Below are 57,671 nucleotides of genomic sequence, written 5' to 3'. Positions count from 1 at the left end.
GCCGGCGATCCGCATCCCGATTGACCGTCAGCCTGAAAAATTGCGTGTCACCTCGCCGTACATTCTGGTGGTGCCAAGTTACGGCGGCGGTTCTTCGAAAGGCGCAGTGCCGACGCAGGTGATCCGTTTTCTGAACGATGAACATAACCGTTCACTCATCCGCGGCGTTATTGCTGCCGGGAATACCAATTTCGGCGCAGCGTATTGCATAGCCGGTGACATCATCGCCCAGAAGTGTCAGGTGCCTTACCTGTATCGCTTTGAATTACTGGGTACGCCGGAAGACGTTGCAAAGGTTACACAGGGAGTTACTGAATTTTGGCAACGACAGAAATGAATCTCACCGACCCCGGCACCCGCAGCCCGGACTATCACGCGCTGAACGCGATGCTGAATCTGTTCGACGCTGACGGCCAGATTCAGTTTGATAAAGACCGCCTGGCCGCGCGCCAATACTTCCTGCAACACGTCAATCAGAACACGGTTTTCTTCCACGATCTGGCGGAAAAACTGCGTTATCTGGTGGAAGAAGGCTATTACGAAGCCGACGTGCTGGATCGTTACGAATTTGAGGATATCAAGCGTCTGTTCAAACGGGCTTACGCTCACAAATTCCGTTTCCAGACCTTTCTGGGCGCGTTCAAGTATTACACCAGCTACACGCTGAAAACTTTCGATGGCAAACGCTATCTTGAGCGTTACGAAGACCGCGTGTGTATGGTCGCGATGACGCTGGCGCACGGGGATATCCAGCTCGCGGGGCAGTTTGTCGATGAGATTATTTCCGGCCGCTTCCAGCCTGCCACACCAACCTTCCTGAACTGCGGCAAGAAACAGCGCGGCGAACTGGTGTCCTGTTTCCTGTTGCGCATCGAAGACAACATGGAATCCATCGGCCGTTCGGTGAACTCGGCGCTGCAATTGTCGAAACGCGGCGGCGGCGTGGCGTTTATGCTGACCAATATCCGCGAAGTCGGCGCCCCTATTAAGCGCATCGAAAACCAGTCTTCCGGCGTGATTCCGATCATGAAAATGCTGGAAGATGCGTTCTCGTATGCCAATCAGCTCGGCGCGCGTCAGGGCGCGGGCGCGGTGTATCTGAACGCGCACCACCCGGATATTCTGCGTTTCCTGGATACCAAACGTGAAAACGCCGACGAGAAAATCCGCATCAAAACGCTGTCCCTCGGCGTGGTGATCCCGGATATCACGTTCGAACTGGCGAAGAATAACGAAGATATGTATCTGTTCTCGCCTTATCACGTCGAGAAAGTTTACGGCGTGCCGATGTCCGAAATCAGCATCACCGAGAAATACCGAGAGATGGTGAATGACAAACGCATTCACAAAAGCAAAATCAACGCGCGCGAATTCTTTCAGGTGCTGGCGGAAATTCAGTTTGAATCCGGCTATCCGTACATGATGTTCGAGGACACGGTAAACCGCGCCAATCCGATCAAAGGTCGCATCAATATGAGCAACCTGTGTTCGGAGATTTTGCAGGTGAACTCGCCAACGGTTTACGGCGAAGATCTGTCGTATCAGCAAATTGGCAAAGACATTTCCTGTAACCTCGGCTCGCTGAATATTGCTTCGGCGATGGATTCACCGGACTTCGGTAATACGGTGGAAATGGCGGTTCGCGCTCTGACGGCGGTATCGGATATGAGCCATATCCGCTCGGTGCCGTCCATCGATCAGGGGAATCAGGATTCCCACGCCATCGGCCTCGGACAGATGAACCTGCACGGTTATCTGTGCCGCGAGCGGATTTATTACGGCTCGGAAGAAGGGCTGGATTTCACCAATATCTATTTCTGCACTGTCGCTTTCCACGCGATCCGCGCCTCGAACCAGATTGCCATCGAACGTCAGCAATCCTTCAAAGGCTTTGCCGATTCGACCTACGCCAGCGGCGCATATTTTGATAAATACGTCGATGACGCGCTGGCCGCGAAATGGCAGCCGAAAACCGCGCGCGTTCGTGAGCTGTTTGCGGACAGCGGAATTCACATTCCGACTCTCGCGGACTGGGCCGAACTGCAAGCCTCGGTGATGCAGCACGGCCTCTATAACCAGAACTTACAGGCGGTGCCGCCGACCGGTTCGATTTCTTACATCAATAATTCGACGTCGAGTATTCACCCGATTGTGTCCCGCGTGGAAATCCGCAAAGAGGGCAAGATTGGCCGTGTGTATTATCCGGCGGCATTTATGACCAACGACAATCTGGATTATTACCAGGATGCGTACGAAATCGGCCCGGAAAAAATCATTGATACTTACGCCGAAGCCACGCAGCACGTCGATCAGGGGCTGTCGCTGACGCTGTTCTTCCGCGATACCGCCACCACGCGCGACATCAACAAAGCGCAGATCTACGCCTGGCGTAAAGGCATCAAAACCATTTATTACATCCGTCTGCGCCAGATGGCGCTGGAAGGCACCGAAGTTCAGGGCTGCGTTTCCTGCACGCTGTAACCGATTGAAAGGACGTAAAGATGAGCGCAGTAAAACAATTGTTAGTGCCGCAGCCGGTCAGTAAAGCGATCAACTGGAACAAGATCCAGGACGATAAGGATCTGGAAGTCTGGAACCGTCTGACCTCCAACTTCTGGCTGCCGGAAAAAGTGCCGTTATCCAACGATATTCCGTCCTGGGCGACGCTGAGCGCGCAAGAGAAACAGCTGACGATCCGCGTATTTACCGGCCTGACGCTGCTCGATACCGTGCAAAACGTGGTTGGCGCACCGACGCTGATGAAAGACGCCGTGACGCCGCACGAAGAAGCGGTTTACTCGAATATCTGCTTTATGGAAGCGGTACATGCGCGTTCTTACAGCTCGATTTTCTCGACGCTGTGCGCCACCGTGGATGTGGACGAAGCCTATCGCTGGAGCGAGGAAAACATTGCGCTGCAAAATAAAGCGGCGATCATATTGTCGTATTACGACGGCGAAGATCCGCTGATGAAGAAAGTCGCCAGCGTGTTCCTCGAATCCTTCCTGTTTTATTCCGGTTTCTATCTGCCGATGTACTGGTCGAGCCGCGCCAAACTTACCAATACCGCAGATCTGATCCGTCTGATCATCCGCGACGAAGCGGTTCACGGCTATTACATCGGCTATAAATTCCAGAAAGCGCTGGCGCTGGAAAGTGAAGAACGTCAGCGGCAGATTAAAGAGCAGGCGTTTGATCTGATTCAGGATTTGTATGATAACGAGATCCGCTACACCGAAGAGTTGTACGACGGCGTAGGCTGGAGCGAAGACGTGAAGAAATTCCTGCACTACAACGCCAACAAAGCGCTGATGAATCTCGGCTACGAAGCGCTGTTTCCGGCCAGCATGGCAGACGTCAACCCGGCGATCCTCTCAGCATTATCGCCAAACGCCGACGAAAACCACGACTTCTTCTCTGGATCCGGCTCTTCCTACGTGATCGGCAAAGCGGTCAACACCGAAGATGAGGACTGGGATTTCTAAGTAGCCCCTTGTGAATCGGCAGTTTTGCCTTTGCTCCTTCCTCTCTCACGAGGGGAAGGCTGGGATGGGGTGTTGGTTTCGCAACCGGCGCGGCGACTCAGTGGCCATTAATACCCCACCCCAACCCTCCCCTTCGCAGGGGAAGGAGCTAAAAACAGCTTCCGGTGTTGCCCTTATTGCTCTGAGCGTTAGTATAGAAACAGTGTTTCAAAAACCTACGCATTCAAAAAGGAAACATCATGCTTTACGCTGCCTCACCTTCGCGCTACGAAACCATGCAATTTCGCCGCTGCGGCCAGAGTGGTTTAAAACTCCCTGCACTTTCTCTCGGTTTGTGGCACAGCTTCGGCCATGTCAGCCCGCTGGAATCTCAGCGCGCCCTGCTGCAAAAAGCCTTTGATTTAGGCATCACGCACTTCGATCTGGCAAACAACTACGGGCCGCCTCCGGGTTCCGCCGAAGAGAATTTTGGCAAGTTGCTGCGTCAGGATTTTTCGTCTTACCGCGATGAGCTGATTATCTCCACCAAAGCCGGTTACGACATGTGGCCCGGCCCTTACGGCTCCGGCGGTTCACGCAAATATCTGCTGGCGAGTCTGGATCAAAGCCTGCAACGCATGAGGCTGGATTACGTCGATATTTTCTATTCGCATCGTGTCGATGAAGAAACGCCGATGGAAGAAACCGCCGCCGCGCTGGCTTACGCCGTGCAAAGCGGTAAGGCGCTGTATGTCGGGATTTCGTCTTATTCGCCGGAACGTACGCAGAAAATGGCAGAACTGCTGCGCGAGCTGAAAGTGCCGCTGCTGATCCATCAGCCGTCTTACAATCTGCTGAACCGTTGGGTGGATAAAAGCGGTCTGCTGGATACGCTCAAACAAAACGGCGCGGGCTGCATCGCGTTCACGCCGCTGGCGCAAGGGCTGCTGACCGGTAAGTATCTGAACGGGATCCCGGACGGTTCTCGGATGCAGGTGGAAGGTAATAAAGTGCGCGGTTTGAATGAAAAAATGCTGACGGATGAAAACCTCAACAGCCTGCGTTTGCTCAATGAAATGGCGCAAAAGCGCGGCCAGAGCATGGCGCAGATGGCACTGAGCTGGTTGCTGAAAGACGATCGCGTGACGTCCGTGCTGATTGGCGCCAGCCGCCCTGAACAGCTGGAAGAAAACGTTAAAGCGCTGGAAAACCTGCGCTTCTCCGCCGGAGAGCTGGCAGAGATTGATCAGTACGTCTCAGACGGTCAGTTAAATCTGTGGCAGGCATCGTCAGATAAATAATCAGTCATTCAAAGGCGGATAATATTTATTCGCCTTTTTAATAAAGAAGCGTTAACTCATTAATTCCAGACGGCGCGCTGTTTCATAATGATTCACCCAATACTGATTATCCAGTGACGATATTGTCACCCCTTCAATTTTAGAAGCATGAATAAACTGATTGTCGCCAATATAAACACCCACATGGCGATCGGCATCTGTCGTTTTGAAAAAGACCAAATCGCCCGGCAGAAGGTTATTTTTATTCACTTTTTTGCCGTTTTTTATTTGCTCAAAGGTCGTGCGTGGCAACGGATGATGCAGGGAATCATTGAACAAATGTTGCATCAGCGCCGAGCAGTCAACGCCCTGGTGCGTGGTGCCGCCCAGATGATACTGCGTACCTTTCCAGTGGGAATATTGGGATAACAATGCCGTTTTAATTTCGTCGGGGTCGCCATTATTACCGGATAAAGACGCTTCATTGTGTAATTTAAAAATTTCTTTATGGGAATAGTTCTTTTTCCCGAGAGACGTGAATTCCTTTGGCAATTCGAAGGCAAAGGAATTCACACTAAAGAAAGAAGAGATAATCAGTAATAACAAATAGACAGGCGTTTTAATACGAAACATGCGAACGTTCTTTTTTCAAAAAATAAAATTCTTCCTTACCTGTAGACCAGCGTAGAAGGCGGGTGACTCGTCGTTGAGTGCGCAAATAATAACCGACGAGCAAAAAATAACCACCTGAAAACGAGTCCAAAATGAGACTTTCTAATTTTTGGCTGTTAGCCCCCTTTAGAGGAAAGGGGGCGGAAGGAATTCAGGAGAAGAATTTCGCCAGCACGAAAAGCCCGACGGAAACGTTGATCGCTCCGCCGATGCGGGTGGCGATTTGGGCGAAAGGCATCAGCGTCATGCGGTTGCCGGAGGTCAGGATTGCCACGTCGCCGGTACCGCCCTGCCCGCTCTGGCAGCAGGAAACAATCGCCACATCAATCGGATGCATACCGATTTTTTTCCCGACGTAAAAACCGGTGCCGACCAGCGCCAGCACGGTGGTGACAATCACCAGCAGGTTCTGCACGGTAAATGCGTTGATCAGTTCCTGCCACGGTGTAATCGCCACGCCGACGGCGAACAGCACCGGATAGGTTACGGCCGTGCGGAAGAATTTATACACCGTCATCGAGCCGTGCTGAATGGTCGGCGAAATGCCGTTTGCCAGTTTCACCAGCACCGCCGCGAATAACATTCCGACCGGAGCTGGCAGGCCAATCCATTTCTGCCCGAGCATTCCGACCATGTACAACAGGATCGCCAGCAACGCACCGCAAGCCAGCGCGTTGACGCCGGGATTGCCCTGGAACTCATCGGTTCCGCTGCCAATATTGCCTTCTTTGGTTGGCATCAGCGAACCTTCACCGGTCAGATGCGGATAACGTTTTCCGAGCTGATTCAGTACGCCCGCCAGCACAATCGCCGTCAGGCCGCCGAGCATGACAATCGGCAGGATCCGCCCGAGCGCCACGCCTTGCTCCATGTGTAGAATGGTCGCGTAACCCATCGACAGCGGGATCGCGCCTTCGCCGACGCCACCGGCCATGATCGGCAGGATCAGGAAGAAGAAGGTTTGCACCGGCGGTAAGCCTAACGCCGTGCCCATCACCATTCCGGCCATCATCCCGACAATTTCACCGCACAGCATCGGCACGAAGATCCGCATAAAGCCCTGGATCAGTACCTGACGGTTCATGCTCATAATGCTGCCGACAATAATGCAGCAGATGTAGAGATACAGAATGTTGGTGGATTTATAGAATTTGACCGTGGAATCGACCACGACGTCCGGCAGCAGGCCGTAATGCACCATCGCCGACGGAATAAAGGTGGCGCAAATCGCCGCCGCGCCGAGTTTGCCGACCACCGGCAGACGCTTTCCAAATTCCCCGCAGGCAAAGCCGAAGAACGCCAGCGTCGCGACCATCACCACGATATCGCTGGGCAGTTTGCCGTTCAGGCAATCCAGCAGGATCAGCACGCCCGCCAGCAGGAAAAACGGCAGCGGGATAATCCCTATCTTGTAGTTATCCAGAATGTGCCACCATTTTTGTCGGGCTGACATGCCGGAGGTTTTTGTTTCTTTGACAGCGATGTAGGAATCGTCAGTTGTGCTCATGACATTGCCTCTTTCTTGTGAAGTCTTTTCTTATTGATGGTCTGAGCATATGAAAATGGCCGGTCAGCCGGATGTGAGGTTGTTCAAATTAAAACCGCAGGGATAAAGGTTGTTATGGTGTTTATGGAGTTAATGCGTCCAAATTTATAAGGATTATCAGATAAGTAGTAAAACCCGCAATTATCCCTGCAATCACTGTGTGAATTGCATTCTATTTATCTTCTTCGTTCACAACTTCGCTTATGTCAGATTACGGCGGCGTTTTCGCCGTGATACGCTTATTCGATGTGTGTGTCAGGGCGGGCTTGCGGCGGGAAGTATGAAATTAAGATTACCTTTTCAGGTAAAGCTCTTTTTATCTCTGGTGGTATTTTCCTGCCTGTTGCTGGTGCTGCTGGGCGCTATTTTGTTTCATATCATCGACCGCCAGTTGCATCACGATCTGGGGCAGCGCGCCAGAGTTCAGGCCAGCCAAATCGCGCTGATGCCGGGGCTGGCGGAGAAAGTCGCCCGTCGCGATGTACCGGGAATTGCCCGTCTTATTCAGCCGTTACGCGATAAAAGTGATGCCAGTTATATCGTGATTGGCGATGTCCGCGAGCGGCATCTTTATCACTCGGAATCCCCAGAAAGAATAGACCTGCCGATGATTGGCGGCGATAACGCGGAAGTGCTTGCCGGGAAAACCATTATATCGGTGCGTCAGGGCGGTATCGGCGTTTCATTACGCAGCAAAGCGCCGATCCTCGACGAAAATAATCAGGTCATCGGCATTGTGTCGGTCGGCTATCTCACGTCTTACATCGACAATATTAACGGTCACCGTCTGGCGCAGGCCGGTTTATACGGTCTTCTTCTTTTATTACTGCTGTTTATTTTCTCGTGGATGTTTACCCGCAACGTCAAAAAGCAAATGTTCTGGCTCGAACCCAAAGATATTGCGCTGCTGGTTCGCCAGCAAAAAGCGTTGCTGGAAGCTATGTACGAAGGCGTATTTGCAATTAACGCCGAAAAACAGCTGATTTCCATTAACCGCGCCGCGCGGGAATTGCTCGATATCCGCCAGCCAGAAAACGAGCTGCTCGGCAAACCGCTCGAAGAGGTGCTCCACACGCCGCCCGCGTTCTTTATCGAAAACGCGAGTCAGGACAAAAACAGCCGTCATGATCAGATAACCGTGCTCAACCAGCGCCAGGTGATCGTGAACCGCGTGCCGATCGAGCTGGAGCCAGGCAAAGAAAGCGGATGGGTGTTCAGCTTCCGCGATAAAAATGACATTAACACGCTGAGCAGCCAGCTGAGTCAGGTGAAACGTTACGCCGACAGCCTGCGCATCATGCGCCATGAACAGCTGAACTGGACGGCGACGCTGGCCGGTTTGCTGCAAATGCAGCGTTACGATGACGCGATGCATTACATTCAGGCACAGTCGGAAGGCGCGCAGGCGGTGCTGGATTTCGTGTCAGCGCGCTTTACGTCACCCGCCCTTTGCGGGCTGCTGCTGGGGAAATTCGTCAGTGCACGCGAGAAAGGCGTCGAGCTGGTGTTTGATCCGGCGTGTCAGTTAACCCGGATCCCGCCGGTCATCGGCGAAACCGAGCTGATGTCGGTGATCGGTAACCTGCTCGATAACGCCGTGGACGCCACGCTGAAAGCCGGCGCGCCAGTTTCCCCGGTAGAACTGTATATTTCAGACAGGAACCGCGAGCTGCTGATTGAGGTGGCGGATCGCGGTGGCGGCGTCGATGATGCCCTGAAGCCGAATCTGTTTGAACAAGGCGTCACCTCGAAGCCCTCCGGCGGCGATGAGATGACCGGCGCGGAGCACGGCATCGGGCTTTATCTGGTGGCCGGTTATGTCCGTCAGGCAGGCGGCAGCATCGAAATCTCAGACAATGCGCCTCAGGGTACGATATTTTCAGTGTTTATCCCGTATCCGTCAGAGAGATCAACAGGACAGCAACATGAATAACAGCAGCGCACTCGATGTCGTGATTGTGGAAGACGAGCCGCACCTTGCCGGTCTGCACCGTGATTTTATCGAGCAAAACTTTAACCTGCGCGTGGTGGGGATTGCCGCCACGCTGGAACAGGCCCGTTCGCTATTGCGGCTGCATCAGCCGAGGCTGGTACTTCTGGATAATTATCTGCCGGATGGTCAGGGCGTGGATCTGATCGACAGTCCGTTGCTCAAAAGCTTCGACTGCTCGGTGATTTTCATCACGGCCGCCAGCGATATGCAGACGTGCAGCCACGCCATGCGCAGCGGCGCGTTTGACTACATCATCAAACCGGTGTCGTTCCATCGCCTGCGCAGTTCGCTTGAGCGATTTATGCAACTGGTGCAAACCCTGCGCAATGTGAAAGTGGTCGATCAGCGCGCGCTGGATAAGTTGTTTAATCTGCCCGCCAGCGAGACGCCGCCAGCCCCTTCCGCGAAAGGGATTGAGCCGAATACGCTGGAACTGGTGCAGCGGGTTTTCACCGCAAAACCTGACGTCAGCTGGTCAGTGGAACAGGTGGTTGAAGAGGTGGGGATCAGTAAAACCACCGGACGCCGTTATCTGGAATATTGTGTGGAAATTGGTTTTATCGGCGTCGAGATGCAGTACGGTAATATCGGCCATCCGAGGCGTTTGTATCGGAAAATAGTGACTGAGGAAAAGTCCCCGCCCTGAGTCTGAATTATGGCGCTCTGCCCCCTGAATTTCGCCTTCACGGCCAGCGGTTTCGCTGGCCAAATTCCCGAATCTCCCCTTACTCAGGGCGATTATTTACGCAAATATTCACCTTTCAGACAACCGGTAAATTCAGGTCTTTCGGCGCAGGCTGAATTCGCTATTTTCACATTGGAAATTCCGCTGAAATTCTTGCATCCCTCCGTCTTATCTCCTCAATTAAAACCGCCTAAAACCCCTCAAAATGAAAAGTTATTAAATCATTTAAAATCATATAATTACTTATATTTTCTGCAAAACATATGCATTGGATAATTAGGTGAACAACAATAATCACAGAACCCTGAAATTTGTCATTCAATGTCAATGCAGGCTGACTTAAATTAGACACACGTAATACATAAAAATACGCTTCCCGTAACGCAACCATGAATATCCATCAGAAACATTGAGACTTGTCTCAGAATTTCGATGTGTTAGGGTATACGCCGCTCACTATTTTGTAACAGGCAAAAACCTATACGTTCCAACAGAAAAATTAGACATCGAGCCGATACGGCTATTTATATCCAAGGAATGCACATTGCATGGCAATTAAAATCGAAGTAAAAAATCTTTATAAGGTGTTTGGCGAGAACCCGGATCGCGCTTTCAAGATGATTGACGCCGGAAAGGGTAAAGAAGAAATTTTTGAGAAAACCGGTCTGTCACTTGGCGTTAAAGATGCCAGTCTGGCCATTGAAGAAGGCGAGATTTTCGTCATCATGGGGTTATCCGGTTCCGGTAAATCCACCATGGTACGCCTTCTCAATCGTCTGATAGAGCCCACTCGCGGCGAAGTGCTGATTGACGGCGAAGACATCGCCAAAATCTCAGAATCAAAGTTACGCCAGGTGCGTCGCAGTAAAATCAGTATGGTGTTTCAGTCTTTTGCGCTGATGCCTCACCTCACCGTGATAAATAATACGGCGTTTGGTATGGAGCTGGCCGGTGTGCCGGTGGCAGAGCGCAATGCCAAAGCGCTGGATGCGCTGCGTCAGGTCGGGCTGGAAAACTATGCCAATTCCTATCCGGATGAATTGTCCGGAGGGATGCGTCAGCGCGTCGGCTTAGCCCGTGCGATGGCTAATAACCCTGACATTCTGCTGATGGATGAAGCCTTCTCGGCGCTTGATCCGTTAATCCGTACCGAAATGCAGGATGAGCTGGTGAAACTGCAGGCGCAGCATCAGCGCACTATCGTGTTTATTTCCCATGACCTCGACGAAGCCATGCGCATCGGCGACCGCATTGCGATTATGCAGGGCGGCGAAGTGGTTCAGGTCGGTACGCCGGAAGATATCCTCAATAACCCGGCCAATGATTATGTCCGCACCTTTTTCCGTGGTGTTGATATCAGTCAGGTCTTCAGCGCCAAAGACATTGCCCGCCGTCGTGGCGCGCTCATTCGTAAAACCCCCGGTTTTGGTCCGCGTGCCGCACTCAAGCTGCTCGAAGATGAAGACCGCGAATATGGTTATGTGCTGGAACGCGGACAGAAATTCATCGGCGTTGTGTCGATTGAATCCCTGAAAACCGCGCTGAAAGCCAATCAGCCGCTGGAAAGCGCCCTGCTGGAATCTCCGGCACCGGTGCAGGCAGATATGCCGCTCAGCGAACTGATTTCTCATGTTGCCGCCGCGCCTTGCGCTGTGCCGGTGATCAATGAGGACAATAACTATATCGGCATTATTTCCAAGGCCATGCTGCTTCAGGCTCTGGATAAAGAAGGAGGTAACGAATGAGCTACTCAACCATAAACAATTCAATTCTTCAGCACGCGCAGGCCGCTCAGGCTCAGCCGCTGGATGCTTCCGTTGATCCGTGGAGTGCCGATAACGCCAGCGGTGGCATTGAGTCGCAGCCCGACGCGGCAGCCAGTTCCGCCGGTGGCGATCCGTGGGGTGGCAGCAGTGATGCGGCGACCAGCGCGCCGGATACAACGCACCACGCCGCCGCACAGGCCAACGACTGGCTGAGCGTCGCACCGGAACAGCATCAGCATTTCAACATTCTGGATCCGTTTCACAGTACGCTGATCCCGCTCGACCACTGGGTGACTACCGGGATCGACTGGCTGGTCGGCAACTTCCGTCCGGTATTCCAGGGGATCCGCGTCCCGGTCGATTTCGTGCTGAGCGGTTTTCAAAATGGTCTTGAATCCTTGCCCGCGCCGATTGCAATTCTGGTCTTCGCCCTGCTCGCCTGGCAGATGGCCGGTTTAGGTATGGGTGCCGCCACGCTGGTTTCTCTGGTTCTGATCGGCGCAATCGGCGCATGGTCGCAGGCCATGGTGACGCTGGCGCTGGTTCTGACCTCGCTGTTCTTCTGTATTCTGATCGGTTTGCCGATGGGAATATGGCTTGCGCGCAGTCAGCGGGCGGCGAAAATTATCCGGCCACTGCTGGATGCCATGCAGACCACACCGGCGTTCGTGTATCTGGTGCCGATCGTGATGTTGTTTGGTATCGGTAACGTACCGGGCGTCGTGGTCACCATTATCTTCGCCCTGCCGCCGGTCGTGCGTCTGACAATTTTGGGGATCAACCAGGTGCCGGAAGATCTGATCGAAGCCGCGAAATCCTTCGGGTCCAGCCCGAGCCAGATGTTGTTTAAAGTTCAGCTTCCGCTGGCGATGCCGACCATCATGGCCGGTATCAACCAGACGCTGATGCTGGCGCTGTCGATGGTGGTTATTGCCTCGATGATCGCCGTCGGCGGTCTGGGTCAGATGGTTCTGCGCGGGATTGGCCGTCTGGATATGGGCCTCGCGTCGGTCGGTGGTGCGGGTATCGTGATTCTCGCCATCATCCTCGACCGCCTGACGCAGTCAATGGGCCGCGACAGCCGCAGCAAAGGTGGCCACCGCTGGTTCACCCGCGGGCCGGTCGGTCTGGTGATGAAGCCTTTCGTTAAAAAAGCCTGATTCATACACGGCACTTTTCCCGGCGGTTCGCTGCCGGGAACTCTCAAAAAGCTAAAACAACGCAGTCCACTCCAATCCACTCATAAGCTATCAACTTAAAAAAAGAGGATTCACCATGCGTACAACATCGATTTTGGCGGTCGCCGCCCTCACCACATTTGCCACGGCCACGACCTTCGCCGCCGATCTTCCGGGCAAAGGCGTCAGCGTGACACCCATTCAAAGCACCATCAGCGAAGAGACTTTCCAGACCGAACTGGTGAACAAGGCGCTGCAAAAACTGGGCTACGACGTTCAGCCGACCCGTGAAGTGGATTACAACGTCGGCTACACCACGATTGCCGCCGGTGATGCCACGTTTACTGCCGTCAACTGGTCGCCGCTGCATGATGAAATGTACAAAGCCGCCGGTGGTGACAAAGCTTTTTATCGCGAAGGGACCTATGTGACGGGTGCCGCACAAGGCTGGCTCATCGATAAGAAAACCGCCGAGCAATATCACATCACCAACATCGAACAGCTTAAAGATCCGAAACTCGCCAAACTGTTTGATACCAACGGTGACGGCAAAGCCGATCTGACCGGTTGTACGCCGGGCTGGGGCTGTGAAGCGGCGATCAATGAACAGCTGAAAGCCTACGGCCTGGAAAAAACCGTGACGCATAATCAGGGTAACTATTCCGCAATGATCGCCGACACCATCACGCGATACAAAGAAGGTAAACCGATTTTCTATTACACCTGGACACCGTACTGGGTCAGCAATGTGCTGGTTCCGGGCAAAGATGTGTTGTGGATGCAGGTACCGTTCTCCGTCGTACCGGGTGATAAAAACGCCGATACCACCTTGCCAAACGGCAAGAACTACGGCTTTGCGGTGAGCACCATGCACATCGTGGCCAACAAGGCCTGGGCTGAGAAAAACCCGGCTGCCGCGAAGCTGTTTGCCATCATGAAATTACCGCTGAAAGACATCAATGCGCAAAACGCCGCGATGCACGCGGGTAAAAACTCGGATGCTGATATCGATGCGCAGACCGACGGCTGGATTAAAGCCCACCAGGAAGAGTTCGATGGCTGGGTGAAAGAAGCCGCTGCGGCCGCGAAGTAACCGAAAATCCACTCAGTAAGACCAGCGGGCGGGGAGAAATCTCCGCCCGTTTTTTTGTGCGCAATTGCCGCCGTGTGTATTAGTGTGTATAATTACGCATCATCAAGGAGAGCCCATGAAATCGACGGAATTGATTAAAGAGCTGCTTGCGGCGGGTTGTGAACTTAAGCGTCACCGGGGAGGAAGTCATCAGATTTGGTGGTCGCCCATCACCAACAAAACCTTTCCGGTTCCACACCCTAAGAATGATTTGCCTATGGGAACTCTCAAATCCATTAAGAAAATGGCAGGGATATGATCCTGCAACGGGAGGTTGAATATGTTCTTTTCAGTCGGTCTTGAAACGCCTAAAGATGACAAAAACGCTTACGGCATGGTGGTGCCCGCATTTACCGCATTTGATTATGGATGTTTTTCTGCGGCGGATACCCGCGAAGAAATCGCGCCAATGGTGCGTGAAGCCATCCTGATGACGGTTGAGGATCTGCTCGAAAGCGAACGGTACGTGGTGGATGATATTTTCGATGCCGGGCATTTAGTCTATGCAGCCAATCCTGAGTATGCCGACTTTGATACCTGGTTTCTGATTGATATCGATCTCTCAGAATTTGAAGGAAAAGCGCATCGCATTAATATTTCCCTGCCCGATACGTTAATCAAACGTATTGATAACAAAGTGAAAGAGCATCCTTCTTATCGCGATCGCAGCCACTTTCTGGCGATGGCGGCACGAAAAGAATTACTGGCCTGAATGCCGGGCGGGGAGAAATCTCCGCCCGTTTTTTTGTGCTTACACCATGTCGTCTTCGGAGATTGCCAGAAAGCGTTGCCCGGCCAGGGACATCGTGGTTTGCCAGACACAAAAAACCTGACGGCGTGGCGCGTTTTCGATTGGGATCGACACCAGATCGCTGCCGGCCTGAATCCGTGAAAGCGGCACAATGCCGACGGCGAGCGAGCGGCGGACGATATTTTCCAGCCACTCGATATGATCGATTTCAAAGCTGACATGGCGGGTAATTCCGGCTTCTTTGAAGGCGTTATCAGTCTGGCGGCGCGCACCGGAACCGGCATAGAAATCCACCAGCGGCACCTGCGCCAGCTCGCTTAACGCCACCGTTCCGCGTTGCGCGTAAACATGGTTCGGGCTGACCAGCGCCACCAGCGGTTCATCACAAAGCTGGCGGTGTGGCAGTTTGATCGACGCTCTGTCACCCGGCCACAGGCCGACAAAGGCCACGTCGGTGCGCCCCTGTTGCACGTCTTCCAGCAGTTTTTCACTCATTCCTACGTAGAGCCGGATATTCACCCTCGGATAGCGTTGAGTAAAACGCGCCAACTGACCGACTATATCTATCGCGTTCAGCGTTGATATCGTCCCGACTGTGAGTGTGCCGCTGATCTCGCCTTTCAGGGCTTCCATGGTGTCGAGCAATTCCCCCTGCGCGGCCAGAAATTTCTCTGCAGGGGCCAGAAAAGCACGGCCAGCAGCGGTCAGTTTGACCTGTCTGGACGTCCTCTCGAACAGCGTGCTGCCCAGCTCTTCCTCCAGTTTTGCAATCTGGTGGCTCAGTGCAGACTGCACGGTATGGCAGCGCTGCGCCGCCCGGGTAAAGTTCTGTTCCTGCGCCACGGCAAGGGCAAATCGGATCTGTTTGAGGTTCATCGATCAATCGCAAAATGAGATAGTTTTAATCAAAACTATACATTGGTTTAATATTTAAGAGTGAACGATACTGGGCATCTGCTGCATTCCTGAAGTTTCACGCCAGCGGCTTATCGCTATCTCCAATAAAAAAGACTGACTTTCATAATGAAAAACTCAAAAACACCTGTAGCGCTGAGCCCGGCGCTGATCATGCTGATGGCGGTGGCCACCGGGCTTGCCGTCGCCAGTAACTATTATCCGCAACCGCTGCTGGAAACCATTGCGCGCGCGTTCGATCTTTCCGTCAATCAGGCCGGTTTCATCGTCACCGTCGCGCAGCTGGGTTATGCCTGCGGGCTGATGTTTATCGTTCCGCTGGGCGATATGTTTGAACGTCGTAACCTGATTGTGCTGATGACACTGCTTTCCGCCGCCGGATTGCTGATCACCGCGATGGCCCCGACGCTGACTATCATGCTGGTGGGTACGGCCCTGACCGGGCTGTTCTCGGTGGTGGCGCAGATTCTGGTGCCGCTGGCGGCGACGCTGGCGGAACCGGAACGGCGCGGTAAAGTGGTCGGGCTGATTATGTCCGGCCTGTTGCTGGGTATTCTGCTGGCCCGGACGGTTGCCGGTGCGCTGGCAACGCTCGGCGGCTGGCGTACGGTGTACTGGGTTGCCAGTGCGCTGATGATAATTATGGCGCTGGTGCTGTGGCGTAAACTGCCAAAACATCAGCAACATACGGATCTGAATTATCCGCAACTGCTCAAATCCATCTTCACACTGTTTATCCACACGCCGGTTTTGCGCACGCGCGCGCTGATCGGTATGTTCTGTTTTGCCAACTTCAGCATTTTGTGGACGTCGATGGCGTTCCTGCTGGCCGGCCCGGCGTATCACTATTCCGAAGGGGTGATTGGCCTCTTTGGTCTGGTCGGCGCGGCGGGGGCGCTGGCGGCTACGCGTGCGGGACATCTGGCCGATAAAGGCAAAGCGCATCTGACGACAACGGCAGGGCTGGTGCTGCTTTTGCTGTCCTGGGCGGCGATAGCTTACGGCCAGCATTCGGTGATATCTCTGATCGTCGGCATCATCGTATTGGACCTTTCGGTTCAGGGCGTGCACATCACCAACCAAAGCGTGATTTACAAATCGATGCCGGAAGCGCGTAACCGCCTGACTGCAGGTTACATGACGACATACTTTATTGGCGGTGCGGTCGGGTCTCTGGTGTCGGCTTCGGCGTATCAAACGGCGGGCTGGTATGGCGTCTCGGTGGCAGGCACCATCATGTGCGTCCTGAATTTACTCGTCTGGCTGAAAGGGTATAAACATAAGCTGACCTGATAACGGACGAAATCAGACCAGGAGGGAATCATCACCCCTCCTGATTAGCTTGCGAATAGTCATATAAGAAATTTATTTGAACCAAAGGGTGTTAACAATACTTACAGTCTGGTAATGTTTACGCCATAAATTATTCGCCGGCTTTCTCCCGGTTTCACAATGTTTTAAACACCCATGCACAACAATCCTGATCTCGAAGCGCCTGACCCCGTCCGCGTTTCCACTTTCGCACAAGGTATTACCGATAGCCTTCCTATCGTGATGGGTTATATTCCAATCGCTTTTGCGTTCGGTCTCAGCGCCGTCAAACTTGGGTTCACGCCCGCTGAAAGTCTGCTTTTCTCCATCCTTATTTATGCTGGTGCGAGCCAGTTTGTGATCACCGCACTGCTCAGCGCCGGGATGTCTCTCTGGGTTTCCGCGCTCACCGTGATGGCCATGGATGTCCGGCATGTTCTGTACGGCCCTTCGCTGCGTAACCGCATTGTGGGAAAACTCAGTGGCAGAAAAAACGCACTCTGGGCGTTTGGCCTGACCGATGAAGTCTTCGCCGCCGCCACCGCCAAGCTTGTCCGCGATAAACGCAACTGGAGCGAGAACTGGATGTGCGGCATCGCACTTTCCTCGTGGCTCTCGTGGGTTTTCGGCACGGCCGTTGGCGCACTGTTCGGCAACGGTCCGCTGGAAAATTACCCCGCCGTTGAAGCCGCGCTCGGGTTCATGTTGCCCGCACTTTTCCTGAGTTTCCTGCTCGCCGCGTTTAAGCGCCAGCAAAGCATGGTGTTTGTCGCCTCGCTGGCCGGTGCGCTCGGCGGGCTGTTGTTCTGGTCAATTCCTGCCGCTATCGGATGCGGCCTCGGTGCCGGATGTCTGGCCGCTCTGCTGCAGCCTGCCGCCTCTTCGGGCGCGACGGAGGTCACCCCGAATGAGCACTAACGTTATTCTGGTTTGCCTGCTGGTCGGCGCCGTCAATTACCTCTTTCGATATTTGCCACTGCGTCTGGGCGCACGGCAAAAGTCGGGGACGCTGAAAAGCGGCCCGCTGTCCCGCGTGCTCGACAGCATCGGTATCGCTTCTATCTGTGCGTTACTGGTGGTGTCCTGCACCCCGGAAATCCTGCGTGATCAACAAAAACTGCTGCCTTCGCTGGCCGGTTTTGTCCTGCTTGCGCTGATTTTCTGGCGAACCAAAAGCATTATCGTTGCAACACTGACCGGTGCCGTGGTTTACGGCCTGGTGTTCAAGGTCATGCTGCTGGCAGGCTGAGGTACGTTTTTTACCGTGAGGTAACAACCGGGCAAACTTTGCCGAATACTTTACACATCGAATAATTCACTGGAGTTATGAAACACACTAATTGCTAAAGAATTGGTGATTCATAACATTGATATTATTAATTACCATCGTTACTATGTCATCTGTAACTAATGAGGCTTCTCATATGGACAGTTCGTTCGCGCCAATTGAAAACATGTTAAATTTCCGGGCTAAAAAGCAAAAAGATTTCCCTTATCAGGAAATTCTGCTGACCCGCCTGTGTATGCACATGCAAAGTAAATTGCTGGAAAACCGCAATAAGATGCTGAAAGCGCAAGGCATCAACGAAACGCTCTTTATGGCTCTGCTCACACTTGATGCACAAGAAAGCCACAGTATTCAGCCTTCGGAACTAAGCTCAGCGCTGGGTTCTTCACGCACCAATGCCACCCGTATTGCAGATGAGCTGGAAAAGCGCGGATGGATTGAACGTCGTGAGAGCGACAATGACCGCCGGTGTCTGCATTTGCACCTGACGGCCGATGGCGAAGCTTTTATCCAGAAGTTACTGCCGCCTCAACATAAGAGCCTGCATTTTCTCTGGTCAACACTGGACGCAGATGAGCAGAAGCAGTTAGAAACCCTGACGCGCAAACTGTTAACTCGCCTTGATCAGATGGATGCGACAGCACTACAACAATTCTAAATTTCTGTTCAGGTAAACCACACATGTCACTCCAAGCTCGCTGGAGGCTTACGCCGCTGTTTGCCGTTTTGATTTTGGCTGGCTGCGCCTCCAGTAATAATATTGCTCCTCAGTCGTCGCTGCTTGATACCCAACAGCTTCATCTGCAGCAGGCAAAAGTCAGTTCTCTGACCATCGGGCCACAGTGGTGGCGCAGTCTTAATGACCCGCAGCTTGATAAGCTGATGACCACGACGTTGCAAAACTCGCCGTCATTGCGCCAGGCCGCGGCTCGCGTGCGCGAAGCGCAGAGCGTGATGGGAGAAGCAGATGCGGCCAATGGCCCGTATCTGGACTTAAATGGTTCGACGCGTCGTGAACGTGTAGCGAAAAACACGATCCCGCCCTTCCTGACCAGCTATCCTGAAGCGCCAATCTACGACAGCAGCAACAGCCTCGGGCTGAATCTGAGCTATGAGTTTGACTGGTGGGGTAAATACCGCAATCAGGTAAATGCCGCAAAAGCGCAGGTGGATTCCGCCCGCGCCGAGCAGGCAGAAGCCGCGCTGACGCTGACCAGTTCGGTGGCGTCAGCCTATTATCAGTTGCAAGCCAATCTGGCATTGCAGGATGTTCTGCAACACGAGGTGGATAACAATCAGCATCTGGCGGATTTGCGTAAAGCGCAGTATCAGGCCGGTGTTTATGGCATTGAAATTCCGCAACAAACCCAGGCTCAGGCCGACAGCGCTAAGCAGCAGATTATCAATCTGAAAGCCCAAACCGAACAGCTGAGGCATCAGCTTTCCGCGCTGGCAGGCCAGGGGCCGGATGCCATGAACGGATTGCACGCCGTGGCATTGCCGCCGGCAGAAGCGCTGGCTCCGAAAGGCGAGCTGACGCTGGATTTACTGGGCAAGCGCCCGGATATTACTGCGCAACGTGATCTGGTGGAATCCTATTCCCAGCGCGTCAGTGCCGCAAAAAAAGAGTTCTACCCCAGCCTTTCCATCAGCGCCTTTGGCGGTCTGACGACCACCAATTACGGCGGCACCAGCCCGAATCTTCTGGAAGCAGCCAGCAAGGCCTGGAATATCACGCCAGCGATTTCGCTGCCGATTTTCCACGCTGGCGCACTGCGTTCCAAACTGGGCGAAGAGTCCGCGTTGTATGACCAGTCCGTTGAGTCGTATAACCAGACCATCCTGAGCGCCATCCAGCAAACTGCGGATGCCATTACCCTCTCGAAAAGCAGCGTTGAACAATTGCAGCAGGCTTCTTCTGCCGCTCAATCGCTGGAAGAGGTGTATCGCGTTTCGGATGCACGATACAACGCTGGCGTCATCGGACGGGATGCGCTGTTAACCAGCCAGTCGGCGCTCCTGCAACAACAGCAGGCGCAACTCAATGCCAGCAGTCAGCTGATGCAGGCAAAAATCAGTCTCATTCGTGCGCTCGGGGGTGGCTATCAGGCCCCGGCTGCGAACCAAAAATCATAATAAAAGACTCAGTGTGGAGAAGACCATGAGCGCAAATGCCGAAACTCAGGCAACGCCGCAAGCTCCGAAGAATAAGAAGAAAACGCGCAAAGTCGCGATGCTCTTGTTAACCGGGATTTTCATTATTATCGCCATCGCCTACCTGTTTTACTGGCTGCTGGTTTTACGTCATTTCCAGTCTACGGATGATGCATATGTTGCCGGTAATCAGGTTCAGATTATGGCGCAGGTGTCAGGCAGCGTGACTGACGTCAATTTCGACAGCACCGACTTTGTCAAAAAAGGCGATGTGCTGGTGACTATTGATCCGACCGATGCGGAACAGGCGTTTGAACGTTCTAAAACGGCACTCGCTAACAGCGTGCGCCAGACACATCAGTTGATCATCAATGGAAAACAGTATCAGGCGAATATCGCGCTGCGTGCTACGCAGCTGCAACAGGCGCAGTCTGACCTGAAACGCCGTATCGTGCTGGGCAACGTTGACGCCATTGGCCGTGAAGAACTGCAACACGCCCGTGACGCCGTGGATACTGCGAAAGCGCAATACGATGTTGCCGTGCAGCAATACAACGCGAACCAGGCAATGGTGCTCAATACGCCGGTCGATCAACAGCCGCAGGTTCTGCAGGCCGCCGCGCAGGTTCGTGACGCATGGCTCGCCCTGCAACGTACCAAAATCCGCAGCCCGATTGATGGTTTTGTTTCCCGCCGCGCGGTGCAGATCGGGCAGCAGATCAGCCCGACAACGTCTCTGATGGCGGTTGTTCCAGCGCATCACATCTGGGTGGACGCCAACTTTAAAGAAACGCAGCTGGCGAATATGCGTATTGGTCAGGTCGCGACTGTGGTCAGCGATATGTACGGCGATGACGTGAAATATCACGGCAAAGTTGTGGGTATGGATATGGGCACCGGCGGCGCGTTCTCGCTGTTACCGGCACAGAATGCGACCGGCAACTGGATCAAAGTGGTTCAGCGTCTGCCCGTGCGTATTGAGCTTAACGATCAGGAAGTCGCGGAACATCCGCTGCGCATCGGTTTGTCCACGCTGGTAACGGTCGATACTCAGAACCGTGATGGCCTGGTGCTGGCAAATAAAGTGCGTACCGAACCGTTGTATCAGACTTCGGCTCTGACACTGGATCTTGCCCCGGCGAATGCCATCATTGCTGAAGTTATTCACGCAAATGCAGGCTAAAACCTCCGGAGGCCTCTGTGGCAAATAAACCGCTGGTAGGCGCCCCGCTGGCCTGGATGACAGTGGCTTTGTCTTTGGCCACCTTTATGCAGGTGCTGGACTCGACGATCGCCAACGTGGCGATCCCGACCATCGCCGGGAATCTGGGTGCCTCGAACTCACAGGGCACCTGGGTGATTACGTCGTTCGGGGTGGCAAACGCCATCTCGATCCCCATCACCGGCTGGCTGGCAAAGCGTATCGGTGAGGTCAAACTGTTCCTGTGGTCCACGGTCCTGTTTGCGCTCGCCTCCTGGCTGTGCGGGATGTCCAACAGCCTGGAAATGCTGATCTTCTTCCGTGTGTTGCAAGGTGTGGTGGCAGGTCCGCTGATCCCGTTATCACAAAGTTTGCTGCTGAATAACTATCCGCCAGCCAAGCGAAGTACCGCGCTCGCGCTCTGGTCGATGACGGTGATCGTCGCCCCGATTTGCGGGCCGATCCTCGGCGGTTATATCAGTGATAACTTCCACTGGGGATGGATCTTCTTCATTAACGTGCCGATCGCCATCGTGGTCGTCGCGCTGACGCTGAGAACCCTGAAAGGTCGGGAAACGGCGACGCAGATCCGCCCGATCGACAGCGTCGGGCTGGTGTTGCTTGTGCTGGGGATTGGTGCATTGCAGGTGATGCTCGACCGGGGCAAGGAGCTGGACTGGTTTAACTCGACGGAAATTATCGTGCTCGCGGTCGTGGCGGTGGTCGCGTTGTGCTTCCTGGTAGTCTGGGAGCTGACCGATGACCACCCGATAGTCGACCTGTCGCTGTTTAAATCGCGAAACTTTACCATCGGCGTGCTGTGTATCAGCCTGGCCTACATGCTCTACTTCGGCGCAATTGTGTTGCTGCCGCAGCTGTTGCAGGAGGTATACGGCTACACCGCGACATGGGCGGGTCTGGCATCCGCACCGGTCGGTATTCTGCCGGTGCTGATGTCACCAATTATCGGTCGCTTCGCACACCGTCTGGATATGCGAAAACTGGTGACATTCAGCTTTATTATGTACGCCTACTGCTTCTTCTGGCGTGCGTATACCTTCGAACCGGGGATGGATTTTGGTGCTTCTGCGTGGCCGCAATTTATTCAGGGCTTCGCGGTGGGCTGTTTCTTCATGCCGCTGACCACCATTATTCTGTCGGGATTACCGCCGGAGCGAATGGCGGCAGCCTCCAGTTTGTCGAACTTTATCCGTACACTGGCGGGGTCGATCGGGACATCAATCACTACGACGATGTGGTCAAACAGGGAGTCGCTGCACCATGCGCAGCTGACCGAAAACATTACACCGTTTAATCCGGCGGCGACGCAGACTTATCAGCAACTGGAAGAGCTGGGCATGAGCCATCAGCAGGCCTCTGGCTGGATAGCGCGGGAAATCACCAATCAGGGACTCATCATCTCTGCTAATGAGATTTTCTGGTTATCTGGCGGAGCATTCCTGTTCTTGCTGATCTTAATCTGGTTCGCCCGTCCGCCATTTAGTAGCGGTGGTGGCGGCGGCGGTGCGCATTGATTTTATGTCGTCAGCAAACATGAATCAGTAATTATCAGAAAGCAAAACGGACGCTCAGGGCGTCCGTTTTTTATGGCCGAAAACCAGGGTTTACGCCTGATTCTGACGCCACCATTCTGCCAGCAAGATACCGGTCGCAACGGAAACGTTCAGGCTTTCCACTTTGCCTGTACCACCGATAGACACGCTCAGGTCACCCTGCTGCCATGCGCTGTCGGACAGACCGTCGCTTTCTTCGCCCAGCACCAACACCATTTTGGCTGGCAGCTCAGCTTTACCGAGCGCCGTCCCTTTATGGCTGGACGTAGTCACGATGGTGTAACCCGCTTCACGGAAGGTCGCCAGCACATCAAGGAAGTTATCCGCATTGATGGCTTTAACGTGTTCCGCGCCACCTTCAGCCGTACGCACTGCTGCACCGGATTCCAGCTGCGCCGGATCCTGCACCATCATCCCGTTGATACCAAAGTGCGCACATGAACGCATGATACCGCCGAGGTTGTGCGGGTTGCCGACGTTTTCCAGCGCCAGCACGCAGTCTTTCGCCGGAGCCGATTGCAGATAGGTTTCTGCATCCAGACCCTGACGTTTTTTGATCAGGAAACATACGCCGCCGTGGTGTTCCGTGCCGGATGCTTTCACCAGCTCTTCGTCTTCAACCACGTGATACGCTTTGCGGTTTGCCGCCATCCAGCGCAGCGCTTCGCGGAAACGCGGGGTGACAGATTGCACAAACCACGCGCGAACAATCGCGTCAGGACGGCTGGCAAACAGCGCCTGACAGGCATTTTCGCCATAAACGCGGGTTTCTTCCTGACGCTGACGACGCAGTTGCTCAGGGTCGATGAAACTTTTACCGCTGATACCACCGTGATCCGGTACGGATTCATCCGCCGGCGCACGGGAAACCGTTTTCCACGGTGAAGAGTACGGGCCGTCGTCATCGCGTGCCGGACGGCGCGGACGATCGTCACCACGGCGAGGTGCCGGGCCGCGTGAATCGCCACGGGAATCGCTGCTGCGACGCTCATTGCGGCGGGCATCGTCAGGACGTGAACTCTGGCGAGGTTTATCGCCCGGACGTCCTTTATTGTTGGCAGGACGTTTATCGTTGTTGCGGTTATCGCCGTCGTCGTCACTACGGACGTACATCACTTTGACTTTGCCGTTTTTGCCACTGAATGAATCGTTCATTTTTCTCTCCACCTACGCGCAGGGCGCGAAGATTACCTGATGTCTGTGAGCTACGCCACAGGCTTTCGACCAAAAGCTAAAAACTATCGTATTCATTGAATAAACCGCGTTGTTTCGGTGACGCAGCGCCCCCATACTTACAACATACAAGTAACATATCAGCCGTTTTGTCTACCGCTTTACGCGTAAAGCTGGGGTTCTGGTTGATACCATTCTCACGTTAAGCAATGTAGAGGCTATTTTATGAATACGATTTGTTCATCATGTCAGGCCACCAACCGCCTGTCTGAGGATCGTATTGACGACGGCGCAAAATGCGGCCGCTGCGGTCATACACTTTTTGAAGGCGATGTGGTTCATGCTACCGCCGCCACGCTGGACAAGTATTTGCAGGACGACCTGCCGGTTGTCATCGATTTCTGGGCACCATGGTGTGGCCCGTGCGTGAACTTTGCGCCTATTTTCGCAGATGTTGCGCAGGAACGTGCCGGTAAAATCCGTTTCATTAAGGTTAATACCGAAGCAGAACCTGAACTGAGCGCGCGGTTCCGTATTCGCAGTATTCCGACCATTATGGTGTTTAATGAAGGCAAAATGGTCGATATGCTGAGCGGCGCAATGCCTAAAGCGCCTTTCAACAACTGGCTTAATGAATCATTGTAACGCATAAGCCGTTATAAAGCCCTGCCGGTGGCCCGCCTCAGCGCGGGCCTTTTTGTACGTTCAGCAGATGCTGCTTGCCAGCGAACGGCGGGTGATTAAAATAGCCGCTTTTCGAATACCGGAATGCTTATGTCAGACAACGCCGTCCTTCGCCTGCGTGAGCAGCGTTTAGCCCGCTCGACCCGCCCTTTTTTGGCGCGGGGATCCCGCGCCATTCGTTGCCAGTCATGCCTGTTACCTCAACGTCACTGCATCTGCGCCACGCGTGAAATCCATCAGGCGAACAGCCGTTTCTGTCTGGTGATGTTTGACACCGAGCCAATGAAGCCGAGCAATACCGGCCGGCTGATCGCAGACGTTTTGCCGGATACGCAGGCATTTCTGTGGTCACGCACCGAAACGGATCCGGCGCTGCTGGACGCCATTGCTGACCCGTTGCGTCAGGCGTACGTGGTTTTTCCGGCGTCTTTCGCAACGCCGCCGCGTCAGGTCTATACCGAAGTGCCGCCGGGCAGTAAACCGCCGCTGTTTATCATGCTGGACGGCACCTGGAATGAAGCACGCAAAATGTTCCGCAAAAGCCCGTATCTGGATAATCTGCCGGTATTCTCTCTGGATGTGAGCGCCAGCTCCGGTTATATCCTGCGTGAAGCCTCGCGTCCGGAACTGCATTGCACGGTAGAAGTGGCTGCCGCGTTGCTGGAAAAAGCCGGTGACACGCAAGCGTCAGCAGGTTTATCGCGGCACTTTACGCATTTCCGCACGCAATATCTGGCAGGAAAACCCCATCATCCGGTGCATCAGCTCACAGCAAAGATCGAAGAAAGCCTCTAGAATCATGGGAACATGATGAATCGGAGAGACGATGAGCCAGCGCGGACTAGAAGCACTATTACGACCTGAATCGATTGCGGTCGTTGGAGCAAGCAATAAACCGGGGCGCGCCGGATATCTGATGATGCGCAATCTTCTCGACAGCGGATTCAACGGCCCCGTTCTGCCGGTCACGCCGGCTTATCGCGCCGTGTGTGGCGTTCTGACATGGCGAGATGTCGCCAGTTTGCCGATGTCACCCGATCTCGCCATTCTCTGCACGCACGCTGACCGTAATATGGCACTGCTGGAACAACTCGGCGAGCGAGGTTGCAGAACCGTCATCGTGCTTTCCTCTCAACCTAAGCAGTTTGCTGAACTGAAAGCCTGCGCTCAGCGTTTTTCAATGCGGCTGCTCGGACCAAACAGCCTCGGCATTCTTGCTCCCTGGCAAAAACTGAATGCCAGTTTTTCACCGGTACCGATCCTGCCCGGAAAACTCGCGTTTATTTCTCAATCAGCCGCCGTGGCGAATACCATTCTCGACTGGGCGCAGCAACGCGCCGTCGGATTTTCCTATTTCATTTCGCTTGGCGACAGTCTGGATATCGACGTTGATGATCTGCTCGATTTCCTTGCCCGTGATACCAAAACCAGCGCCATCCTTCTTTATCTCGAACACATCAGCGATGCCCGGCGTTTTCTTTCGGCTTCGCGCAGCGCATCACGCAACAAACCTATTCTGGTCATTAAAAGTGGCCGCAGCGGACAGGCTCAGCAATTACTGAACAGTCCGCTCAGCCTCGATGCCGCTTATGATGCCGCCATCCAGCGTGCGGGCTTGCTGCGCGTACAAGATACGCATGAGCTGTTTTCCGCCGTCGAAACCCTGAGCCACATGCGCCCGTTGCGCGGTGAGCGCTTGCTCATTATCAGCAACGGCGCTGCACCGGCGGCGATGGCGTTGGATCAGTTGCTGTTGCGTAACGGTAAACTGGCAAAGCTGGGGGATGAAACCTGCAAAGCGCTGAGTGATATTTTGCCGCAGACGATTAGTGCGTCTAATCCGCTGGATTTGCATGACGACGCCACACCGCAGTTGTATCAGTCGGTGATGACGTCGCTGCTCGACAGCACAGATTACGACGCCATATTGGTGATACACGCGCCGAGTGCCGCTGCACACGGCACAGTGACCGCCAGCCAGGTGATAGAGGCCGTTCGAAAACATCCGCGTGGGAAATACATTACGCTGCTGACAAACTGGTGCGGGGAATTCTCCTCGCAGGAAGCACGCAAGCTGTTCAGCCGTGCCGGGATCCCGACTTACCGGACTCCGGAAGGCGCAGTGACGGCGTTTATGCATATGGTGGAATATCGCCGTAACCAGAAGCAGTTGAAAGAAACCCCGGCACTGCCGGCAGACCTTGAACAGAATACCGATGAGGCGCACCGCCTGATTGCCCGGACACTGGCTGAAGGCACCACGCAGCTTGATACCCATGAAGTCCGCGCGATTTTGCAGGCGTATGGAATGAATGTGCTGCCGACGTGGATCGCCAGTGACAGCGCTGAAGCGGTGAATATTGCCAGCCAGATTGGTTATCCCGTCGCACTGAAATTACGTTCGCCCGACATTCCGCATAACTCTGAAGTTCAGGGCGTCATGTTGTATCTGCGCACGCCAAGTGAAGTAGAACAGGCGGCCAATGCCATTTTCGACCGTGCCAGACAGGCATTTCCGCAGGCTAAGATCCTTGGCCTGCTGGTGCAGACGATGGCCAACCGCCCCGGTTCTCAGGAATTGCGGGTCGTCGTGGAGCAGGATCCGGTATTTGGCCCGCTGATTATGCTGGCTGAAGGCGGAACCGACTGGCGTCCCGAAAGGCAGGCGGCGATAGCGCTTCCGCCGCTGAACATGACGCTGGCGCGCTATCAGGTCGTTCAAGCATTGAAGAGCGGCAAAATCCGCAGTCGCAATGCGCTGCATTCTCTCGATATTCCTGCCCTGAGCCAGTTGCTGGTGAATGTGTCTAACCTGATTATTGACTGCCCGGAAATCGAACGGCTGGATATCCATCCGCTGCTGGTCTCCGGTAGTGAGCTGAGTTTGCTGGATGTGTCGATGGAGCTTTCCGCACGCGGTACAGATGCACCTTCACGCCTTGCCATCCGGCCTTACCCGCGCGAACTGGAAGAGCGCGTTATACTCAAAAATGGGCTGCCTGCCCTGTTTCGTCCGATTCTTCCGGAAGACGAACCGCTGCTGAAAGCCTTTATCCTGAAGGTCACCAAAGAAGATCTGTACTACCGCTATTTCAGTGAGATCAATGAGTTTACTCATGAGGATTTAGCGAACATGACACAGATTGATTATGACCGTGAGATGGCTTTTGTCGCCGTGCGAACAGAAAATGAGGAAAGCGAAATTATTGGGGTCACGCGAACTGTTTCAGACCCCGATAATATTGATGCTGAATTCTCCGTGCTGGTACGCTCTGATCTGAAAGGACTTGGGCTCGGGCGACGTCTGCTGGATAAAATGATTGATTACGCCGCAGAGCACGGCCTGCAACGCCTGACGGGTATCACGATGCCCAACAACCGCGGCATGATTACACTGGCCAAAAAGCTGGGATTCGATGTCGATATTCAGATTCAGGACGGCATCGTCAATCTGTCTCTCGCCCTGGAAAAGCGTCGGATTTCCCAGCAGAAAACCGTGAGCCTGAGCGATGAACAGGCGAAAGATGCGCACATGCGGCAGGACTAATGGTATTATCGACCGATTGTGCGGCCGCAACTGTTTGTCTGTGCCGCTAAAGTCATTACCTGAAGAGAGAAGAAGCGCACTGTGATGTTGTCAAAATTCAAACGTAATAAACATCAACAACACCTTGCTCAACTGCCAAAACTCCCCCAAACAGTGGGTGCTGTAAAAACGCTCTACTGTCCTGCTGATTTCTTTAAGGCGCTGCTAGAAGCCATTGCCAACGCTACCCAACGGATTTATCTGGTCGCCCTCTATTTAGAGAACGATGATGGTGGGCGTGACGTGCTGACTGCTCTCTATGCCGCGAAGCAGCAACGACCTGAACTGGAGATCTGCGTGCTGGTTGACTGGCACCGCGCCCAGCGTGGCCGTATCGGGGCGGCAGCCGCAAATACCAATGCTGACTGGTATTGCCGCATGGCTAAGGAGCACCCGGAACTTTCTGTGCCGGTCTATGGCGTCCCCGTTAACACGCGTGAAGCATTAGGTGTTCTGCATCTTAAAGGTTTTGTTATTGACGATCAGGTCATCTACAGCGGGGCGAGCCTTAATGATGTTTATCTGCATCGCCACGAAAAATATCGTTATGATCGTTACCAAATGCTGACCAATGAAGCGCTGGCAAACACGATGATCGACTTTATGAAGAAATCGATCCTGACTGCCGCAGCGGTTCAGCGTCTTGATCGTGAAGATCGTCCAAAAAGTATTGAGATTAAAAACGAAACGCGTCAGTTTCGTCAGAGCTTGCGTACCAGTGGTTATCATTTCAAAGACAGCGCTAGTAATGATGAGTTGGCAGTGACGCCAATCGTGGGCCTGGGTAAACAGAATGAATTGAATCGTACAATTCACCATTTGATGGCCAGTACCGATCATAAGCTGACGCTGTGTACCCCTTATTTCAATATGCCGGCGATGTTAGCGCGTAATATTATTCATCTGTTGCATCGTGGTAAGCAGGTTGAAATTATCGTGGGTGACAAAACCGCTAACGATTTCTATATCCCGCAAGATCAGCCCTTTAAAATTATTGGTGCCTTGCCCTATTTATATGAAATCAATCTGCGCCGCTTCCTGAGTCGTTTACAACGCTTTGTCGACAGCGGGCAGTTAATTGTGCGCCTTTGGAAAGATGGGGATAATAGTTACCATCTGAAAGGCATTTGGGTAGATGACCGCTGGCAGCTGATCACCGGTAATAATCTGAATCCACGCGCCTGGCGTCTGGATCTTGAGAATGCCATTCTCATCCACGATCCGCATAAAGAGATGGCCGTTGAGCGTCAAAAAGAGCTGGAAGAGATCCGCCAGCATACGCAAATTGTCTCTCATTATATGGAGCTGGAAAGCATTCCGAATTACCCGGTTAAAGTACGTAAGCTTATTCGCCGTCTGCGGCGGATTCGAATTGACAGGTTAATCAGCAGAATTCTGTAATTGACTATACTAAAAGCCTGATCATCCTGATCGGGCTTTTTTATATCTGGAATTCCATTTTATGACTTCACTATTCCCCCTTTCAGTCAGACTCACTGCCATTAGTTTTATATTTTTCTGCAGCGGCTGTACGCATTTCGCGAATGATCAATGGACCGGTAAAGATAAAGCAGAACACTTTGTTGGCTCTGCTGTATTCGCGGCAGCAGGAACGGCTTATGCAGATAACCAGGGTTGGAATGAAGCCCGCAGCCGTTCATTCGGCTTGTTATTTTCAATAGGTCTTGGTGCTACAAAAGAGCTTTATGATAGCCGTGAAGGAGGAAGCGGCTGGAGCTGGAAAGATTTTAGCTGGGATATTGCCGGCGCAGCCGTTGGGTACAGCGCTTATCATCTGACGCATTATTAATACACCTATGATTGCCCTGAGATGAAAAGATAAGATCCAAAATTTATCTTCATGAACCCTATCCCCCTCAAATTTCCCATAGCAAAAAGCCCTGTACGTCAGTACAGGGCTTTCCACTTGTTTGATGCCTGGCAGTTCCCTACTCTCGCATGGGGAGACCCCACACTACCATCGGCGCTACGGCGTTTCACTTCTGAGTTCGGCATGGGGTCAGGTGGGACCACCGCGCTACTGCCGCCAGGCAAATTCTGTTTCATCCATAACGCTTACCCTGTCTCAGGTTTGCACTACGAACCAATCTCGGAACATCAGCTGAAAATCAAAGTATCTGCACAGAATCTCTAAAAACACCTTTGGTGTTGTAAGGTTAAGCCTCTCGGGTCATTAGTACTGGTTAGCTCAATGCATCGCTGCACTTACACACCCAGCCTATCAACGTCTTAGTCTTAAACGTCCCTTCAGGTGGCTTAAAGCCACAGGGAAGACTCATCTCGAGGCAAGTTTCGCGCTTAGATGCTTTCAGCGCTTATCTTTTCCGCATTTAGCTACCGGGCAATGCCATTGGCATGACAACCCGAACACCAGTGATGCGTCCACTCCGGTCCTCTCGTACTAGGAGCAGCCCCTCTCAATCTTCCAACGCCCACGGCAGATAGGGACCGAACTGTCTCACGACGTTCTAAACCCAGCTCGCGTACCACTTTAAACGGCGAACAGCCGTACCCTTGGGACCTACTTCAGCCCCAGGATGTGATGAGCCGACATCGAGGTGCCAAACACCGCCGTCGATATGAACTCTTGGGCGGTATCAGCCTGTTATCCCCGGAGTACCTTTTATCCGTTGAGCGATGGCCCTTCCATTCAGAACCACCGGATCACTATGACCTACTTTCGTACCTGCTCGAGCCGTCACTCTCGCAGTCAAGCTAGCTTATGCCATTGCACTAACCTCACGATGTCCGACCGTGATTAGCTAACCTTCGTGCTCCTCCGTTACTCTTTAGGAGGAGACCGCCCCAGTCAAACTACCCACCAGACACTGTCCTCACCCCGGATTACGGGGCCGAGTTAGAACATCAAACATTAAAGGGTGGTATTTCAAGGTTGGCTCCACAAGAACTGGCGTCCTCGCTTCAAAGCCTCCCACCTATCCTACACATCAAGGCTCAATGTTCAGTGTCAAGCTATAGTAAAGGTTCACGGGGTCTTTCCGTCTTGCCGCGGGTACACTGCATCTTCACAGCGAGTTCAATTTCACTGAGTCTCGGGTGGAGACAGCCTGGCCATCATTACGCCATTCGTGCAGGTCGGAACTTACCCGACAAGGAATTTCGCTACCTTAGGACCGTTATAGTTACGGCCGCCGTTTACCGGGGCTTCGATCAAGAGCTTCGCATTGCTGCTAACCCCATCAATTAACCTTCCGGCACCGGGCAGGCGTCACACCGTATACGTCCACTTTCGTGTTTGCACAGTGCTGTGTTTTTATTAAACAGTTGCAGCCAGCTGGTATCTTCGACTGGATTCAGCTCCGGGAGCAAGTCCCTTCACCTACGCGCCAGCGTGCCTTCTCCCGAAGTTACGGCACCATTTTGCCTAGTTCCTTCACCCGAGTTCTCTCAAGCGCCTGAGTATTCTCTACCTGACCACCTGTGTCGGTTTGGGGTACGATTTCGTGTTACCTGGAGCTTAGAGGCTTTTCCTGGAAGCATGGCATCAACTACTTCACCACCGTAGTGGCTCGTTATCACGCCTCAGGGTTATACAAAAGAGCGGATTTACCAACTCTTCCCCCCTACACGCTTGAACCGGGACAACCGTCGCCCGGCTAGCCTAGCCTTCTCCGTCCCCCTTCGCAGTAACACCAAGTGCTGGAATATTAACCAGCTTCCCATCGACTACGCTTTTCAGCCTCGCCTTAGGGTCGACTCACCCTGCCCCGATTAACGTTGGACAGGAACCCTTGGTCTTCCGGCGTGCGGGTTTTTCACCCGCATTATCGTTACTTATGTCAGCATTCGCACTTCTGATACCTCCAGCAAACCTCACAGTTCACCTTCGACGGCTTACAGAACGCTCCCCTACCCAACAACGCATAAGCGTCGCTGCCGCAGCTTCGGTGCATGGTTTAGCCCCGTTACATCTTCCGCGCAGGCCGACTCGACCAGTGAGCTATTACGCTTTCTTTAAATGATGGCTGCTTCTAAGCCAACATCCTGGCTGTCTATGCCTTCCCACATCGTTTCCCACTTAACCATGACTTTGGGACCTTAGCTGGCGGTCTGGGTTGTTTCCCTCTTCACGACGGACGTTAGCACCCGCCGTGTGTCTCCCGTGATAACATTCTTCGGTATTCGTAGTTTGCATCGAGTTGGTAAGCCGGGATGGCCCCCTAGTCGAAACAGTGCTCTACCCCCGAAGATGAGTTCACGAGGCGCTACCTAAATAGCTTTCGGGGAGAACCAGCTATCTCCCGGTTTGATTGGCCTTTCACCCCCAGCCACAAGTCATCCGCTAATTTTTCAACATTAGTCGGTTCGGTCCTCCAGTTAGTGTTACCCAACCTTCAACCTGCCCATGGCTAGATCACCGGGTTTCGGGTCTATACCTTGCAACTTGACGCCCAGTTAAGACTCGGTTTCCCTACGGCTCCCCTATACGGTTAACCTTGCTACAAAATATAAGTCGCTGACCCATTATACAAAAGGTACGCAGTCACCCCATAAAAGAGGCTCCCACTGCTTGTACGTACACGGTTTCAGGTTCTATTTCACTCCCCTCGCCGGGGTTCTTTTCGCCTTTCCCTCACGGTACTGGTTCACTATCGGTCAGTCAGGAGTATTTAGCCTTGGAGGATGGTCCCCCCATATTCAGACAGGATGTCACGTGTCCCGCCCTACTCATCGAACTCACAATCTGTGCATTTTTGTGTACGGGACTATCACCCTATACTGTGCGACTTTCCAGACGCTTCCACTAACACACAAACTGATGCTGGTTCTGGGCTCTTCCCCGTTCGCTCGCCGCTACTGGGGGAATCTCGGTTGATTTCTTTTCCTCGGGGTACTTAGATGTTTCAGTTCCCCCGGTTCGCCTCATTACACTATGTATTCATGTAATGATAATGTGTCGAAACACACTGGGTTTCCCCATTCGGGTATCGTCGGTTATTACGGTTCATATCACCTTACCGACGCTTTTCGCAGATTAGCACGCCCTTCATCGCCTCTGACTGCCTAGGCATCCACCGTGTACGCTTAGTCGCTTAACCTCACAACCCGAAGGTGTTTCCACCATCGCATTGCGATTATTTGAGAGACTCTGTTACAGACTAATCACCACTCAGTACTTCTACGGAGAGTGATGTTCAGCTGTAAACTTTCAATTTTCAGCTTGTTCCAGATTGTTAAAGAGCAATATCTTAAACACGACTCGTTAAAGTCATCTTTAAGATTTTTTATCGTTCATTAAGAACGGTTGATAATGTCTTTCACACATTATCGGATTGGCGTCCCCAAGGGGATTCGAACCCCTGTTACAGCCGTGAAAGGGCAGTGTCCTAGGCCTCTAGACGATGGGGACACGAAAAATCCGTACCAGACCGTATAACGGTATGGCACTTTTCGCATCAGCGTAAGGTCTCCCTTACCGCATCAACAGGTGCTCTTGCTCATTAATTTCATCAGACAATCTGTGTGGACACTGCACAATGCGTATCTTGAGGTAAGGAGGTGATCCAACCGCAGGTTCCCCTACGGTTACCTTGTTACGACTTCACCCCAGTCATGAATCACAAAGTGGTAAGCGCCCTCCCGAAGGTTAAGCTACCTACTTCTTTTGCAACCCACTCCCATGGTGTGACGGGCGGTGTGTACAAGGCCCGGGAACGTATTCACCGTAGCATTCTGATCTACGATTACTAGCGATTCCGACTTCATGGAGTCGAGTTGCAGACTCCAATCCGGACTACGACATACTTTATGAGGTCCGCTTGCTCTCGCGAGTTTGCTTCTCTTTGTATATGCCATTGTAGCACGTGTGTAGCCCTACTCGTAAGGGCCATGATGACTTGACGTCATCCCCACCTTCCTCCGGTTTATCACCGGCAGTCTCCTTTGAGTTCCCGACATTACTCGCTGGCAACAAAGGATAAGGGTTGCGCTCGTTGCGGGACTTAACCCAACATTTCACAACACGAGCTGACGACAGCCATGCAGCACCTGTCTCAGAGTTCCCGAAGGCACTAAGCTATCTCTAGCGAATTCTCTGGATGTCAAGAGTAGGTAAGGTTCTTCGCGTTGCATCGAATTAAACCACATGCTCCACCGCTTGTGCGGGCCCCCGTCAATTCATTTGAGTTTTAACCTTGCGGCCGTACTCCCCAGGCGGTCGACTTAACGCGTTAGCTCCGGAAGCCACGCCTCAAGGGCACAACCTCCAAGTCGACATCGTTTACAGCGTGGACTACCAGGGTATCTAATCCTGTTTGCTCCCCACGCTTTCGCACCTGAGCGTCAGTCTTTGTCCAGGGGGCCGCCTTCGCCACCGGTATTCCTCCAGATCTCTACGCATTTCACCGCTACACCTGGAATTCTACCCCCTCTACAAGACTCTAGCTTGCCAGTTTCAAATGCAGTTCCCAAGTTAAGCTCGGGGATTTCACATCTGACTTAACAAACCGCCTGCGTGCGCTTTACGCCCAGTAATTCCGATTAACGCTTGCACCCTCCGTATTACCGCGGCTGCTGGCACGGAGTTAGCCGGTGCTTCTTCTGCGAGTAACGTCAATGCAATGTGCTATTAACACATTACCCTTCCTCCTCGCTGAAAGTGCTTTACAACCCTAAGGCCTTCTTCACACACGCGGCATGGCTGCATCAGGCTTGCGCCCATTGTGCAATATTCCCCACTGCTGCCTCCCGTAGGAGTCTGGACCGTGTCTCAGTTCCAGTGTGGCTGGTCATCCTCTCAGACCAGCTAGGGATCGTCGCCTAGGTGAGCCATTACCTCACCTACTAGCTAATCCCATCTGGGCACATCCGATGGCGTGAGGCCCGAAGGTCCCCCACTTTGGTCTTGCGACGTCATGCGGTATTAGCTACCGTTTCCAGTAGTTATCCCCCTCCATCAGGCAGTTTCCCAGACATTACTCACCCGTCCGCCGCTCGTCACCCAGAGAGCAAGCTCTCCTGTGCTACCGCTCGACTTGCATGTGTTAGGCCTGCCGCCAGCGTTCAATCTGAGCCATGATCAAACTCTTCAATTAAAAGTTCGATTTGCTTAAACAAGTTAAGCGGTGCTCAAAAATTAACTTTCGTAATAATTCACTAAATGAATTACTGCTTGGTCACTCTTTAAGACTTGATATTTTTTGCCACCGAGGTGGCTGATATCGTCTTGTGAGTGCCCACACAGATTGTCTGATAAATTGTTAAAGAGCAGTGAGTTACGCGCTTTCGCTTGCTAACTCGAGGTGGCGTATATTACGCTTTCCTCGTTCAGTGTCAACCGTTTATTTCATCCGGTTGCCGCTGCTTTAAATCTTTTCCGACCCGGTCACTTCGTGATGTTGTTCACGTTGTTCCCTGTCGATGGAGCGGCATTATAGGGAGTTCTCAGCAGGCCGCAAGGGTTTATTGCAAATACTTTTCCGACCGTTCATAAATTCAACGAATGCATTATTTATACTCAAAAAGCGCAGAAAAAACGGGCTCCAAATCGCTTTGGAGCCCGTAATTGGCTTTTTACCTACTGATTACTGTCTTGCGACAATATGATCATTTTCCACATCAACAGTAATTGGCTTGCCTGGAATCAGCTTACCCGACAAGATTTGCTGCGCCAGCGGGTTCTCAATTTCCTGCTGGATGGCACGTTTCAATGGACGCGCACCATAAACAGGGTCAAACCCGGTATTGCCGAGCAACTCAAGCGCGGCATCGGTCAGCGTTGCTGAGTAGCCACGTTCTTCCAGTCGTTTATACAAACGCTCCAGCTGAATCTTCGCGATGTTCTTGATATGCGCATGACCCAGCGGATGGAACACGACGACTTCATCTATACGGTTGATGAATTCCGGACGGAAGCTGTGTGTCACAACTTCCATGACGGATTCCTTCATCTGGGCATAGCTGGCTTCACCAAAATGCTGCTGAATAATGTCGGAGCCCAGGTTAGAAGTCATGATCACGACCGTATTACGGAAGTCGACCGTTCTCCCCTGCCCGTCGGTTAAGCGACCGTCGTCCAACACCTGCAATAAGATGTTGAAGACATCCGGATGTGCTTTTTCCACTTCATCTAATAGGATGACGGAATAAGGACGGCGACGAACAGCTTCCGTCAGGTAGCCACCTTCTTCATAACCGACATAGCCTGGAGGCGCACCGACCAGACGTGAAACCGAGTGCTTCTCCATAAACTCTGACATATCGATACGGACCATCGCGTCATCACTGTTAAACAGGAATGTCGCCAGCGCCTTACACAGTTCCGTTTTACCGACACCGGTCGGCCCGAGGAACAGGAATGACCCGATCGGACGGTTTGGATCTGACAACCCGGCGCGACTACGGCGGATAGCATTCGATACCGCTTCCACCGCTTCGTTCTGGCCAATGACACGGTTGTGCAGCTCTTCTTCCATACGCAGCAGTTTTTCACGTTCACTTTCCAGCATACGTGCCACCGGAATACCGGTCCAGCGCGCCAGCACATCGGCAATTTCCACATCTGTTACGCGGTTGCGCAGCAGTTTCATGGTTTTACCTTCAGCCTGCGTCGCCGCAGCCAGCTGTTTTTCCAGTTCAGGAATTTTACCGTACTGCAATTCTGACATCCGGCCCAGATCACCCACACGTCGGGCCTGCTCAAGCGTAATCTTGGCCTGCTCAAGTTCGGCTTTGATATTTTGCGTACCGGTCAGCGACGCTTTCTCTGCTTTCCATTCTTCTTCAAGCTCAGAATATTCACGTTCTTTCTGGCTAAGTTCGGTTTCCAGCATTTCAAGACGTTTAACGCTGGCATCGTCAGACTCTTTTTTCAGCGCCTGCTGTTCCAGCTTGAGCTGGATGATACGACGGTCAAGTCGATCCAGAGACTCAGGCTTAGAGTCCATCTGCATACGAATGCTGGATGCCGCTTCATCTATAAGGTCGATCGCCTTATCCGGCAACTGACGATCCGAGATGTAACGGTGCGACAAAGTTGCTGCCGCGACGATCGCCGGGTCAGTAATTTGCACATGGTGATGCAGCTCGTAACGTTCTTTCAGCCCACGCAAAATCGCGATGGTGTCTTCAACAGAAGGCTCGGCCACAAACACTTTCTGGAAACGACGCTCTAACGCCGCATCCTTTTCAATGAACTGGCGATATTCGTTTAACGTCGTCGCACCCACGCAGTGAAGTTCACCACGCGCCAGCGCTGGTTTAAGCATGTTGCCGGCATCCATCGCGCCGTCCGCTTTACCTGCACCGACCATTGTGTGCAATTCGTCGATGAACAGAATGACGTTCCCTTCCTGTTTAGCCAGATCGCTCAACAGGCCTTTCAGACGTTCTTCAAATTCACCACGGTATTTCGCACCCGCCACCAGCGAGCCCATATCAAGGGACAATACGCGTTTGTTTTTCAGCCCTTCAGGGACTTCACCATTAATAATGCGCTGCGCCAGACCTTCCGCAATCGCGGTTTTACCGACACCAGGCTCACCAATCAGCACCGGGTTATTCTTGGTACGACGTTGCAATACCTGAATAGTCCGGCGAATTTCTTCATCACGACCGATGACCGGGTCCAGTTTGCCCTGCTCAGCACGCTCGGTCAGATCGATAGTGAATTTTTTCAATGCCTGACGTTGGTCTTCGGCATTCTGATCATCCACTTTCTCACCTCCACGCATTTGATCGATAGCCGCAGTAATCTTCTCGGCCGTTGCACCGCTGGCTTTCAACACATCGGTCAAAGAGCCACGGTCTTTCATAACAGCCAGAACGAAGAGTTCTGAGGAAATAAAAGTATCAGCGCGTTGCTGCGCCAATTTGTCACAAAGATTTAAAACACGTACCAGCTCATGGGATGGTTGAACATCACCACCGGTACCTTCAACTTGCGGCAGACGCCCCAAAGCCTGATCAACATCCGTGCGCAGTTTCTGGGTGTCAACCCCGGCTGCTGTTAATAAAGGACGCACGGTCCCGCCCTCCTGAGTGAGCAAAGCACTCATCAGATGGACAGGTTCGATAAATTGATTGTCGCGCCCGAGCGCGAGAGACTGAGCATCCGCGAGGGCAAGCTGGAATTTGCTGGTAAGACGATCCAGACGCATAACACCTCCAATACTGAACAAAATTGCTACTGGAGATTAGATGAGGTCATCCCTCACGTTTTCAAGGTTATCTTGGCAGTATATTCAGAGGACAGCGGCTATGCGTGATGGAACATCTTGATTCGATAGGTTATATCAGCCAAATTAAACTTGCCAGCCGACCAGTAATTCCGTCACGCCGGTAAGAGTAAAATTGGATACTGTCTGACACGGTACAATATTCGCCACCATAAATCGCCGTGACGCCCGCAGCCTGTAGCCGCAGCCGGGCAAGCAGGTAAATATCCGCCATGAATTTCTCACCCGCAGGCATAAATGCAGCCGATGATGCGGGATCAAAAGCCACAAAGGCTTCGCGAACTTCGGCCCCGACTTCAAACTGCGACGGCCCGATGGCCGGCCCTAGCCACGCCATGACCTTCTCCGGGGTGGATGTAAAACGAGATACCGTATTTTCCAGCACCCCTTCACACAACCCGCGCCAGCCCGCATGCGCTGATGCCACTTCATCACCGGACTGATTACAGAAAAGAACCGGCAGGCAGTCAGCTGTCATTGCGGCGCACACTAGGCCCGGTTCACAGGTATACGCAGCATCCGCAATTAAAGCAGGAAGTGAAGGAGTTTGAAGGGTCAGCTCAACAACATCGGTGCCATGAACCTGCTCCAGCCAATGTGGCGCAGATGGCAATCCACCGAGCTCAGCCAGACGCTGACGGTTTGTCGCGACATGATCAGGGGAGTCCCCGACATGACTGCCGAGATTGAGCGATCCGTATGGAGGCAAACTGATGCCTCCATTACGGGTTGTTGCGCATGACCGCACCGATGCCGGTTGCGGCCATTGAGGCAGGATAAGCGCACTCATTACCAGTTCATCTGATCCTTGAACTCTTCAGTATCTGCTTTCAGCGCATTAATCAGGTCAACCATATCCTGAGGAAGTGGCGCATGCCATTCCATCTGGATACCGGTAACCGGATGATAAAGACGCAGCATAGTCGCGTGAAGAGCCTGACGATCGAATCCGCGCAACATATTAATGAACGGCTCGGAGGCACCTTTTGGCAGGCGCGGACGACCACCATAAAGCTGATCGCCTAACAAAGGATGGTTGATGTGAGCCATATGCACACGAATCTGATGCGTACGCCCGGACTCCAGGCGCAGACGCAAACGCGTATGAGCACGAAAATGCTCCATGATGCGATAGTGCGTAGTAGCCGGTTTGCCCGTAGGATGAACCGCCATGTGCGTACGCTTGGTGGAATGGCGCGCAATCGGCTCATTCACAGTGCCGCCTGCCGTCATTGTACCAATCGCGACGGCTTCATATTCGCGGGTGATTTCGCGAGCCTGAAGTGCAGTCACCAGATGCGTCTGTGCAGGAACCGACTTCGCGACCACCATCAGACCGGTGGTATCTTTATCAAGACGGTGAACGATGCCACAGCGCGGAACGTCGATAATGGCAGGGTAATAATGAAGCAATGCGTTCAGCACTGTTCCATCTGGATTCCCTGCGCCCGGATGAACAACCAAATCGCGGGGTTTATTGATGACTAAAATATCAGTATCTTCATACACGATATCTAAAGCGATATCTTGTGGCAGCCAACGCGCTTCTTCTTCAATTTGCGCATCGATTGCGATAGCCTCGCCACCCAACACTTTTTCTTTTGGTTTGGTCACTTTTTTGCCATTGACCGTGACCCTGTCTTCAAGGATCCAATCTTTTATGCGAGATCTTGAATAATCAGGGAACAATTCGGCCAAAGCCTGATCTAACCGTTGACCGAGTTGAGATTCGGCCACCGTTGCGGTGAGTTGTACTTGTTGTGCCATATGCAGCTTCTTGGTTAACGTTGGGTTTTCACGGCGATGCCGTTTAAAATAATGTGCTATTGTAGCTGGTCTTTGTCGGGAGCTTAACGGACAGTCTCCCAGAATAACACCTGAGGATAATCAAAACGTCATGACGCGTGTGAAATATCTGGTGGCAGCAGCCACGTTGAGCCTGGCGCTGGTCGGTTGCTCCAGTTCCAAAGAAACGGTTCCCGATAATCCGCCTAACGTCCTTTATGCGACTGCCCAGCAAAAGCTGCAGGACGGTAACTTTAAAGGTGCGATTGCGCAATTAGAAGCGCTGGATAACCGCTATCCGTTTGGGCCTTACTCGCAGCAAGTTCAGTTAGATCTGATTTATGCCTATTACAAGTCTGCTGACTTGCCGATGGCTCAGGCATCTATTGATCGCTTTATGCGCCTGAACCCAACCCATCCCAATATCGACTACGTCATGTACATGCGTGGTTTAACGGATATGGCGTTGGATGACAGTGCACTGCAAGGATTTTTCGGTGTTGATCGTTCAGACCGTGATCCACAGCATGCACGTGCAGCATTCCGTGATTTCAGCCAGCTGATCCACTCGTATCCAAACAGCCAGTACGCCACTGATGCGACGAAACGTTTGGTATTCCTGAAAGATCGTTTAGCGAAATACGAGCTGTCAGTGGTGCAATACTACACTAAACGTGGCGCTTACGTCGCTGTCGTTAACCGTGTAGAGCAAATGCTGAAAGATTATCCGGATACGAAAGCAACGCACGACGCGCTGCCGTTGATGGAAAATGCCTACCGCGAACTGCAGCTGAACAACCAGGCTGACAAAGTCGCGAAAATTATTGCAGCGAACAGCGCAGCGTAATTTTACATGTCCGAACACAAACGGTAGCTCAGGCTGCCGTTTTTTTTGGCTCTTTTTTGGGGAAGTGAAAACAGAAAGGATAAAAAACGAGCAGCAAAATGCAGGAAAAAAACGAAACAATACTGTACTGATCCTATCAATCATGCCTGCTCCGGCAACAAGTCTCAAGACCTTTCCCGCCATAAATTACCCTGAGTCACATAATCTTCATAGTTGACAAAAAGTGACAAAAAACCGTGGATTTGAGCACGCATTTCACAAAAAAGGCTGGTATGTTGGATTCATCGGAGACGGAAAAAGAGAGGTAAGTCATATGACAGTTAACATTACCAGTAAACAAATGGACATCACTCCCGCGATTCGTGAACACATCGAAGGGCGTCTTAAAAAACTGGATAAATGGCAAACTCAGCTCATTAACCCGCACGTAATCCTGTCGAAAGGACCCCAGGGATTTGTCGCCGATGCGACCATCAGTACGCCGAACGGAACACTGGTTGCCAGTGCCACGCATGATGATATGTATGCTGCGATTAACGAAATGACCGCCAAACTTGAGCGTCAGCTCAACAAAGCGCAGCATAAGGGTGAAGCCCGCCGTGCAGAATCCGGCGTCAAAGAACTCAATCTGGAACCGGTGCAGGAAGAAGAGGAATAGCCGGGTTATCCGAAAGTCAGTTCACAACGCGCTCCAAGGGGCGCGTTTTTTGTGCCTGAAAGAAATCCTTATTGACACAAGGAAAACCCTGCGGTTACTTTAAGACTCTGCTGACCTTGATGGAAACAATGCTGATATGAATACCCGTCTGTTTTTCTTCGCATTCTTTTTTACCTTCCCCTGATTGGGAGGCGTTTCGTCGCGAAAGAATGAATGCGAAGACGAACAACAAAGCCTCCTGAAAAGGGGGCTTTTTTTATACCTGCGTTTCACACAATTTTGCTGAAAGAAAGAACATCAAAAAGGGTAATAACATGACCGAGAATTCATTACTGGCACTGCGCGAGCGCATCAGTGCATTAGATCTCAAACTGCTGGCTCTGCTGGCAGAACGACGTTCGATGGCGATTGAAGTCGCGCAATCCAAGATGCACTCTCACCGCCCGATTCGCGATAAAGAGCGCGAGATAGAACTGATTAATGCCCTGATTCAGGAAGGGAAAAAACAGGGGCTGGACGGGCATTATATCACCCGTGTTTATCAGCTGATTATCGAAGATTCCGTCCTGACACAGCAGGCACTTCTTCAGCAGCATCTGAACAAAACCAGTTCTGATTCCGCACGTATCGCATTTCTTGGCCCGAAAGGCTCTTATTCTCACCTCGCCGCCCGTCAGTTTGCTGCCCGTCATTTCGATCAGTTCATCGAATGCGGCTGCCAGAAATTCCAGGATATCTTCTCGCAGGTGGAAACCGGCCAGGCCGATTACGCCGTATTGCCTATCGAAAACACCAGTTCCGGCTCAATCAATGACGTTTACGATCTGCTGCAACACACCAGCCTGTCGATTGTCGGCGAGCTGACCAACCCTATCAATCACTGCGTTCTGGTGGCGACCGATACCGATCTCTCGCAAATTCAGACGGTGTATAGCCATCCGCAGCCGTTCCAGCAATGCAGCCAGTTCATCAACCGCTTCCCGAACTGGAAAATTGAATATTGCGAAAGCACGGCTGCCGCCATGGAAAAAGTGGCTGCCGCGAATTCCCCGCACGTCGCCGCGCTCGGCAGCGAAGCCGGTGGCGCGCTGTATAAACTGCAAGTGCTTGAACACAATCTGGCGAACCAGCAGGAAAATATCACCCGCTTCATTATTCTGGCGCGCAAAGCGATTGAAGTGACCGATCAGGTTCCCGCCAAAACTACGCTGATCATGGCGACCGGTCAGCAGGCTGGTGCGTTGGTGAATGCGCTTCTGGTACTGCGCGATCAGGGCATCATCATGACGAAACTGGAATCTCGCCCGATTAATGGCAATCCTTGGGAAGAGATGTTTTACATCGATGTGCAGGCTAATCTGCGTTCGGAAGAGATGAAAAAGGCGCTCAAGGATCTGGCTCCGATCACGCGTTCTTTAAAAGTGCTCGGCTGTTATCCAAGCGAAAACGTCGTGTCTGTCGATTTATAACCGCGTCTTCCAGACAAAATAAAAGGGCGCTGCATGATGATGCGGCGCCCTTTTATTTTACTGAATCAGCAGTTACTTACGGTTGTCATTTGCCTGTCGCAATAACGCACCGCTCTCCTTCAGGAAGCGAGGCGCATACTCGCCGAACCAGCTCTCAACCTTTCTGAATTTGCTGATAAACGCGTCTTTATCACCGCTTTCCAGCAGCGTCAGCGCATCACCAAAACGCTGATAGTAACGCTTGATCAGCGCCAGATTGCTTTCTGACGACATAATAATGTCCGCATAAAGCTGAGGATCCTGCGCAAAGAGGCGCCCGACCATCGCCAGTTCGAGGCGGTATATCGGTGAAGACAGCGCCAGCAATTGCTCAATCTGCACATTCTCTTCCGACAGATGTAAGCCATACGCGAAGGTCGCGAAGTGGCGCAGCGCCTGAATAAAGGCCATGTTTTGATCGTGTTCAACCGCGCTGATTTTGTGCAACCGCGCACCCCACACCTGCAACTGCTCCAGTAACCACTGGTATGCCTGCGGTTCGCGGCCATCGCAATACACCACAACCTGTTTTGCCAGGCTGCTGACATCCGGGCCAAACATCGGATGCAGGCCAAGAACCGGGCCTTCGTGTACCGCCAGCATCGCCTGAAGCGGACGGTTTTTTACCGACGCCAGATCAACCAGAATACAGTCATCAGGCAGTTTTGGCAGACGGGCAATCACCTCTTCGGTCAGATGAATCGGCACGCTCACAACCACCATACCGGCATCCGCCAGTAATGTTTCCGCCTGTGGCCAGTCTTCCTGCTCCAAAACCTTAACCTGGTAACCGGACAACTCCAGCAGACGGGTGAACAAACGCCCCATCTGTCCGTTTCCGCCGATAATCACTACCGGACGCAGCGCCGGATGCAACGTTTTGAAGCCTTTATCGTTTTCGCTTGAGTAGGACTCACGCATTATGCGGCGCAATACATCTTCAATCAGATCCGGCGGAACCCCGAGGTTCTGCGCTTCCTGACGGCGGGAGGCCAGCATCGCCGCTTCCCGTTCAGGCACATAAATCGGCAAACCATAACGGCTTTTGACTTCCCCGACTTCGGCCACCAGCGCCAGACGCCGTGATAAGAGATCTAACAACGCTTTATCGACGTCGTCGATCTGATCGCGCAATGCGTTAAGTTCTGCCACCATAAAAACTTACTCTCCTGCGATTCGTGCCGCCAGTGCGTCGCCCAGTTCATGATGCATGGTACGTAACAGGTCTTCCGTGGTTTCCCAATTGATACAGGCATCGGTCACCGATACGCCGTATTTCATTTCTGAGCGGGGTTGTTCAGAAGACTGGCTACCTTCGTTCAGATGACTTTCGAGCATCAGGCCCGTAATAGAGCGGTTCCCGGCCTTAATCTGATCAATCACGGACTGAGCCACAACGGGCTGGCGACGATAGTCTTTGTTTGAGTTACCGTGACTGCAATCTATCATCAAGGAAGGATGGAGTCCCGCGTCACTCATCTGTTTTTCACACGCCTGAACATCCTGCTCGCTGTAGTTTGGCGTTTTGCCACCGCGTAAAATCACGTGCCCGTCCGGATTCCCCTGAGTCTGCAACAGGCAAACTTGCCCGGCCTGATTGATGCCGACAAAACGGTGCGCCATTTCCGCCGCACGCATGGCATTGATTGCCGTGCCCAGACTGCCATCGGTACCGTTTTTGAAACCGACCGGCATGGACAAACCTGACGCCATTTCACGGTGGGTCTGAGATTCGGTTGTACGTGCGCCGATTGCCGACCAACTGAACAAATCGCCTAAATATTGCGGGCTGTTTGGATCCAGTGCTTCAGTCGCCAGCGGTAACCCCATGCCGACCAGTTGCAACAGCAAATCACGCGCAATGTGCAAACCGGCTTCAACGTCAAACGTACCGTCCATGTGTGGGTCGTTAATCAAACCTTTCCAGCCGACAGTGGTGCGTGGTTTCTCAAAGTAAACACGCATCACGATGTATAGACGATCGCTCAGTTCTGCTGCAAGCATTTTCAGGTGACGCGCGTAATCGAGCGCTGCGTCAATGTCATGAATTGAACACGGACCACACACCACCAGCAAACGTGGATCACGGCCATGTACAATATCAGCGATGGTTTTACGTGCTTCGGCAATGCTGTTTTCGTCGCTGACGCTTAAAGGAAAGCGATTTTTCAGTTCTTCAGGTGTGATCAGAATTTGTTCGGCAGTGATATGAACATTATTCAGGGCGTCTTTTTGCATGATGGTGTTCCGCTTATCAGGAAAATGGGCTGCCATGGAGGCATCTGCGGACAACATTAACACAGCGCGTAAACTTATCAAGCCTTAGTTGTAAACATAAAATTACCATTAGCCACCAGTAAACCTAAATATGGAAAGTTATATTTACAATAATTCTTTCAGAGTCGACCACGCCGTACCGTGGAAATTACACACAGTGTGAAGGGAAAAGGGGAATCAGATTTCAGGCGTCAGATAAGAAAGGATGATTTTGAAGGATTTCCCTCAGCAGCCGGGATGTGCTGAGGGTGAAAAATTACAGATTACGATCCAGCGTAATAAAGACCTGCCCTAACGCCGTGACTTCTTCCACGCCGCATTCGAAATGGCTGTCCTGTCGCGTCACCTTGATGCGGTTACCCGGGATACGTGCCACGTCGTAGACATCCACATCACCATCGATATTCAGAAGCCAGCGGCCATTGCCGGGAATTGTGCTGCCTAAATCGATGATCCACGAGTGATTGCCTTTAACAATGTAAGCAGGCTCGGCCAGAGAATCATCCAGTAAAGAAGGATCGGCCGCCCATACGCCCTCTTCTTCGAGCGCACCACCTCGCAATCTCAACTTTTTAAGCTGAAGCACGTTACCGGAAGCTGATGGCCCTGAGGATGGCGCATCCTGCATATTTCCTTTGCCCGTTGCCAGCCAGCGCAGTGAAACGCCGGTGTCCAGCGCGCAGGCAACCACGACATCACCCGGAAAATAATCTCTTCTCACCCAGGTACTTATCGTTCCAGAGGATAACCCATACAGATCACCCAGTTCTTTCTGCATGCTGAAGCCGTAAGCCTGAAGCATACGCGTCAGAACGGCTTTTCCACCTTCGAGTTCATCTAATTGCATCTGGCGAAAACCCCGGGCCTGTAAATATCATCCTGACAACTCGCATATGCAAGTTTAGATTGATTATGTAATGTACCAATAGACAGCCATGATACCAAATTTACGGCGCAGTGGAGAATCCGCAATGTTTTCCTGAAGCATCAGGCAGTCATCTGAGGAGGATCTCCAGCCCCCGGAATGGGGGTCATTGAGGAGGTGTGATGTTTTTAGGCACAGAGCAACAGCGGCTGACGGGTTTACGCCAGATCGCTTATTTAAAAGAGACCTATTTTTCTGACAGTAAAAATAAGCTGGAAACGATTTTTGATCAGGCCTCAGACAAATGGAAAACCACATTATGTTTTCATGCCGGGCTTAAGCGCCGTCATACCTTATTAACGTTTTCAGAATTAAAACCCGAGGAGCAATTTAAAATTGCTCAGGCCCTATTATCCCTGCGCCATTTTACCGCGCGATATAAAGGAGAATTTTGCTGATGGCAGACTGGATAGATGAATCCCAAGAATATCAGTTAACGGTTTTACAGGAACAAATCGCCCGCGCAACACGCACGCCAAAGGCTCCGTCCGCATACTTCTGTGAGGATTGTGAGGGCGCCATTCCGGAACAACGCAGAAAGATTATTCCGGGCGTACAACGTTGTATTGATTGTCAGGAAATTAATGAACTCAGGAAAAAGAATTACCGCTCTGTATAAATAACGTTTCCGTACTGACTTATAAATAAATTCATTCTGGAAATTTTATTTTTCCGGAAAGGCTTGTTGCTGTCATTTTTCTTGAAATCGGTTTAGGGAAATAGTTTATGAAAAATAATATGCCGGAGATAATTACACTCTCTAAATTGGCTCCTATGTCCGTAAAAAACGAGGCCGGTAAGTGGTGGTGGAATGCACCGCGTCCGGCGATGAGCAGCCCGCTGGAAAAACCGCTGAACCGTGATTTCTTCCAGCGCCAGCAGACAGCACTTTCTCAGATTGCATCCCTTCCGCGCTGCCTGCGCGCGCCTTTGCATCAGCGGTATCAGTTTTTACTGAATGAAAAAGGGGTTCGCCCGGCATTTCACTTCCTGATGACCGTGTTCCTGCAGCGATTATTGCCGCGTATTCAGCGGGTCAGCGCCCGGCTCCGGCTTAACCGCCAGTATTCGGAAAAGCTGCTTGCAGAAGAGGAAACCTTCAACCGCCTGCCCGATCTCAATGACGACGCGCTGAAACGGCTGGCGAATAAACTGGCCATTCATATGCAGGATGCCTACGAACATCACTGTGAACACTGGCTAAATCAGGTTCAGGAGTCGGAAGTTTTACTGCAAGACAGCACGCAGCGTGAGATTTTCGGGCATCTGGCGGCGATGGCACGTTCCGTTCGCATTCAGCCTTTGTACTGGACCGCCTGGCAAAAAGACCGGATGACGGCAGAAATGGCGGTCGCCAGCATTTCCCGGCTGGTCAGCGGCGAATGGTGGGAAAGACAACTGCGCTCGCAGCAGCGCCTGTGGCGTGAAGCGCTGATGATCGCCTGCGGTTATGTGAGCCGTTCCATTTCACCTTATGCCAGCAAAAATGCCATCCGGGATGTGGTTTCCCGCCGCCTTTCTACGCTCAATTACCTGAAGCAGTGCGAGCTTGAAAACGTCGACTCCGGTGACAGGCTGAGCCTTCTGGACACCGTATTAGCCAGCATTTCTAACCCTAAACTTCGGCGCATGGAATTAATGACACTGATTGCCGGAGTCGAAGATGTCGCCGATGAACAGCGGGATCGGGGATTATTTATCACACTGACAACGCCGTCAAAGTACCATCCGATGAAAACTTACGGGCCTCATTCAGCCCCGGTGTTTAATCCCAAATGGAACCAGCACGCTTTTACGCCGAAAAATGCGCAGAAATACCTCGTTGCCGTCTGGGCAAAAATCCGCACCACGTTTAAAGATAAGGGCCTGAAAGTGTACGGAGTGCGCGTAGTTGAGCCCCATCACGACGGCACGCCACACTGGCATATGATGTTGTTTACACCGCCTGAGCAGCAGCAAAAAGTGATCGAGGTGATGCGCCGTTACGCACTTGAAGAAGATCCCGACGAACCCGGCGCAGCGGAATCCCGCTTTCATTGCAAACCGCTCAACCGCGGTGGTGCTGCCGGATACATTGCTAAATACGTCGCTAAAAATATCGATGGCTACGCGCTGGAAGGCGAAACCGATCATGATTCCGGCCGGTTGCTGACTGATGTCGCCACCGCCGTCACCGCCTGGGCATCGACCTGGCGGATCCCGCAGTTTCACGCCATCGGCATCCCTTCCGTCGGGGCATGGCGCGAATGCCGCCGCATCAGAAATCAAAGTCTCGCCAGCCAGTTTGACGAACGCGTTGAAGAGGTCCGCTGCGCGGCAGATCAGGGGAGTTTTTCCCGTTACATTCAGGCGCAGGGAGGCATCCATATCCGGCGCAAAGACCAGACCGTGCGTGTTGCCCGCAAAATCAGCGAGCAGCGCAACGCTTACGATGAACCAAGGCAGAAAGTCATCGGTATTTATGCGCCCCATATCGGTGAGTCGCAGATATTTCTCACGCATACCGGGCAATGGCGGATTGTTCGTCATCGGCAGTCATGCGCAGAAATTCCGGTCTTCCGCTCACCTTGGAGTTCTGTCAATAACTGTGGATCGGTTTCCCAGCCGTGATCGCTAAACCCCATACAAAAATCACGCCAATAAAAATTTCCACATTAATTCAATGAATTATATTTTTTAAAAGGCTCTGAGTGTTGACGTATTAGAACAATTGAAGAATACTGTATATAAACACAGTATCTGGCGAGGGGAGAAAATGGAAAACCAGACTAAACAACAGCTAACGTTGTCCAGGATACAATTGATCGCAGACATTTCGCAGACAGCGCAATGCAATCCAAAAGAATTTCTTGTTGTGATGTCACTGATTTCAGAGCTGGCTGGCCAGGCCCTGACCGGTGGGGATCAGGACGCACTCTGTTACAACGGGAGCGCTGACGAAGCTCACTGAAAACCTGTTCTGCGGCGGTATTTCCCTATTGTGGCGCTTATTCTTCCGGCTTCTGTTCGGACTAAGCGCCCCGCCATTTCCCCCTCTTCAATTCCCTGTTGTGCCACACGCTTGACAACCCTCTCAGATTGCTGCCTCCGGCCATATTCCGCAGACTGATTTCACCTCCTGACGATTTCACTCACTTGCGGAGATACCCGATGAAACTCTATGCAGAACAGGGCGACACCCTTGATTCCATGTGCTGGCGTTATTACGGCCGCACTGCGGTTGTCGTGGAAAAAGTGTACGCCGCCAATAAAGGTATTGCGGACTTAGGTCCGTTATTGCCTCACGGCACCGCCGTTGAAATGCCCGACATCGCTGAACAACCGGTTCAGGAAGCGATCAAGTTATGGGACTGAATACCGAACGCATCAGCTCGGCCTGCGCCTATTTTATTGCCACGTCGCTGACCTGGCTGGCGGGCCTGACATCGCAGGATGTGGCCTTTTTAGTTGGCTCCGGCGTGGGCGTCGGGACTTTCCTCGTCAACTGGTATTACCGGCGCAAAAGCTTCCAGCTTCTGACGCGCAGCAACCTGAACCCGAACACCTATGAAGACCTCAACTCTTAAGCGATGCAGCGCCGCTGCGGTTCTGGCGCTGATGGCGGCGCTGCCCGGTTATCACGCTTTGCAGGTTTCAGAAGAAGGGCTACGGCTGATTACGGATTTTGAAGGCTGCCAGTTGCAACCTTATCAGTGCAGCGCCGGTGTCTGGACCAGCGGCATTGGCCATACGGCAGGCGTGGTTCCCGGAAAAGCGATCAGCGAGCATCAGGCGGCTGAAAACCTGTTGCAGGATATTCAGCAAACGGAGCGCGCCGTCAAAAAGTGCATGCCCGGCGACATGCCGCAGCCGGTCTTTGATGCCGTGGTGTCCTTTAGTTTTAACGTCGGAACCGGCGCAGCGTGCAAATCCACGCTGGCGTATTTCATCAACAAACAGCAATGGCGACAGGCCTGCGGGCAACTTACTCGCTGGGTTTACGTTAAAGGCCAGCGCAGCAGCGGGCTGGAACGCCGGCGAAACGCCGAACTCACCGTTTGCAGGAAGGGGGTTGAATGAGAGCAATACTGGCGCTTCTTGCCGGAATGGCCCTGTTAATCCTCATCCTGCTGCTTTCCAACCGTTCATTACAGCACGACCTCAACAAGGCAATTCAGCAGCACGACGCGCTGGCCACACAATTACATCAACGGGATCAACTGATTACCGAGCTGAATCAGCAAATGCAACAACGCGCGGAGGCCGAACTGGCATTGCGTAACAATCTGAGCACCGCCGCGCAGGTGATGCAATCCAGAGAACAGGAACGGCAGAGGAGCCTCCATGACAATCCGCAATCGCGCCTGTGGGCTGACGCTGAGCTGCCTGCTGACATTAGCCGGCTGCACGACCGGCCAGCCTTCAGCTCCGCCAGCGATTATTTACGTTGGTTGTCCGGCAGTCAGATCCTGCCCGGTTCCGCCCAGCCATCCGCGCACTAACGCGGCGCTGAGCGCCGATATTCTCCAGCTGGAATCAGCACTGCTGAGCTGCGGGCTGCAGATTGAGACCATCAAAAAGTGTCAGGAGGCACAACATGCAAAAACCACTACAGCTAAAGCAACGGCTGATTGAACAAATCCCCTTTTTTCAATCCGCGCCTGAAAAGCTGGTAATGACTACCGGCGCAGGAAATGTGGTCGCCACACCGGCCTCTTCACTTTCCTTCGAATACCGCTATCCGCTGACGTTAAACGTCAGCAGCGACAATGTGCCCGATGAAAGTCTGACGGATCAGATGGTGGTCGCCATCCTCGGCTGGCTGCGGGTCAATCAGCCCGAAATCCTCGGCAATACGGTAAACCGGCTGACTGATTTTGCGTTTGCCCTGCCGGGTGAGGCGCTGTCATTCACGCTGCAACTCACCGAGCGGGTTCAGGTTGCCGATGAAAATGGCGTCCGGACGATCACTCATCTTCCGGAACCGCCACTGCCGGAGAACGTCGCCCTGCCGCGCCAGGTTTACCTCAACGGAGAACTGATCAGCAGCTGGACCGAATAACCCGATAACAACTGTTGTGCCATCCGCTGGCAGACGGCCATCAGTTGTCGTTCAACCCTGTGCAACGGCATCCTTTATCCCATGAATACAAACTATCAACTCAACGACATCATGCGTCTGATTGGCAATCTGGTGCGCATCGGAACGGTGTCGGAACTGGATTTACCCAACGCCCGCTGCCGCGTCACGACCGGAAGCAACGTGACGGCGTGGTTGCCGTGGATGACGCACCGCGCGGGCCGCACCCGCAGTTGGTGGGCGCCCTCTCCCGGCGAACAGGTTTTACTGCTTTCGATGGGCGGTGAGCTCAATACCGCATTCGTCTTACCGGCAGTGTTTTCGAATGCGTCACCGGCGCCCTCGGCTTCGGCTGATGCCCTGCATCTGGCATTTCCGGACGGTGCCATTTTCGAGTACGAACCGGCAAACGGCGCCCTGAAAGTCAGCGGTATCAAAACGGCGGTGATCGACGCATCGGAACAGGTCGATGTCACCGCGCCGGAAATCCGCTGCACCGCCAGCACGCGTATCACGCTGGATACGCCGGAAGTCGTCTGCACCCGCAAACTGACCACCGGTTCTCTTGAAGTCAAACAAGGCGGCACGCTGACCGGCAATTTAACCCACAGCGGCGGCAGCCTGACGTCTAACGGCATCGTTGTGCACACCCATCGCCACAGCGGCGTACAGACTGGCGGCGGTCAAACCGGAGGCCCGCAATGAGTAATCCAAAGTACCTGGGGATGAACAAAAACAGCGGCACGGCGATTGAAGATTTCGATCATATCCGCCAGTCCGTCAGCGACATTTTGAACACACCGGCCGGTTCCAGAGTCATGCGCAGAAACTACGGTTCACTGCTTTCATCGCTCATCGACCAGCCGCAAAACGATGCGCTGCGCCTGCAAATGATGGCGATCTGCTATACCGCGTTGCTGCACTGGGAACCGCGTATTTCACTCACGGCCATTACTTTTGACACCGGTTACACCGGCAAAATGGTCGTGGAACTGACCGGAAACCGTCGCGATACGGCATCCGATTTTTCTCTCAATATTCCTGTGAGCTGACACTATGGCAACGATCGATTTAAGCCAGTTACCGGCCCCGATGTGGTCGAAGAGCTGGATTATGAAAGCCTGTTTGAAGAACGAAAAAGCACGCTGATTTCGCTGTATCCCGCCGATCAGCAGGAAGCCATCAGCCGCACGCTGACGCTCGAATCCGAGCCGCTGGTCAAACTCTTGCAGGAGAATGCCTATCGTGAACTGATCCTGCGCCAGCGGGTAAACGAAGCCGCCCGCGCGGTGATGGTGGCCTATGCAACGGGCAGTGATTTGGATCAGCTGGCAGCGAACAACGGTGTCCAGAGGCTGGTTCTGACCCCGGCAGATAATACGACGCTCCCGCCGACACCAGCGGTAATGGAAAGCGATGCCGATTTTCGCAGCCGCATTCCGCAGGCATTTGAAGGAATGAGCGTCGCGGGCCCGTCCGGTTCTTACGAGTTTCATGGGCTTTCCGCCGACGGTCGCGTAGCCGACATTTCGGTGATCAGCCCGTCTCCGGCCAATGTGACGATCTCCGTGTTGTCGCGGGAGGCGGATGGCATTGCCCCTGAAGACTTACTGGCCAAAGTCCGTATTGCGCTCAACGACGAAAATGTGCGGCCGATTGCGGACCGTGTTCTGGTGCAGTCTGCCAGTGTCGTCCCTTATGAAATCGATGCGACATTGTTCCTCTACCCCGGCCCTGAATCAGAACCGATTACCCTGGCGGCGGAAGAAAAGCTGAAATCCTATATCAGCGATCAGCACCGTTTAGGCCGCGATATCCGCTTATCCGCCATTTATGCGGCTTTACACGTTGAAGGCGTCCAGCGCGTCGAACTCGCCCAGCCGGCTGCGGATATCGTGCTCGATAAAACGCAGGCGTCCTATTGCAGTCACTATTCCATCACGGTCGGAGGCTCCGATGAGTGACAGGTTACTTCCCAGTGGATCTTCGCCGCTGGAACTGGCCGCCGCCGAAGCCTGTTCAGAACTTGCGCAGATCAGCGTTCCCCTCAAAACGTTGTGGAACCCGCAGACCTGCCCGGCCAAATTCCTGCCTTATCTGGCCTGGGCGCTTTCCGTTGACCGTTGGGACAGCGAATGGCCAGCGGCGACCAAGCGCAGCGTCATTCAGTCGGCGTGGTTCATCCATCAGCACAAAGGCACGATCAGCGCGATTAAGCGCGTGGTCGAGCCGCTCGGCTACGTCATTAATGTCAGCGAATGGTGGCAGACCGATGATCCGCCGGGCACGTTCAAGCTCGATATCGGCGTCCTCGAATCCGGTATTGATGAAGCAATGTATGAAGAAATGGAACGGCTGATTGATGACGCCAAACCCGCCAGCCGCCATCTGATTGGCCTGACCATTACGCAAGATGTTCCCGGCACAATTTACCTGGGAACAGCCGCCTATGACGCAGAAATACTCACTGTTTACCCGAACTGATAAGGAATCTTATGAGCAAATTTAAATCACTCGTCACCGCTCTCGGACAGGCGCGGATTGCGTCGGCGATTGCGAGCGGAAAAGACGTCAATATTACCCAGCTTGCTGTGGGCGACGGCAATGGCAGCGCAACGACGCCTTCCACAAGCCAGACGGCTCTGGTGCATGAAACGTATCGTCTGCCGCTAAACTCCATCAAGACCGACAACAAAAATGCTAACTGGATCATCGCCGAGGCGATTATTCCCGCCAGCGTGGGCGGTTTCTGGATGCGCGAGATGGGCCTGTTTTCATCCGAAGGTGAGCTGATTGCCGTCAGCAATATGGCGGACAGCTATAAACCGACACTCGAGGAAGGCTCCGGCCGCACCCAGACATTACGCATGGTGATAACGGTTACCGACACCGACGCGGTAACTCTGACTATCGACGACACGCTGGTCATCGCCACCGAAGAATACGTCAATAACCTGCTGGCCGAACACGAAGCATCACGGCGACACCCGGACGGAACACTAACGAATAAAGGTTTTGTGCAGCTTAGCAGTGCCGTCGACAGCACCAGCGAGGTTCTTGCGGCAACGCCGAAAGCGGTGAAAACGTCTTATGATCTCGCAAAATCAGCGAATGACAATGCCAATGGACGTCTGCCTTCAGGTGGAACTGCCGTGGCGGCAAATAAGCTGGCAACGGCCCGAAAAATTGCCGGTGTGGCGTTTGATGGGACGGCAGATATTTCCATTACCTCAGAAAATATAGGTGTTTACAACAAAACAGAATCCGATAACAAATACTTTTTAAAAACTGGGGGTAATATAGGAAAAAGCGGCGTGTTATCAACAGGGGATATAAAAACCGCGAGCGCCAATATAATATCTCAAAATGGAGGCTACTATATTCAAAATGCAGATGGTGTGAATATTTCCTTAATTTCTGCAGACTCAGGTGGGACATTAACATTACAACCTCTTGTAGGCGCAAAAATTGTTAATGTGAGCGGTTCACTTACCGAGAATGGTACACACTTGATCGCGCAAGATACTTGCAACGTTGCCGGTTTTATCGGCGGCGATGTTAATAATCCGTATATGAGACATAAAACAAGCAATGCTGTTGTTTCCCTGGCATTAAGAAATACGGGTAATCTTGGAGCCGGTTGGTGGAAAGATGTATCTACAGGATTAATTATTCAATGGGGAGCAAATTTAAATGGTTCCAGCAATGTTGAAACTCATAACTACCCAATTGCATTCCCTAACGCTGGAATTACAGTAGTAGGCAATTTAGGAACATCTATAGACCTAGGTAAGGTTGTATATTTGATGCCTGTTAATAGTGCAGGATTCGCGTCTAGAACATCAGGCAATGGCTTGGGATTTTGGTGGATAGCCTTAGGATACTAATAATGAATGATTACTTTTACAGTGCAAACAACAACAGTTTTTATGCTGCACAATTAAAAATTGATTATGAAGAGTCAGCAAATGGATGGCCAGAAGATGCAATTATTATCAGTAATGAAACATATGCAGCACTCTTAGAAGGGAGATATAAAGGAAAAAAAATTATTGCAGATTATAATGGGAATCCGATTTTGTCAGAACCTGTTCCACCAACACAACAAGAGCTAATTTCTGAGGCAAAAAGTAACTTAGAACTTCTTATGACTGCTGCAAATTATGCTGTCGCACCACTTCAGGACGCCTTTGATATTGGTGATGCAACCGGGGAGGAGCTCACTCTTCTCAAAGCCTGGAAAACTTACCGGGTGACACTCAACCGGCTGGATTTATCCACTGCCCCCGATATCATCTGGCCTGAAATCCCTGCCTGATCCCAGCCCCTTCGGGGCTTTTTTATTGCCTTAATTCAGACCGATTCCCCGCTCTGTTGTGCCACTCCTCCCACGCCTGCCATCGAATGCGCTTTCTTTTGTGAACCGGCATCCTTGCTTCACCACCCACAACAGAGAGAGTCGACCTGATGGCTGATTATCATCACGGCGTACGCGTCGTCGAAATCAACGACGGCACACGCGTTATTTCCACCGTTTCAACAGCAATTATCGGCATGGTGTGTACCGCAGAAGATGCGGATGCCACAGTATTTCCCCTCAACACGCCGGTTCTGATCACCGACGTTCTGGCCGCCAGCGGTAAAGCAGGCACTTCCGGCACACTCCGCGCTGCACTGCTGGCGATTGCCGATCAGTGCAAACCGGTCACCGTCGTAGTTCGCGTTGCCACCGGCGAAGACGAAGCAGTAACGACCACCAATATTATCGGCGGTTCTGATGCCAATGGCCGTTACACCGGCATGAAAGCGCTGCTTTCCGCACAGGCAGAACTCGGCGTGAAACCGCGTATTCTGGGCGTTCCGGGGCTGGATAATCAGGCTGTCGCCACGGCGCTGGCAGGCATTTGTCAGCAGTTGCGCGCTTTTGGCTATGTCGGCGTGTATGGCGCAAAAACCATTTCCGATGCCATCAAGTATCGCGACAATTTCAGCCAGCGCGAGCTGATGCTGATCTGGCCGGATTTCGTGAACTGGAATACCACCACCAGCCAGCCTGACGTCGCTTATGCCACCGCCAGAGCACTGGGCCTGCGCGCCAAAATTGACCAGGAAACCGGCTGGCACAAAACGTTATCCAACGTGGGCGTCAACGGTGTTACCGGCCTTTCTGCCAGCGTCTTTTGGGATTTACAGGCCACCGGCACTGACGCGGATCTGCTGAACCAAGCCTGCGTAACCACGCTGGTGCGCAAAGATGGCTTCCGTTTCTGGGGCAACCGTACCTGCAGCGATGACACCCTGTTCCTGTTCGAAAACTACACCCGCACCGCGCAGGTTCTGGCCGACACCATGGCCGAAGCGCACATGTGGGCGGTCGATAAACCGATGACCCCGACGCTGGTTCGCGACATGATCGATGGCATCAAAGCCAAAATGCGTGAAATGAAATCAGCGGGTTACATCATCGACGGCAACTGCTGGTACGACGAAACGGCTAACACGGCTGAAACCCTGAAGGCCGGTAAATTGTATATCGATTACGACTACACGCCGGTTCCTCCACTGGAAGATCTGACCCTGCGCCAGCGCATCACCGACTCTTATCTGGTGAATTTCGCCGCGTCCGTAAACAGCTAAGGAGACATTGACTCATGGCACTTCCTAAGAAATTGAAATACCTGAACCTGTTCAACAACGGGAACAGCTATCTGGGCCTGGTCTCTTCCCTGACCCTGCCAAAACTGACCCGCAAGCTGGAAAACTATCGCGGCGGCGGCATGAGCGGTTCGGTCGCCGTGGACTTCGGTCTGGACGACGACGCGCTGACGCTTGAATGGTCCATCGGCGGCCTGGATGAACTGGTTTTACAGCAATGGGGCAGCATATCCGATATCCCGCTGCGCTTTGCCGGTTCCCTGCAACGTGACGACACCGGTGACGTTTCGGCGGTTGAAGTGATGATGCGCGGCCGCCACAAAGAATTTGATTTCGGCGAATACAAACAGGGCGAAGACACTGAAACCAAAGTCACCACGCAGTGTA

At 52.8% G+C, this 57,671-nt stretch carries 54 protein-coding genes, 1 tRNA gene, 3 rRNA genes, 1 pseudogene and 1 other annotated feature (2 of these 60 only partly in view); of the genes and pseudogenes, 45 read left to right on the top strand and 14 right to left on the bottom strand.

Annotated features, from left to right (window positions below; all coding sequences use genetic code 11):
- From nrdI to mgrA, 4 genes are all read left to right on the top strand, one after another.
- A protein-coding gene (gene nrdI, locus ACM5QY_RS08300) for a class Ib ribonucleoside-diphosphate reductase assembly flavoprotein NrdI (protein ID WP_416120147.1) crosses the window boundary here: on the top strand, positions 1–337 show its 3' portion. Its footprint begins 68 nt before the window's first position; 337 of the gene's 405 nt are visible here — the last part of the coding sequence; its start codon lies beyond the left edge, outside the window; the stop codon is at positions 335–337.
- Entirely contained in the window at positions 319–2,481 is a 2,163-nt protein-coding gene (gene nrdE / locus ACM5QY_RS08295; protein ID WP_416120145.1) for a class 1b ribonucleoside-diphosphate reductase subunit alpha, read from the top strand. The genes nrdI and nrdE overlap by 19 nt, the downstream gene beginning before the upstream one ends.
- Before the next feature lie 20 nt (positions 2,482–2,501).
- The gene (nrdF, locus tag ACM5QY_RS08290; protein ID WP_416120144.1) at positions 2,502–3,485 is read left to right on the top strand and encodes a class 1b ribonucleoside-diphosphate reductase subunit beta; all 984 of its coding nucleotides are present in this window, start codon (positions 2,502–2,504) and stop codon (positions 3,483–3,485) included.
- Between the two features lie 239 nt (positions 3,486–3,724).
- Positions 3,725–4,765, top strand: a complete 1,041-nt coding sequence (mgrA, locus tag ACM5QY_RS08285; RefSeq protein ID WP_416120143.1) for an L-glyceraldehyde 3-phosphate reductase — start codon at positions 3,725–3,727, stop codon at positions 4,763–4,765.
- Between the two features lie 51 nt (positions 4,766–4,816).
- Here the strand turns inward: mgrA and ACM5QY_RS08280 are convergent, their stop codons facing one another.
- Positions 4,817–5,377 carry an NlpC/P60 family protein gene (locus ACM5QY_RS08280; protein WP_416120142.1) on the bottom strand — a complete coding sequence of 187 codons (561 nt, stop codon included), beginning with the start codon at positions 5,375–5,377 and terminating at the stop codon, positions 4,817–4,819.
- 190 nt (positions 5,378–5,567) lie between these two features.
- Positions 5,568–6,923 (bottom strand): 2-hydroxycarboxylate transporter family protein, encoded by a 1,356-nt coding sequence (locus ACM5QY_RS08275; RefSeq protein ID WP_416120141.1) that lies wholly within the window; start codon positions 6,921–6,923, stop codon positions 5,568–5,570.
- Between the two features lie 319 nt (positions 6,924–7,242).
- Between ACM5QY_RS08275 and ACM5QY_RS08270 the strand changes: the two genes are divergently transcribed.
- The 7 genes from ACM5QY_RS08270 to ACM5QY_RS08240 all read left to right on the top strand — a co-directional run bounded on the left by ACM5QY_RS08270 (position 7,243) and on the right by ACM5QY_RS08240 (position 14,428).
- Entirely contained in the window at positions 7,243–8,895 is a 1,653-nt protein-coding gene (locus ACM5QY_RS08270; protein ID WP_416120140.1) for an ATP-binding protein, read from the top strand.
- The gene (locus ACM5QY_RS08265; protein ID WP_416120139.1) at positions 8,888–9,601 is read left to right on the top strand and encodes a response regulator; all 714 of its coding nucleotides are present in this window, start codon (positions 8,888–8,890) and stop codon (positions 9,599–9,601) included. Before ACM5QY_RS08270 ends, ACM5QY_RS08265 begins: the two co-directional genes overlap by 8 nt.
- Positions 9,602–10,188: 587 nt before the next feature.
- Positions 10,189–11,385, top strand: a complete 1,197-nt coding sequence (gene proV, locus ACM5QY_RS08260) for a glycine betaine/L-proline ABC transporter ATP-binding protein ProV (RefSeq protein WP_416120138.1) — start codon at positions 10,189–10,191, stop codon at positions 11,383–11,385.
- On the top strand, positions 11,382–12,566 hold the full coding sequence (gene proW / locus ACM5QY_RS08255) for a glycine betaine/L-proline ABC transporter permease ProW (RefSeq protein ID WP_416120137.1): 1,185 nt from the start codon (positions 11,382–11,384) through the stop codon (positions 12,564–12,566). Before proV ends, proW begins: the two co-directional genes overlap by 4 nt.
- A gap of 115 nt (positions 12,567–12,681) precedes the next feature.
- The gene (gene proX / locus ACM5QY_RS08250; protein ID WP_416120136.1) at positions 12,682–13,677 is read left to right on the top strand and encodes a glycine betaine/L-proline ABC transporter substrate-binding protein ProX; all 996 of its coding nucleotides are present in this window, start codon (positions 12,682–12,684) and stop codon (positions 13,675–13,677) included.
- 115 nt (positions 13,678–13,792) lie between these two features.
- Positions 13,793–13,975, top strand: a complete 183-nt coding sequence (locus ACM5QY_RS08245; RefSeq protein ID WP_416120135.1) for a type II toxin-antitoxin system HicA family toxin — start codon at positions 13,793–13,795, stop codon at positions 13,973–13,975.
- A gap of 21 nt (positions 13,976–13,996) precedes the next feature.
- Entirely contained in the window at positions 13,997–14,428 is a 432-nt protein-coding gene (locus tag ACM5QY_RS08240) for a type II toxin-antitoxin system HicB family antitoxin (RefSeq protein WP_416120134.1), read from the top strand.
- A gap of 39 nt (positions 14,429–14,467) precedes the next feature.
- Here the strand turns inward: ACM5QY_RS08240 and ACM5QY_RS08235 are convergent, their stop codons facing one another.
- On the bottom strand, positions 14,468–15,343 hold the full coding sequence (locus ACM5QY_RS08235) for a LysR family transcriptional regulator (protein WP_416120133.1): 876 nt from the start codon (positions 15,341–15,343) through the stop codon (positions 14,468–14,470).
- Positions 15,344–15,490: 147 nt separating this feature from the next.
- Here ACM5QY_RS08235 and ACM5QY_RS08230 point away from each other — a divergent pair, with 147 nt between their 5' ends.
- The 7 genes from ACM5QY_RS08230 (at position 15,491) to emrB (ending at position 22,871) form a co-directional block, all read left to right on the top strand.
- Positions 15,491–16,675 (top strand): MFS transporter, encoded by a 1,185-nt coding sequence (locus tag ACM5QY_RS08230; protein WP_416120132.1) that lies wholly within the window; start codon positions 15,491–15,493, stop codon positions 16,673–16,675.
- A 174-nt stretch (positions 16,676–16,849) separates the two neighbouring features.
- Complete coding sequence (locus tag ACM5QY_RS08225) at positions 16,850–17,611, top strand: AzlC family ABC transporter permease (RefSeq protein ID WP_416120130.1); 762 nt, start codon at positions 16,850–16,852, stop codon at positions 17,609–17,611.
- Positions 17,601–17,942, top strand: a complete 342-nt coding sequence (gene ygaH, locus ACM5QY_RS08220; protein WP_416120129.1) for an L-valine transporter subunit YgaH — start codon at positions 17,601–17,603, stop codon at positions 17,940–17,942. Before ACM5QY_RS08225 ends, ygaH begins: the two co-directional genes overlap by 11 nt.
- 175 nt (positions 17,943–18,117) lie before the next feature.
- Entirely contained in the window at positions 18,118–18,639 is a 522-nt protein-coding gene (gene mprA, locus ACM5QY_RS08215) for a transcriptional repressor MprA (RefSeq protein WP_104924515.1), read from the top strand.
- Positions 18,640–18,662: 23 nt separating this feature from the next.
- Positions 18,663–20,117 carry an efflux transporter outer membrane subunit gene (locus ACM5QY_RS08210; RefSeq protein ID WP_416120128.1) on the top strand — a complete coding sequence of 485 codons (1,455 nt, stop codon included), beginning with the start codon at positions 18,663–18,665 and terminating at the stop codon, positions 20,115–20,117.
- Between the two features lie 25 nt (positions 20,118–20,142).
- Complete coding sequence (gene emrA, locus ACM5QY_RS08205; protein ID WP_416120127.1) at positions 20,143–21,318, top strand: multidrug efflux MFS transporter periplasmic adaptor subunit EmrA; 1,176 nt, start codon at positions 20,143–20,145, stop codon at positions 21,316–21,318.
- A 17-nt stretch (positions 21,319–21,335) separates the two neighbouring features.
- Positions 21,336–22,871: a multidrug efflux MFS transporter permease subunit EmrB gene (emrB, locus tag ACM5QY_RS08200; RefSeq protein WP_416120126.1), complete on the top strand. Its 1,536-nt coding sequence runs from the start codon at positions 21,336–21,338 to the stop codon at positions 22,869–22,871.
- Between the two features lie 90 nt (positions 22,872–22,961).
- On the opposite strand, the gene ACM5QY_RS08195 is transcribed toward emrB, so the two are convergent.
- Positions 22,962–24,065 (bottom strand): tRNA/rRNA methyltransferase, encoded by a 1,104-nt coding sequence (locus ACM5QY_RS08195; RefSeq protein WP_416120125.1) that lies wholly within the window; start codon positions 24,063–24,065, stop codon positions 22,962–22,964.
- A gap of 243 nt (positions 24,066–24,308) precedes the next feature.
- Between ACM5QY_RS08195 and trxC the strand changes: the two genes are divergently transcribed.
- The 5 genes from trxC (at position 24,309) to ACM5QY_RS08170 (ending at position 30,163) form a co-directional block, all read left to right on the top strand.
- Positions 24,309–24,728, top strand: coding sequence for a thioredoxin TrxC (gene trxC / locus ACM5QY_RS08190; protein WP_416120124.1), 420 nt, complete (start codon positions 24,309–24,311; stop codon positions 24,726–24,728).
- A gap of 129 nt (positions 24,729–24,857) precedes the next feature.
- Positions 24,858–25,562, top strand: coding sequence for a tRNA-uridine aminocarboxypropyltransferase (locus ACM5QY_RS08185; RefSeq protein ID WP_416120122.1), 705 nt, complete (start codon positions 24,858–24,860; stop codon positions 25,560–25,562).
- A 31-nt stretch (positions 25,563–25,593) separates the two neighbouring features.
- Positions 25,594–28,314 carry a bifunctional acetate--CoA ligase family protein/GNAT family N-acetyltransferase gene (locus ACM5QY_RS08180; RefSeq protein WP_416120120.1) on the top strand — a complete coding sequence of 907 codons (2,721 nt, stop codon included), beginning with the start codon at positions 25,594–25,596 and terminating at the stop codon, positions 28,312–28,314.
- A gap of 87 nt (positions 28,315–28,401) precedes the next feature.
- A complete protein-coding gene (pssA, locus tag ACM5QY_RS08175) occupies positions 28,402–29,754 on the top strand; it encodes a CDP-diacylglycerol--serine O-phosphatidyltransferase (RefSeq protein WP_416122845.1) in 1,353 nt (450 codons plus the stop codon).
- Positions 29,755–29,815: 61 nt separating this feature from the next.
- Complete coding sequence (locus ACM5QY_RS08170) at positions 29,816–30,163, top strand: YfiM family lipoprotein (RefSeq protein ID WP_416120118.1); 348 nt, start codon at positions 29,816–29,818, stop codon at positions 30,161–30,163.
- A gap of 126 nt (positions 30,164–30,289) precedes the next feature.
- Here ACM5QY_RS08170 and rrf read toward each other — a convergent pair.
- The 7 genes from rrf to rluD all read right to left on the bottom strand — a co-directional run bounded on the left by rrf (position 30,290) and on the right by rluD (position 40,337).
- A 5S ribosomal RNA gene (rrf, locus tag ACM5QY_RS08165) occupies positions 30,290–30,405 on the bottom strand.
- A 121-nt stretch (positions 30,406–30,526) separates the two neighbouring features.
- A 23S ribosomal RNA gene (locus tag ACM5QY_RS08160) occupies positions 30,527–33,434 on the bottom strand.
- Between the two features lie 235 nt (positions 33,435–33,669).
- Positions 33,670–33,745 (bottom strand) — tRNA-Glu (locus ACM5QY_RS08155).
- A gap of 142 nt (positions 33,746–33,887) precedes the next feature.
- Positions 33,888–35,429, bottom strand: a 16S ribosomal RNA gene (locus tag ACM5QY_RS08150).
- Together the 16S, 23S and 5S rRNA genes with 1 tRNA gene alongside form the textbook arrangement of a ribosomal RNA operon.
- Before the next feature lie 489 nt (positions 35,430–35,918).
- Entirely contained in the window at positions 35,919–38,492 is a 2,574-nt protein-coding gene (gene clpB / locus ACM5QY_RS08145) for an ATP-dependent chaperone ClpB (RefSeq protein WP_416120116.1), read from the bottom strand.
- 130 nt (positions 38,493–38,622) lie between these two features.
- The gene (yfiH, locus tag ACM5QY_RS08140) at positions 38,623–39,360 is read right to left on the bottom strand and encodes a purine nucleoside phosphorylase YfiH (RefSeq protein ID WP_416120115.1); all 738 of its coding nucleotides are present in this window, start codon (positions 39,358–39,360) and stop codon (positions 38,623–38,625) included.
- Positions 39,360–40,337, bottom strand: coding sequence for a 23S rRNA pseudouridine(1911/1915/1917) synthase RluD (rluD, locus tag ACM5QY_RS08135; RefSeq protein ID WP_037034119.1), 978 nt, complete (start codon positions 40,335–40,337; stop codon positions 39,360–39,362). Before rluD ends, yfiH begins: the two co-directional genes overlap by 1 nt.
- Positions 40,338–40,467: 130 nt before the next feature.
- Here rluD and bamD point away from each other — a divergent pair, with 130 nt between their 5' ends.
- The 4 genes from bamD (at position 40,468) to pheA (ending at position 43,329) form a co-directional block, all read left to right on the top strand.
- The gene (bamD, locus tag ACM5QY_RS08130; protein ID WP_104924502.1) at positions 40,468–41,202 is read left to right on the top strand and encodes an outer membrane protein assembly factor BamD; all 735 of its coding nucleotides are present in this window, start codon (positions 40,468–40,470) and stop codon (positions 41,200–41,202) included.
- 313 nt (positions 41,203–41,515) lie between these two features.
- A complete protein-coding gene (gene raiA, locus ACM5QY_RS08125) occupies positions 41,516–41,860 on the top strand; it encodes a ribosome-associated translation inhibitor RaiA (RefSeq protein ID WP_416120114.1) in 345 nt (114 codons plus the stop codon).
- A gap of 135 nt (positions 41,861–41,995) precedes the next feature.
- Positions 41,996–42,120: a sequence feature (Phe leader region), on the top strand.
- Complete coding sequence (locus tag ACM5QY_RS08120; RefSeq protein WP_369794779.1) at positions 41,997–42,044, top strand: hypothetical protein; 48 nt, start codon at positions 41,997–41,999, stop codon at positions 42,042–42,044. It overlaps the preceding feature by 48 nt.
- A gap of 54 nt (positions 42,121–42,174) precedes the next feature.
- Positions 42,175–43,329, top strand: a complete 1,155-nt coding sequence (pheA, locus tag ACM5QY_RS08115; protein ID WP_416120113.1) for a bifunctional chorismate mutase/prephenate dehydratase — start codon at positions 42,175–42,177, stop codon at positions 43,327–43,329.
- 72 nt (positions 43,330–43,401) lie between these two features.
- Here pheA and tyrA read toward each other — a convergent pair whose 3' ends face one another.
- The 3 genes from tyrA to ACM5QY_RS08100 form a co-directional block, all read right to left on the bottom strand.
- A complete protein-coding gene (gene tyrA, locus ACM5QY_RS08110) occupies positions 43,402–44,523 on the bottom strand; it encodes a bifunctional chorismate mutase/prephenate dehydrogenase (protein WP_416120112.1) in 1,122 nt (373 codons plus the stop codon).
- 6 nt (positions 44,524–44,529) lie between these two features.
- Positions 44,530–45,606 (bottom strand): 3-deoxy-7-phosphoheptulonate synthase, encoded by a 1,077-nt coding sequence (locus ACM5QY_RS08105; RefSeq protein ID WP_416120111.1) that lies wholly within the window; start codon positions 45,604–45,606, stop codon positions 44,530–44,532.
- Positions 45,607–45,901: 295 nt separating this feature from the next.
- On the bottom strand, positions 45,902–46,492 hold the full coding sequence (locus ACM5QY_RS08100) for a phage repressor protein CI (protein WP_416120109.1): 591 nt from the start codon (positions 46,490–46,492) through the stop codon (positions 45,902–45,904).
- 200 nt (positions 46,493–46,692) lie between these two features.
- Between ACM5QY_RS08100 and ACM5QY_RS08095 the strand changes: the two genes are divergently transcribed.
- From ACM5QY_RS08095 to ACM5QY_RS08010, 18 genes and pseudogenes are all read left to right on the top strand, one after another.
- Positions 46,693–46,968, top strand: a complete 276-nt coding sequence (locus ACM5QY_RS08095; protein WP_416120107.1) for a hypothetical protein — start codon at positions 46,693–46,695, stop codon at positions 46,966–46,968.
- On the top strand, positions 46,968–47,189 hold the full coding sequence (locus ACM5QY_RS08090) for a TraR/DksA C4-type zinc finger protein (RefSeq protein ID WP_416120106.1): 222 nt from the start codon (positions 46,968–46,970) through the stop codon (positions 47,187–47,189). Before ACM5QY_RS08095 ends, ACM5QY_RS08090 begins: the two co-directional genes overlap by 1 nt.
- 107 nt (positions 47,190–47,296) lie before the next feature.
- Positions 47,297–49,180, top strand: a complete 1,884-nt coding sequence (locus ACM5QY_RS08085; protein WP_416120105.1) for a replication endonuclease — start codon at positions 47,297–47,299, stop codon at positions 49,178–49,180.
- A 145-nt stretch (positions 49,181–49,325) separates the two neighbouring features.
- Entirely contained in the window at positions 49,326–49,520 is a 195-nt protein-coding gene (locus ACM5QY_RS08080; RefSeq protein ID WP_416120104.1) for a hypothetical protein, read from the top strand.
- Positions 49,521–49,720: 200 nt separating this feature from the next.
- Complete coding sequence (locus tag ACM5QY_RS08075) at positions 49,721–49,924, top strand: tail protein X (protein WP_152323980.1); 204 nt, start codon at positions 49,721–49,723, stop codon at positions 49,922–49,924.
- Positions 49,915–50,136, top strand: a complete 222-nt coding sequence (locus ACM5QY_RS08070; RefSeq protein ID WP_416120102.1) for an HP1 family phage holin — start codon at positions 49,915–49,917, stop codon at positions 50,134–50,136. Before ACM5QY_RS08075 ends, ACM5QY_RS08070 begins: the two co-directional genes overlap by 10 nt.
- Positions 50,117–50,629 (top strand): lysozyme, encoded by a 513-nt coding sequence (locus ACM5QY_RS08065; RefSeq protein WP_416120101.1) that lies wholly within the window; start codon positions 50,117–50,119, stop codon positions 50,627–50,629. The genes ACM5QY_RS08070 and ACM5QY_RS08065 overlap by 20 nt, the downstream gene beginning before the upstream one ends.
- Complete coding sequence (gene lysB / locus ACM5QY_RS08060; protein WP_416120099.1) at positions 50,626–51,051, top strand: Rz-like lysis system protein LysB; 426 nt, start codon at positions 50,626–50,628, stop codon at positions 51,049–51,051. Before ACM5QY_RS08065 ends, lysB begins: the two co-directional genes overlap by 4 nt.
- Positions 50,936–51,184, top strand: a complete 249-nt coding sequence (gene lysC, locus ACM5QY_RS08055; protein ID WP_416122844.1) for an Rz1-like lysis system protein LysC — start codon at positions 50,936–50,938, stop codon at positions 51,182–51,184. The genes lysB and lysC overlap by 116 nt, the downstream gene beginning before the upstream one ends.
- Positions 51,147–51,611, top strand: coding sequence for a phage tail protein (locus ACM5QY_RS08050; protein WP_416120098.1), 465 nt, complete (start codon positions 51,147–51,149; stop codon positions 51,609–51,611). Before lysC ends, ACM5QY_RS08050 begins: the two co-directional genes overlap by 38 nt.
- Before the next feature lie 81 nt (positions 51,612–51,692).
- Positions 51,693–52,334 carry a phage baseplate assembly protein V gene (locus tag ACM5QY_RS08045; RefSeq protein ID WP_416120096.1) on the top strand — a complete coding sequence of 214 codons (642 nt, stop codon included), beginning with the start codon at positions 51,693–51,695 and terminating at the stop codon, positions 52,332–52,334.
- Positions 52,331–52,681 carry a GPW/gp25 family protein gene (locus ACM5QY_RS08040; RefSeq protein ID WP_416120094.1) on the top strand — a complete coding sequence of 117 codons (351 nt, stop codon included), beginning with the start codon at positions 52,331–52,333 and terminating at the stop codon, positions 52,679–52,681. Before ACM5QY_RS08045 ends, ACM5QY_RS08040 begins: the two co-directional genes overlap by 4 nt.
- Before the next feature lie 4 nt (positions 52,682–52,685).
- Positions 52,686–53,593, top strand: a pseudogene (locus tag ACM5QY_RS08035) (baseplate assembly protein).
- Entirely contained in the window at positions 53,586–54,113 is a 528-nt protein-coding gene (locus ACM5QY_RS08030; RefSeq protein WP_416120092.1) for a phage tail protein I, read from the top strand. Before ACM5QY_RS08035 ends, ACM5QY_RS08030 begins: the two are co-directional and overlap by 8 nt.
- An 11-nt stretch (positions 54,114–54,124) precedes the next feature.
- Positions 54,125–55,516, top strand: coding sequence for a phage tail protein (locus ACM5QY_RS08025; protein WP_416120091.1), 1,392 nt, complete (start codon positions 54,125–54,127; stop codon positions 55,514–55,516).
- Positions 55,517–55,518: 2 nt separating this feature from the next.
- Complete coding sequence (locus tag ACM5QY_RS08020) at positions 55,519–55,947, top strand: tail fiber assembly protein (protein ID WP_416120089.1); 429 nt, start codon at positions 55,519–55,521, stop codon at positions 55,945–55,947.
- Positions 55,948–56,096: 149 nt separating this feature from the next.
- Positions 56,097–57,266, top strand: a complete 1,170-nt coding sequence (locus tag ACM5QY_RS08015; protein WP_416120087.1) for a phage tail sheath protein — start codon at positions 56,097–56,099, stop codon at positions 57,264–57,266.
- 14 nt (positions 57,267–57,280) lie between these two features.
- Positions 57,281–57,671 carry the 5' portion of a phage major tail tube protein gene (locus ACM5QY_RS08010; protein ID WP_416120086.1) on the top strand. It continues 119 nt past the right edge of the window, so 391 of the gene's 510 nt are visible here — the first part of the coding sequence; it begins with the start codon at positions 57,281–57,283; the stop codon falls past the right edge of the window.

The sequence above is a fragment of the Rahnella sp. PCH160 genome (genome assembly GCF_047784855.1).
Lineage (GTDB): Bacteria > Pseudomonadota > Gammaproteobacteria > Enterobacterales > Enterobacteriaceae > Rahnella.
Note: the sequence above shows the minus strand (reverse complement) of the source record. Positions and strands in the feature narration are given on the sequence as shown.

Coding starts and splice junctions, on each gene's coding strand:
- ACM5QY_RS08090 (WP_416120106.1), top strand. CDS start 46,968: ATGGCAGACTGGATAGATGAATCCCAAGAATATCAGTTAACGGTTTTA.
- ACM5QY_RS08085 (WP_416120105.1), top strand. CDS start 47,297: ATGAAAAATAATATGCCGGAGATAATTACACTCTCTAAATTGGCTCCT.
- ACM5QY_RS08185 (WP_416120122.1), top strand. CDS start 24,858: ATGTCAGACAACGCCGTCCTTCGCCTGCGTGAGCAGCGTTTAGCCCGC.
- ACM5QY_RS08040 (WP_416120094.1), top strand. CDS start 52,331: ATGAGTAATCCAAAGTACCTGGGGATGAACAAAAACAGCGGCACGGCG.
- ACM5QY_RS08095 (WP_416120107.1), top strand. CDS start 46,693: ATGTTTTTAGGCACAGAGCAACAGCGGCTGACGGGTTTACGCCAGATC.
- ACM5QY_RS08070 (WP_416120102.1), top strand. CDS start 49,915: ATGGGACTGAATACCGAACGCATCAGCTCGGCCTGCGCCTATTTTATT.
- ACM5QY_RS08045 (WP_416120096.1), top strand. CDS start 51,693: ATGAATACAAACTATCAACTCAACGACATCATGCGTCTGATTGGCAAT.
- rluD (WP_037034119.1), bottom strand. CDS start 40,337: ATGGCACAACAAGTACAACTCACCGCAACGGTGGCCGAATCTCAACTC.
- proW (WP_416120137.1), top strand. CDS start 11,382: ATGAGCTACTCAACCATAAACAATTCAATTCTTCAGCACGCGCAGGCC.
- tyrA (WP_416120112.1), bottom strand. CDS start 44,523: ATGGTGGCAGAACTTAACGCATTGCGCGATCAGATCGACGACGTCGAT.
- ACM5QY_RS08235 (WP_416120133.1), bottom strand. CDS start 15,343: ATGAACCTCAAACAGATCCGATTTGCCCTTGCCGTGGCGCAGGAACAG.
- bamD (WP_104924502.1), top strand. CDS start 40,468: ATGACGCGTGTGAAATATCTGGTGGCAGCAGCCACGTTGAGCCTGGCG.
- nrdF (WP_416120144.1), top strand. CDS start 2,502: ATGAGCGCAGTAAAACAATTGTTAGTGCCGCAGCCGGTCAGTAAAGCG.
- ACM5QY_RS08275 (WP_416120141.1), bottom strand. CDS start 6,923: ATGAGCACAACTGACGATTCCTACATCGCTGTCAAAGAAACAAAAACC.
- ACM5QY_RS08105 (WP_416120111.1), bottom strand. CDS start 45,606: ATGCAAAAAGACGCCCTGAATAATGTTCATATCACTGCCGAACAAATT.
- ACM5QY_RS08030 (WP_416120092.1), top strand. CDS start 53,586: ATGAGTGACAGGTTACTTCCCAGTGGATCTTCGCCGCTGGAACTGGCC.
- ACM5QY_RS08195 (WP_416120125.1), bottom strand. CDS start 24,065: ATGAACGATTCATTCAGTGGCAAAAACGGCAAAGTCAAAGTGATGTAC.
- ACM5QY_RS08020 (WP_416120089.1), top strand. CDS start 55,519: ATGAATGATTACTTTTACAGTGCAAACAACAACAGTTTTTATGCTGCA.
- ACM5QY_RS08100 (WP_416120109.1), bottom strand. CDS start 46,492: ATGCAATTAGATGAACTCGAAGGTGGAAAAGCCGTTCTGACGCGTATG.
- ACM5QY_RS08225 (WP_416120130.1), top strand. CDS start 16,850: ATGCACAACAATCCTGATCTCGAAGCGCCTGACCCCGTCCGCGTTTCC.
- ACM5QY_RS08240 (WP_416120134.1), top strand. CDS start 13,997: ATGTTCTTTTCAGTCGGTCTTGAAACGCCTAAAGATGACAAAAACGCT.
- ACM5QY_RS08075 (WP_152323980.1), top strand. CDS start 49,721: ATGAAACTCTATGCAGAACAGGGCGACACCCTTGATTCCATGTGCTGG.
- clpB (WP_416120116.1), bottom strand. CDS start 38,492: ATGCGTCTGGATCGTCTTACCAGCAAATTCCAGCTTGCCCTCGCGGAT.
- ACM5QY_RS08015 (WP_416120087.1), top strand. CDS start 56,097: ATGGCTGATTATCATCACGGCGTACGCGTCGTCGAAATCAACGACGGC.
- ACM5QY_RS08025 (WP_416120091.1), top strand. CDS start 54,125: ATGAGCAAATTTAAATCACTCGTCACCGCTCTCGGACAGGCGCGGATT.
- proV (WP_416120138.1), top strand. CDS start 10,189: ATGGCAATTAAAATCGAAGTAAAAAATCTTTATAAGGTGTTTGGCGAG.
- ACM5QY_RS08050 (WP_416120098.1), top strand. CDS start 51,147: ATGCAAAAACCACTACAGCTAAAGCAACGGCTGATTGAACAAATCCCC.
- yfiH (WP_416120115.1), bottom strand. CDS start 39,360: ATGAGTGCGCTTATCCTGCCTCAATGGCCGCAACCGGCATCGGTGCGG.
- ACM5QY_RS08170 (WP_416120118.1), top strand. CDS start 29,816: ATGACTTCACTATTCCCCCTTTCAGTCAGACTCACTGCCATTAGTTTT.
- mprA (WP_104924515.1), top strand. CDS start 18,118: ATGGACAGTTCGTTCGCGCCAATTGAAAACATGTTAAATTTCCGGGCT.
- emrA (WP_416120127.1), top strand. CDS start 20,143: ATGAGCGCAAATGCCGAAACTCAGGCAACGCCGCAAGCTCCGAAGAAT.
- ACM5QY_RS08210 (WP_416120128.1), top strand. CDS start 18,663: ATGTCACTCCAAGCTCGCTGGAGGCTTACGCCGCTGTTTGCCGTTTTG.
- mgrA (WP_416120143.1), top strand. CDS start 3,725: ATGCTTTACGCTGCCTCACCTTCGCGCTACGAAACCATGCAATTTCGC.
- ACM5QY_RS08245 (WP_416120135.1), top strand. CDS start 13,793: ATGAAATCGACGGAATTGATTAAAGAGCTGCTTGCGGCGGGTTGTGAA.
- ACM5QY_RS08230 (WP_416120132.1), top strand. CDS start 15,491: ATGAAAAACTCAAAAACACCTGTAGCGCTGAGCCCGGCGCTGATCATG.
- ACM5QY_RS08280 (WP_416120142.1), bottom strand. CDS start 5,377: ATGTTTCGTATTAAAACGCCTGTCTATTTGTTATTACTGATTATCTCT.
- ACM5QY_RS08265 (WP_416120139.1), top strand. CDS start 8,888: ATGAATAACAGCAGCGCACTCGATGTCGTGATTGTGGAAGACGAGCCG.
- trxC (WP_416120124.1), top strand. CDS start 24,309: ATGAATACGATTTGTTCATCATGTCAGGCCACCAACCGCCTGTCTGAG.
- proX (WP_416120136.1), top strand. CDS start 12,682: ATGCGTACAACATCGATTTTGGCGGTCGCCGCCCTCACCACATTTGCC.
- pheA (WP_416120113.1), top strand. CDS start 42,175: ATGACCGAGAATTCATTACTGGCACTGCGCGAGCGCATCAGTGCATTA.
- ACM5QY_RS08180 (WP_416120120.1), top strand. CDS start 25,594: ATGAGCCAGCGCGGACTAGAAGCACTATTACGACCTGAATCGATTGCG.
- ACM5QY_RS08270 (WP_416120140.1), top strand. CDS start 7,243: ATGAAATTAAGATTACCTTTTCAGGTAAAGCTCTTTTTATCTCTGGTG.
- lysB (WP_416120099.1), top strand. CDS start 50,626: ATGAGAGCAATACTGGCGCTTCTTGCCGGAATGGCCCTGTTAATCCTC.
- ygaH (WP_416120129.1), top strand. CDS start 17,601: ATGAGCACTAACGTTATTCTGGTTTGCCTGCTGGTCGGCGCCGTCAAT.
- ACM5QY_RS08065 (WP_416120101.1), top strand. CDS start 50,117: ATGAAGACCTCAACTCTTAAGCGATGCAGCGCCGCTGCGGTTCTGGCG.
- raiA (WP_416120114.1), top strand. CDS start 41,516: ATGACAGTTAACATTACCAGTAAACAAATGGACATCACTCCCGCGATT.
- ACM5QY_RS08080 (WP_416120104.1), top strand. CDS start 49,326: ATGGAAAACCAGACTAAACAACAGCTAACGTTGTCCAGGATACAATTG.